We start from the raw sequence: 57671 nt of genomic DNA, 5'->3' as shown, positions 1-57671 counted from the left end.
TCAATCAAATCCTCAAGTGGGATAAGTGTTCCATTTTCCCCGTACTTCACAATATCAAGATCTGTTAAGTTTGCTCCGTAAAAGGCATCAGGAAGGTCTCCACTTGCAAGCATCAGATTTTTCTTCTCTTCGTATCCATCTTCAGGGATGTTATTCCATTCAATATGAACATTTGTCATAGCCTCTAAGGTTTGAATAATTTCCATCTCATTATAATTTGGTGCAAGTGGTGCTTTAGGTGAAACAAATTCAAGCGTTACTTTATCTTCCACAATCGGAAGTCCTTCCTCGTTAAACTCAGCCGCATCTTTCTTCTCCTCAGAACCGGCTTCTGACTGACATGCACTCAACAATAGAAGTGAACCAATTAAGACACTAAATAATACCAGCGACCAGCTTTTCCGTTTGGCGATCATACCATTTTCCCCCTTAGTCTTATTGTGGTAAGTAAGCTTTCAAACACGTTTGAATCCCCCAAGCCTCACCTCCATAAAGCCTTATTTGCTTCATCTATTAACCTTTAATACTTCCAATCATCGCACCTTTCACAAAGTACTTCTGAATGAAAGGATATAAAATTAGAAGTGGTACAGCCGCAACAATAATGACACCATATTTAATCAAGTCAGCAATACGTTGCTGAGCAGCGAACGATTCTACATCACCAAGCATACTGGCTGAAGCTTCGTTCTGAATTAAGATCGAGCGAAGCACGAGTTGTAGCGGGTATAACTCTTCGTCATTTAAGTAAATCAAAGCGTCAAAGAACGAGTTCCAATGCGTAACCGCGTAGAACAACACCATAACAGCGACAATGGGTTTTGAGAGAGGCAATACGATCTTCCAGAAGAATTTCGTATTCGAGCACCCATCCATTTGAGCTGATTCTAGCAATTCGTCTGGAATCGTAGATTGGAAGAATGTCTTCGCTACGATTAAATTCCAAACAGCAACGGCTTTAGGTAAAATGAGCGCCCACATTGTGTTTACAAGGCCAAGGTTCTTTACAACCAGGTACGTTGGAATCAGACCACCTGAGAAGAACATCGTAAATAGGAACATGAACATGAAGAAGTTCCGACCGGCTAAATCTTTACGAGACAGCGCGTAAGCTGCCATTAACGTAAGCGCTACGTTTACAAATGTGCCGACAAGGGTATAGATGACTGTATTCTTGTACCCTGTCCAAATACGTCCATCCTGGAAGATTCGTTGATACCCCTCAAATGTAATGTCCTTTGGGTAGAGCCATACTTCCCCGTTATACACATAGTCTGGATTACTAATTGAAGCGATGACGACAAAGTAGAGTGGATACAAAACAACTAACATGAGCCCCGATAAAAGGAAGAGATTTAATACATCGAAGATCTTATCTTCTCGTGATTTCCGAGCCCAAAACTTCGTACGATTCATGACAAAATTACTCATCTTCGCCCCTCCTTACCACAGGCCAGAGCCTGATAGTTTTTTGGCCGCACGGTTCACAGCCCATAGTAAGATAAAGTTAATGATCGCATTAAAGAGTCCAACAGCAGCAGCAAAGCTATATTGCGCAGACTGCAAACCAACCTTATACACATATGTAGGAATAATTTCTCCTGCTGAGACGTTTAAAGGGGTTTGCATGAGGTAAGCCTTCTCAAAGCCGATATTCATTAAGTTCCCTACTGATAATACAAGTAGAATCATAGCCGTTGGCATAATGGCTGGAATATCCACATGTCTGATACGCTGCATCTTACTCGCACCGTCCATAATAGCTGCTTCGTGAACTTCAGGACTGACTCCCGCAAGTGCCGCTAAGTAAATAATCGCTGCCCAACCCGTCTCTTGCCATAACCCTGAAGAAATGTAGAGCGGTTTAAACCAAGAAGCTTCAGACATAAAGTAAACTGGATCTCCTCCAAAGATCATGATGAAGTTATTAATAAGTCCGTTTGGAGAGAAGAACACGTATACCATACCAACAAGTACCACAACTGAGATGAAGTGTGGTGCATAAATAACGGTTTGTACGAACTTCTTATACTTCTGATTTCTAAGTTGGTTTAACAGGAGCGCGACAATAATCGGCAACGGAAAACCAAACAATAGCTGGAAGAAACTTAGTTCGAGCGTGTTTTCTAATAGATTCCAGAATTGATACGAGTTAAAGAAACGAATGAAATGTTCGAAGCCCACCCAGGGACTCCCCCAGACACCTTGTGTCGGCATATAATCTTGGAAGGCTATGAGGATGCCATACATTGGGATGTAGTGAAAGATAATAAAGTAGATAATGGTAGGAAGCAGGAATAGATACAATTCATAGTTTTGCCAGATCTTTTTCTTTGAAGAGCTTTTCACTTTTAGCTCTGACTTTGGCTTGGCCTTCCGCCAGGGCAATGTCTTCACTTTCGTCTCCATAGATCTCACCTCACCTTTTATGAAATCGTTTACGTAATCGATTACCTGAAGGGTAAAAAAAGATGAACGACCTTCGTTCATGAAATGAGTACAAGTTGCGATTTCGGTTTATTTAATCGTTTACGTATCCAACTTTTGATAACTTAATTGTAAACGGTTTCAAAAGGGGTGTCAATTGAATATTGGAAATAAAAAACTTTTTCTTTTTTAGAATACGAGAATGAAAGAGTGCATATAGGAGGGAATTTGGTTATCAAAACAAATGGGCATCAACAACCTGCAAAAGCCTTGTTTTGGGGGAAGTGTTTGTCAGACTTTACTTTTAGATTGCTGATGGTTTGAATGAAGCAGAAGGGGGCCCTTCTGACTTTTTCTTTTTTTATTTTATTTGTTATTTGCCTTTTTGAACATAAATAATCTGTTTGCGACTCTCTTCTACACTGACAAAATACGGTCTAGCGTCGAAGGGGAAATATTCAATTCGAACAGGCTGAATGTTTAACTTAGAGTAAAGCTGCATATCGTCACTTATATCATTCAAATTGTAATAAATCGGTCTACTCTGTTGATCGTGTACGATCGTCTCGGAGTACCCTTCATCTTTCAAGAACTGAAGTAGTTCCATGGATGAAAACTCCTCTTTTTATGTGACGTGTTCCCACTATAACATTACTATATTAGAAAAACAAATAGAGCACCCACCTTTTTAGTAAAAGGTGGGTGCTCAAGGAAGTTCTGCTTATGCGATTAATTTCTTACAAGCATCTGCACACTTGAAACATGCATCTGCGCAATCTTGACAATGTTGATGGTCATGCTTCTTGCACTCTTCACCGCAACGCTCGCAAATAGCCGCACAAGCTTGTGCTAGTTCGGATACAAACGGAGTTCCTCTTGTAATTGCTTGTTCTAAGTATGCACAGATATCTGCACACTCGCGATCAAGACGTATACAGTCTCTCATACCGTTTAAGTCATCTTCTTTTAGACATGCATCATAACAATGATTGCAAGCCTCCATACATTCGTGTAATGCTTTGATGGCCTCTGGGTGAGTTTGGTGTGCCATTACGAATCACTCCTTTAATTTGTTTTACATAAATGTTATGCCCAGAAAATGTGCAGAACTTGTGCATTTTTATATATTGATAAAAAAACTTCTTATTTTCTATGGCAATTTACAAACAAACTTAATTATGTCTAAATGCAGTAATAGTGAAGGAGCGATGTTGAGAGAATTTTTCCGTTCGCTATAATGGTGCGTAAGGTGGGCTGGGAAACTACTCGCTTTCCGCGGCGAGCTGGGAAGCCTCCTCAGTCGCTTTGCTCCTTCCGGGGTCTCCCCTAGGCTCCTACTGCCGCAGGAGTCTCGTAGTTGCCCAGCCCACCTTTCCCATATTAGGATGAACGGAAAAATGCTATTTTAGGAATAAAGGTCTAGCCTAGTACTATCATCTGGTCCGTTCAAACTTTTTAAAGCAGGGATGGCTGGAGGACCGCGAGACTCCCGCGGGATAAGGAGCCTCGGCAAGACCCCACAGAGAGCGATAGCGAACGAGGAGACTTGCCAGCTCCCCGCAGGAAAGCGAGTGGTCCTCCAGCCATCCCAAGCATTTTTACCATAACGGACCAGACATTTCTTTCAATAAACGGACGATCACGGTGCGTTCTTGGTTCCTCCCCCTATTTCAAATGGAGAGTAGACACTTTTGTAATCAACGATGGTTACCATTCCGCGGTCGGCGTGGTTGTTGTCGTGGCAGTGGAAGAGCCATTCGCCTTTGTTATTGGCTTTGAAATAGACTTCATAGGTTTCGCCTGGTTTTACGTTTATGAGGTCTTTGACAACTGGGTTGTTTAATTTCTTCCCATTTTTAGAAACGACTTGAAATCTGTGGCCGTGGAGGTGCATGGGGTGGTTGAGCATGCCTGTGTTTTTAAGCTCTACTTTAACAAGATCCCCTTCTTTTACTTGAATGGGTGGGGTGTCGGGAAAGGTATCTTCGTTAATTTGGAATACCATTCCTTCTCCCATGTTCATGCCCATGTTAAGGTTCATCTTATAGGTCACATCAGGGTTCTCGGGTATTTCATCAAACAGTAGCTCTTTACTCTTATAGCTTGTCCCGCTTGCAAGTCCTCCACTTGATTTTTCTTGTTCCCCTATCTTAGAGGAACCATTTTTAAAGGGAATTCTCACATCTTTCGAACCTTCAGACTGGGATAGCAGCCGAATTGTTCCTCCTTTGTTGGTCCATTCCACGTCGATTCTTTCACCTGGTGCAATTTCTAACTTTGATTGCTTCTCATGACTCGTTACGTCTTCCCCATCCACAGCGATGACGCGCATTTGATCTGTGAATTGGACAACATGAGTTTGGTAGCCCGCATTAACAAATCGAAGTCTGGCTGACTCGCCTTCGTTTATGTCGATCGGACGTAAAGAACTTTCATTCTTGCCGTTGATGGTCAATGTATCGTACATCGCTTTCGTGTCGGCTTCCCCGTCTCCTGACATTCCACCTGTCATCATACTGCCCATATTTGTAAGACTTTGTTTCTCACTATGAATGGCCCATTCGTCTAAAATAAACGTGTGATCTTGACTATAATCCGACTGGTCTTCTTCAACAATGAAGGCTCCATACAAGCCTTTGTCTACTTGCTTAGAACTATGTTGGTGAGAGTGATACCAGTAAGTCCCCGGGTTATCTGCTAGAAATTCATACGTAAACTCTTCTCCTGGAAGAACAGCGTCTTGTGTAATACCTGGCACCCCGTCCATCTTATTTGGTAATACAACACCATGCCAGTGAATGGTGACGGGGACATCTAAGTTATTCTTTAAGTGAACCTTCACATAGTCTCCTTCCTTAACCCGTATTTCCTGACCTGGAACGGATTGATTATACGTCCATGCTTGAACACTTGTGTCCTGGTTAATCTCCCACTGTTCTTCAGAAGCTGTTAGATCAAATTGCTTTACAGGGTGACCCTCCTTTTCATCCCCTTGTAGGTCTACGATACTCTCCCCTTCTGCTTCATTCAGTACTGAGGCAGCACTTTCTGAGCCACCTTGGAACTTAAGGAATGCCCACATACCAATTAAGATGATTCCTGCTCCAAATAATATAGGAATGGTGATTTTCTTCATGTCTTTCATCCTTTCTTGTTGATTATGTACCCCCAACCGTACTATAGCCTTGAAATGTGCAAGAAAGGTGCAGATCCTATAAACATCCGGTGACAAAATAAAAAAGTCAGAGCTGATGGCCCTGACTTTTACCAATTTAAGCTTTTAACAATTTAGCATTTATCGCAACCACAACTGTGCTTAAGCTCATTAAAACCGCTCCTACAGCAGGGCTTAATAGAATGCCAATTGGTGCTAGGATACCAGCTGCTAAAGGAATCGCTAGAATGTTGTAACCAGCTGCCCACCATAAGTTTTGAATCATTTTTTTGTAGGTCTTCTTGGATAGTTCCATAATGGATACAACGTCTTTTGGATTACTTTTAACGAGTACGATATCCGCTGATTCCATAGCAACGTCGGTACCTGTACCGATGGCCACTCCAAGATCGGCTGTTGCTAATGCTGGGGCATCATTAACACCATCCCCGGTCATCGCAACCTTCCATCCCTTTTCTTTAATCTTCTTCACTTGTTCAGCTTTTTGATCTGGGAGGACTTCTGCATACACCTCATCAATGCCTAGTTGTTCAGCCACCCAATCTGCTACTTTTTGATTGTCTCCTGTTAGCATAATGGAATGGACATCTAACTCTTTCAACGATTCAATGGCCTCTTTGGCATCTTCTCTGACGATATCTGCTAACGCGATCATACCGATGAGCTCTTCGTTTACAAGTACAAAGACAACGGTTTTACCTTGTTCAGACATCTTAGCGAAAGCATCCTGATCGTATGAATAATCCCGTTCATTCACAAATCCCGGGCTAACTACATTTACTTCACTGCCTTCTACCGTACCTCTCAACCCTTTTCCAGTCATCGATTCGAACTCTTCGATCGACTTCAGGGAGACCGAATCTTCCTTAGCTTTCTCTACAATCCCCCTTGCAAGAGGATGTTCAGAATTTTGCTCAAGAGAGGCAGCCCATTGTAAGACCTCATGTTCTTCATGGCCTTCTAATGGAATAATGTCCGTGACGCCGAATTCGCCTTTTGTTAAAGTACCTGTCTTATCAAAGACGACTGCATTTAGCTGTCTCGCCCCTTCAAAATTGGCACGATTTCGAATTAAAAGTCCTTTCTTCGCTGAAATGGATGTTGAAACCGCTACAACGAGTGGGGCTGCTAATCCAAGTGCATGGGGACATGTGATGACCATGACCGTTACCATTCGCTCCATTGCCACGTCCAACGAATATCCAAGAGCCAACCATATTATAAAGGTAACAAGTCCGCTTCCTAGTGCTAAGTAAAATAACCATTTCGCTGCACGGTTGGAGATATCTTGTGTTTTGGACTTTGATTCTTGTGCTTCTTTAACTAAGTTGATCACCTGGGATAAATACGTATCGTCTCCCGTCTTCTGAACCTCGATGGTCACAGAACCTTCTTGGTTTACTGCTCCTCCGATGGCCTCTTCCCCTACACCCTTTTCAACAGGAACGGATTCACCGGTAAGCATCGATTCATCGATCGTGGTCTTTCCATCAATAATCTCTCCGTCTACAGGTATCTTCTCACCAGGTTTGACGAGGACATGATCTCCAGTTTGTAACGCAGAAACCTCTACATCCTCCACATTACCATCTTCATCTACCTTATGAGCTTCATTTGGCATGAGCTTAACCAATTCTTCTAACGCATTGGATGCTCCCATGACGGACTTCATCTCAATCCAATGCCCAAGAAGCATAATATCTACAAGAGTCGCTAATTCCCAGAAGAAGTTGCGCCCTTCAAGCCCAAATACAACAAGGGAGCTGTACAGATAAGCCACCGCTATAGCAAGGCCAATCAGGGTCATCATACCTGGGTTCTTCTGTTTTAATTCATCTTTAGCTCCTGTTAGAAAAGGAAGCCCTCCATAGAAAAACACAAATGTAGCTAAAGCGAATAATACGTATTGATCATACGGAAAAGACCACTCCAACCCAATAAAATCTTGAATCATGGGAGATAGAAGTAAAATAGGGATCGTTACAAGCAAAGAGATATAAAAACGCTTCTTGAAATCTTCAACCATGGCTCCGTGATCGTGATGATCGTGTCCTTCGTGATCTTCGTGTTCTTCACCAGAATGTTGATGATGTTGATGATGTTGATGATGTTGATGATGTTGATGATGTTGATGATGTTCATGATCCATATAAAACCCTCCACATCGTCAGTTATTATTCCTTTAGTGTTCCTCTAGTTTCTTTTTTAAACGATCATATTCTTCTTCAGAGATTTCACCTCTGGCTAATCGTTCTTTTAATGAATCAAGTGAAGAAGAAGATTTGTTGCTCGTGTTCGAACGAAAGGCCTTCATAAGAAGAATCGCTGCAACAATGAGAATGATGCCAATGAAGAGCATCCACGTTATTCCCATTTCTCCAAATCCGCCCATACCTTGTCCATTCATCATTTCAAACCGCCTCCTATATACCCAATACACGCATGGGTATCTATAATGTATACACGTCTCCAGGTTAATGGCTAAAGGGGGTTAGGAGCTCGTTGACCCTGTTCCCTTTACCCATTTGTACCCGACTCCCCATACCGTTTGGAAATAATCATCGATCGGGAAGCCTGTTTGTCTTACCTTTTCTCGAATGTTTCGCACGTGCGAATCGATGGTACGGCCTTCTGTTTCTGAATTGATGCCCCAGACGATATCGATTAAATGTTCTCGACTAAATACACGTTCAGGGTTACGCATTAAATGACCAATCATCGCAAATTCTTTAGGAGTAACCGGGATAAAGTGACCGTTATAACTCAACTTGTATTTCTCCCCGTCCCACATTAACCCGTCTACTTCGATTTGATCAGCGTTCGAAGTCCTCCTTAGAAGGGCTTTCACTCTTGCTAATAGCTCATCTTCATCGAAAGGCTTTGTTACATAATCGTCAGCCCCCATATTGAGGCCTTTCACGATGTCTGTCTTTTGATCCCTTGCTGTTACCATAATAATCGGAACCTCAGAAATCGAACGCAGGTCTTCACACGTCTTCCACCCATCATATTTTGGCATCATGACATCTAATAAGACTAAATCGAACGGCTTCTCTTCTACTGCACGAATCGCCTCCTTACCGGACTGCACCTTCGTACACGTATATCCATGAGGAGAAAGATAAAGCTCCAATAGGTCTAACATTCGTGGTTCATCGTCTACTAACAATAGATTACTCATAGGAAAGTAGATCCTCCTTCTTTAATACAATGGTCATTGAAGTTCCTTCCCCTAACGAACTTCTTGCCTGAACTTCCCCTCCATGTTTCTCTATAATTTCTTTTACAATGGAGAGCCCAAGACCAGATCCTCCAAATTCTCTTGAACGTGATTTATCCACTCGATACAATCGTTCAAAAATGAACGGTAATTCGGATTCAGGGATTCCTTCTCCTTCATCGCGAACGGTAACGGCCACTCTACCACCTTTGATTTGAACAATCATATAAATATTAGAATGTGGAGGAGCATGCTTTATTGAGTTATCTAACAAGTTCAACAGCACCTGCTGAAAACGTTCAGCATCTACATTCACAATCACCTTTGTATCACAAGTAATGTGTAAGGCAAGATCGTATTCTAGTAAAATCGGGCTCATCTTTTCATGAACTTTACCAAGTAAATCGCACAAAGATACAGGCCTTTTATCAATCGTGAACTCGTTTTGATCCATCTTAGCCAGATCAAATAAGTTCTTCACAAGCTGTGTAACGTGTTCTGTCTCTTCTTTAATAATAGTAAGATAATGATTTCGTTCCTCTTCTGTAATCCCGGTCCGGCTTGCTATAGTGGAATAGCCTTTAATATACGTAAGGGGTGTTCTTAATTCATGCGAGATACTGGCAAGGAAATCTTTACGGTCCTGTTTGAGTCGTTCTAACTCATTTGACAAGGTGACTATAGATTGAGCGAGCTGACCTAATTCATCATTATGTTTATAGGACAGGTTCACCTGCTCTCTTCCTTCCGCTAAGCCTTCTGTAGCTTTTTTCATCCTCACTAGAGGCCTTGTTATAAAATGACTTAGAATAAAGATGGCTACAATCGTTAGAAGGAACGCAATGAAACCAACCAGTAAGAATTGATTCGTTAATTGATTAATGACGCGCTGGACGGCCATTGTAGGTGAGAACATGTAGACATATCCTATCTTCTCCCCTTCAATAGTAATCGGACTTACAGCAGCTACATATTGACTTGTTCTCCATTCCTCGTCCAACACTTTCCCTGAATGACTCACGTCCGTAAGTGGTTCATCAAGTAAAGCCTTAATTTCCGAACTAAGGGGTTCAGAGTTCACAATCACCTCTTTATTCTCATCCGTAATGACAACAAGCGATTCTGCTTCTGATTCCATTAAGGCAACGTGATTGAGCGTAGACTCATCGAACCGCTTCTCTAACACATCCCTGTGGCTGTTTCCTCTCGCTAATAAGTTCTCTAATACCTCTTCTACCCGACTACTAGCTAAGTTTGTATATAAGAAAAGAAATAATATCGCTTCAACGATGATGATAATTGTAAATATAAATACACCTAACTTAAATGAAAGTTTATTCATTCGCCCGCCCCGCTTATCTAATCATTATGTCCAATACGTAAGTGTGTCGAGAACCCCAAGAACAATGATGACAATACCAGCAAGAAATTGAACAAGGTTCCCTACTTTGCGACTCTTTTTCAGCAAAACGCCTCCCATGCCAAAATACCATACTAAGAAAAGAATCAGAAGCAACGGAAGCGTAGTGCCGATCGCAAAGACCCCGGGTAATAGCGCACCATAAGAAGTGGATAGAACAATGGGCATTAGCGTAATAAAGAATAAGACAAACATCGTCGGACAGAAGGCTAATGAAAAGCTTACCCCCATAAAGAAGCTCCCTAGTGAAGGGTGCTTGGTCAACGGCTCGGACAGTTTCCCTAGCCTGAATGTACGATGAACCTTAAACACCCCCATTAAAAATAAACCTACAACAATAAGCAAAGGTCCGATCGCTTTACGCAACCAAGGAAAGATCCCAACAAGTTCGGATTGAACTCCTTGACCAAATCCCCAGAATAGGAGCCCTAGTGCCGAGAACACCATTATTTTTCCTAATAAAAATAAGCCAACATGACGCCACGAAACACTCTTTTGCAACGATTGGTTCCCGTAAAACGTGAGGGCTCCTATATTCCCTGTAATTTGACAAGGCGCTACAGAACCGACGATTCCTAAGAATAAAGCAGCCAGTATAGGCACTTGTTCAAATCCATACGCAAGGCTTAACAACGGATCTGCAACCACGTTTGTAAACGCGCTAAACGCTTCATACACAACCTTCCCCCCTCACCGGACAATAATAAAATAACCATTAATTTTGCAGATTCAATGCAATAGTAATGGTTATTCCGATTTTTTATTCTTTTACCTGACCAGCATCAACTATTTTATCCCAGTTCTCTCCGCCATCCCGGGTATAGAAGCCATGATTCTCAAACGATAAGAACATCATCTCATCAGGATTCTCAGGGTTCTCCGTGAAGTACGCTACAGCGTCCTGTTCAAAGTCAGGGATCGAAATCTCTTCAGAGCTACCGTCTTCTAATGTGTAGCGAGTCAAATGAGCCTCACTACCAAATGATCCATACGTCAACGTGTCTTCAGAGAAATAAACGGACGTTCCGTTTGTTTGTTCTGACACGCCTTCAAACGTCTCTCCTCCATCACGAGAAAGAAAGATCCCTTCCTTTGTCGCAACGGCTAGGGTGTCTTCATTCGTAGGATGAACAGCAAGACCCATCACTTGTCCTTGGATCCCGCTCACTTCGACCTTCTCGAAACTCTCCCCGTCGTCTAGACTCTTGTGTAATCCAGACTCTAATGTATTATTGCCGTGCCCATTCAGCACATAGATGGCATGGTTTTGATACCCGACTCCCATTACGTGGAAGTCAAACTCTCCTTCAAAAGCCACTTCTTCTAACGTTTGACCGAGATCTTCACTCTTTTGAATTCCAATTGGGTTCGGTAACGATGAGTCCTCTCCTGGGTGCCCGCTCGTGTAAAACCCTTTATCGACTGCATTGAACCCCATGTAATCGTTGTTTTGCTTTGTTGTGCGATGCCACTTGCCATCCTCGTAGAATTTCAATCCGTCGTGAGCAGCTAAAGCAAGAGAATCTCCGTTTATGTACCCTACTCCATGTACATGATCGATTGTTCCTTCAAATGGCTCTTTATAAGTTGAATCATTCTTTTCTTTAGACTGGTCTTCAGTAGTCTCATGACTCTCTTCTTTAGATTGTTCTGTATCTGTTGTACTCGTATCCCCTTCATCTTGTCCGCATGCGGCTAAGACAAACGTAAGGGATAAGATTGCAGCACCTAATTTCTTAGAAACCATTCTGGTCATCCTTTCTGTTGTGTAATCTCTCTTTATATAATCCCCTTCATTGTACTAGAAAACTATGGAGAATCTGTGCAGAATTGATGTCTATGTTGTGTCTGAGTTTACTCTTTATAGGAGTCGGGTTGGATCTGTTTCATATAGGCGTGGATGTCCTCTTCAGATAAACCAGCTGTAATGCGGTCTTCTACCACACCTTTCTCGTTAATGAGAAACGTTACAGGAATAGGACCGACTCCATAAGCATTCATGACCCCTTCATTTGTATCCATAGGTATGGGAAAGGATAATTCATATTTCGTTACAAACCGTTCTACTGTCACTTTCGGTTCAGCTACATCAACAGCTAGAATTTGCACCCCTTTATCTTTAAACTTCTGATACTGAGACTCCATGTAAGGCATTTCTTCCTTACACGGTGGGCAGTAAGTAGCCCAAAAATTCAGAAAGACACCTTGTCCTTTATAATCACTAAGTTGGACGGTTTCTCCATCGAGCGTTTTTAATGTGAAATCGGGTGCTTGGTCTCCTTCTGTAATCATCTGCGAATCGTCTTCTGTGTAGCTTTGATAAATAGCATACACGATCGCAATCGCAAAAAGAAGCAGGAGGGTTGTTCTAAATATGAATCTTTTTTGCTTTTTCATCGTTCTCACCCCTTTGCTATAGTCAATCTCGTCCCTTTATAGCAAAGAAGTATTGAGAATTTGTGCATTTCCTTATATTTATAAGATCTATTACTATCTGGAAGCGGTTCGTTTAGTACGGACAAAAACCGAAAAAGAGACACTATATACTACATTCCAATTCCTCTGCCAAATGAGATCCTGTAAACATAAAAAAACGCACAGTTAACATTACTATGCGTTATCGGTATGGATGATGAGATTACCTCTTTATTTCTTTTTATTATAAACTGCTCTCACGAACAACTAGTTCTGTAGCAATATAAACCGTCTTAGCCACTTTCCTGCCATTGATACGCTCCATCAGCAAGTCAATAGCTGACTCACCCATCATTTCTGTGAAGACTTTGACTGTGCTAAGTGGTGGATAGACATATTTTGCAACGCTAATATCATTAACGCCAATCACTTGAACGCGTTCAGGAACCTTTATGCCACTTTCATTCAATGCACGAAGACACCCAACAGCAAGAGAGTCGTTACCGACAAAGAAGGCTTCCGGAAGCGTATCCCCATGTTCTTCAATCGCTTGCTTCATAAGCTCGTACCCATCTTGAACCGAGAATGTTCCGCTATACATCCACTTTCGTTCTAACATCCCCAACTCGTTCATATAGGAATGGAATGTTTCTTCACGGGGGTCAGCAATGAGAGTGGTGTCGTCTTTATAAGACTCCCTACCTCCGATATAACCGATCTTTGTGATGCCTCTATTTAGAAGATGATCCAACACTTTGCATGTGGCGCGTTTGAAATCGATGGCTACAAGATCTCCATTTCGATGGTCGCGCTCATAGTCGTCCACAAAGACAAGGTGTGGGGCAAGCTTTTGCAATTCTTGAACCTGGGTGTTACTGAACTTCCCGATGGCAATAATGCCTTCAATATCTTCTGACTCTAAATTTTGATAATTATTTTGGAAGTACCTGACCACCTGTATCCCCTGATCCTGACAGCGCTGTTCGGCGCCGATACGGATCGACATATAATACAAGTCCTCTAGTTCCTCCTGTTCGGTATACCAGTGAACGATCGCTACCTTTTTTATCGGAAGCTTCTTAGGCTGCTTTTTCTTATACGATAATGCCTCAGCGGTCTCAAAGATCTTTTGCTTGGTTTGATCACTTACTGACAATGATTCATCATAATTTAAAACACGAGAAACGGTCGCAATCGAGACACCCGCTTTCTGCGCGATATCTTTTATAGTCGCCATATGAAACGAACCCTCTCTATAAGATAAGAGAACTCGGTTATGCTTCCCACAACTCGAGTTCTCACTTCTATCTATTGTAACGTATTTATAAATCGTTTAAAGGCTTCTTGCCCTTGTTGATCACGTTTAAATACACCCGCATGTTGTAGAGCTTGCTCGAACTTCTTCCCAACCGATCCTCGCACAATGTCTTGTACGTCTTCTTTGGCAATATGGGAAAACGTTGCTTTTAATTCATCTGCCCATGTATGATGAGCATCCGCAATAGCATTAGGTTCACCTAGAATGTACTTCTCGACTTCCTTTAATTCATCTTTAAGACGAGCAGGCAATACCGCTAACCCCATCACTTCTATAAGTCCGATGTTCTCTTTCTTAATGTGATGAACTTCCTGGTGAGGGTGGAAGATTCCCATCGGATGATCTTCATTCGTTCGATTGTTCCTTAATACTAGGTCAAGTTCGTACTCCTTACCGCGGCGACGAGCTATTGGCGTGATGGTATTATGAGGTTCATTCTCCGTATACGCGTAGATCTCGACTTCCGGATCACTATACTCTCGCCAGTCTGCTAAAATCTTCTCTGCTGCTTGCCCTAATTCCTCTCTACTTTCGCTTCTCAAGCGCAGTACCGACATCGGCCATTTCACGATAGAAGCCTGTATTCCAGGGAAAGCGTTCAGAGTAAAGGTGTATGTCTCCTCAGCCCTGGCCATCGGGAATTCATAATGTCCTGCCTGGTAATGGTTATGAGACAGAATCGACCCGCCTACTATCGGTAGATCGGCATTTGAACCAATAAAGTAATGAGGGAACTTCTCTGTAAACTCTAACACTTGATCAAATGTCTCACGATTAATTTCCATCGGAACATGCTGCTCTGATAAGACAATACTATGTTCATTATAGTAAACGTACGGAGAATATTGGAGTAACCAATTCTGATCTGTTAGGTTTACCCTCACTAAACGATGATTCGACCTTGCAGGATGACCAATTCTCCCAGCATATCCTTCATTCTCTACGCAAAGAAGACACTTTGGATACGCGGCATCCGTTTTCTTCATCGTACGCTCTTTCGCAATTTGCTTCGGGTCTTTTTCTGGTTTTGAAAGATTAATGGTAATATCCAATTCACCATACTCTGTCTCAGCCGTATAGTTAATGTTCTTCTTCACGCGCTTCTCTTGAATATAGTTACTCTTCTTACTTAAATGATAAAAGTAATCCGTAGCCTCAACCGGATCGTGTTCGTATCGGTTGTAAAATTCCTTATTCACATCACTTGGTCGCGGTAGGAAGACATCCATAACTTTGGCTTGAAACTGTTCTTTTTCATCAAGCATATTTTCAATGAGTTCTTGCTCTACAGCATAGTCAATCAACTCTTCTAATACATCAGGGATGGTAAGATCCTTATCTTCATTCTGTCCCTCGGGTGTGAATTCTTCTAGTTCCATTAGAGCTAGCACTTGGTTTCGTGTATATACAGAATCCTCTGGTTCAATCAACGATTCGCTTATGGTTAGATCAACTAGTTGTTGTATACGATCATGAATGTTCATCTTCACTACCCCCTGTCGTTATATCCGTTTGGATGTTGCTGATGCCAGCGCCAAGCGTCTTCAATGATCTGATGAATAGAGGTACGTTTAGGCTCCCACCCAAGAATTGATTTAGCTTTATGAGATGAAGCGATTAATTTACTCGGATCTCCCGCACGACGAGGCCCCATCTTAGCCGGAATTTCGTGCCCTGTTACTTCTCGCGCTGTATCCACGATTTCCTTCACCGAAAATCCTTGGCTGCTCCCAAGGTTAAATACATTACTCTCGCCACCGTTATCTAGGTATTCGACCGCATGAATATGGGCATCAATTAAATCTTCAACATGAATATAATCACGTACACACGTACCATCGTGAGTATTGTAGTCGTCACCAAAGATTGTAATATGATCTCGTTGACCAAGAGCAACTTGGAGAACAATTGGAATAAGGTGACTCTCAGGATGATGATCTTCCCCGATCTCAGCCGTTTGTCTTGCACCTGCCACGTTGAAGTAGCGAAGGGAAACGAACTGAATCCCGTATGCTTTGTCGCACCACTTCATCATCTTTTCCATCGTTAACTTCGTTTCTCCGTACGTATTGGTCGGATTTGTCACCATATCTTCTGTAATCGGAACAACATCAGGCTCTCCGTACGTTGCAGCAGTAGAAGAGAAGACAATTTTCTTCACGCCAAATTCGTTCATCACCTGAAGTAGAACTTGTGTACCGTACACATTGTTATCAAAGTACTTAAGAGGATCCTCCATGGATTCCCCAACTAGAGAATTGGCAGCAAAGTGGATCACAGATTGAATCTCCTCCTGTTGAAACACCCCTCTTAACCACTCTCTATCGCGAATATCACCGTTGTAAAAGGTCGCTTCAGAATGAATAGCATCTCTGTGCCCCGTTTCCAGACTGTCTACCACCACAACGTCGTATCCACGATCCACTAACTGCGCCACAGCGTGAGATCCAATATACCCTGCTCCACCAAGGACTAATATACTCATACAACCACCTCTTTTGATTCCATTTCTCGTGCACCGTCACCAATACTTGCTACATAGAATGTCGCCTCATACCCAATTTTGTCTTCGTATACGTTCGCTACGCCATCTATAAAGGACGAGACTTTATCCGCTTCTACAATGGCAATGGCACAACCACCGAATCCAGCTCCCGTCATGCGAGCACCGATCACACCATCTTGGTCCCAGGCCGCTTCGACCAATGTATCTAGCTCTTTCCCTGTTACTTCATAGTCATATTGAAGAGACAAGTGCGAGTCATTCATCAGTTTCCCAAAGCGCATTAAGTCCTTCTCCCTTAACGCTTGAAGAGCATTTAGGGTACGCTGATTCTCATAGACAGCATGCTTCGCGCGTTTTCTTACTGTCTCATTCTGAATAAGGTGCTTATGCTGTTCGAACTGCTCCTCGGTTAACTCACCAAGCGTTTCAATCTGAAGCTGCTCTTGTAGTTGCTGAACGGCTTCGTCACACTCTTGTCTTCTTTCGTTATATTTAGACGAAGATAATTCGCGTCGTTTATTGGTATTCATAATGATTACTTTCTCATTCTCTAACTCTAGCGGAGCATACTCGTACTCTAATGTATGGCAATCAAGCAAAATGCCTGATCCTTTTCTCCCCATTCCAATGGCGAACTGATCCATGATGCCACTATTTACACCAATGAATTGATTCTCGACCAGCTGACCGAGCTTCACCATCTCTACACGATCAATTTGTAAGCCGAATAACCCTTCAAGCAAAACTCCCGTCACCATTTCAATCGAGGCAGACGAAGATAAGCCAGCTCCGTTCGGAATGTTTCCATAGTATAAAACATCAACGCCACTAGAAACGTTGTGTCCTGCTTCTTGTAAGTAGCGAATCATACCTTTTGGATAATTCGCCCACTCATGGTCCTCAACATAATCGAGTTCATCTAAAGAGAAAGAGATAATCCCTTTGTTTTCGAAGTTCATGGAGTACAAGCGCACTTGTCGGTCAGAGCGTTTGCTAGCAATTGCATACGTTCCATACGTAATCGTCGCCGGGAATACATTCCCTCCATTGTAGTCCGTGTGTTCCCCAATTAAGTTAATACGCCCAGGCGCGAAGAATACGCGTGACTCTTCCCTATCAAAAACTCGTTTATACTGTGATTCTATATCATGAAAATTCATGGATACCCCTCCCAATACCTACTGATCATAAATGAAATCTAGTTACCGTAATCGCTTTCATCTTTAGGATAAAACCTTTCAGTAAATAAATCAATAAATTTTTACTAAAAATTTAACTCAAGTTTTTACTCCCTCTCTTTTCTATCCAAAATCTAGTATAATACCCATGTTCAAACAAATTATAAAGAGTTTATTAAATTTTAAATAACAGTGACCATAGCAACTACAATAAAGGTTGTAAGAGGAGGCACCACACATGACAGAAGAACGGATTCTACTGGTTGAAGACGACCCGGAGATCGCAAAGATTATCAGAGACCACTTAAGAAGAACAGGATACGAAGTAACGTGGGCATCAACCGGGCAAGAAGGCTGGGAGGATTTTAAAGAGGAATGCTACCAATTGGTATTAGTTGATCTCATGCTCCCTGAAATGGATGGATTAACATTATGCAAGAACATTCGTTTGAAGAGCGATGTTCCACTCTTCATTGTTAGCGCAAGACAAGAGGATGAGCAGAAAGTAAAAGGGTTATCCCTCGGGGCTGATGATTATGTGACGAAGCCGTTTAGCCTTAGTGAACTAACAGCTCGAATTGAATCCCATTTAAGAAGGTATCAACGATTCCAAGGTGGAGGTCCCCCATCATCAGGACACCTTTATACAGGCGATCTTCAAATTGATGTAACGAAGCGATTGGTTACAGTAGAAGGAACCCTCGTCCCTCTTACAGCAAAAGAATACGAGATTCTTGTGTTAATGGCCACCCATCCACACCGCACATTCTCTAAAGGTGAATTGTACGAACACATCTGGGATCAAGCGGACACGGAGAGAAACAATACCATTAATGTCCACGTGAAGAGTCTTAGAACGAAGCTAGGAGAAAAGGTGAAGCAACCAAAGTGGATTGAAACGGTTTGGGGAACAGGATATCGGTTTATTGGAGAGCAAACATGAAGATTAGAACCTGGCTGATGGCTACTTATTTAGCCGTTATGATCCTCCCTTTAGCTGCTGCATACGGGTTCTACCTCCTACTCACACAATGGGACGGTCAGCAAAGTTTATTGGATTCTTTTGAATTAACGTCTGAAATTCAAACGATTGAAGAACAGCTCGATGATCCCTCCCTCTATAACGTACAGCCCAGAGAAGATGTAGAAGATCAGTTAGGCTCTCTGAGTAGCAGAGAAGATTTGAAGATCCACCTGTACCGAAGCGATGGGTTGTATGTCTATCGATCAGATGACCCTAATCACATGCTGCTGCTCCAAGACAAATCTCAATTATTGAAGAACTTGTACCAATACGACTTCAGCTATCAAACGGTTTCCGTGAAAAAGCCTGTCTTTCAAAACGAGACGATGAGAGGCATCTACGAAATTCAGCTGAAACGAACAGACTGGATCGAAGGTGTGGAAAAACGGCGACTGTGGGTGCTTATTACTCTAGGAATCTTCTTCCTCACACTCTATAGTTTTGTCATTTGGCTTTTGCATAAGCGATTCAACCGCCCTTTAAAGCAGTTGATGACAGGAATGGAGGAGTTTGCAGCAACGCATCAGACTACCTTTTTCCCACAGAAAAAACAAGATGAAATCGGCGACCTTATGAAACACTTCGAAAGAATGCAGATCGATATAGAAGATGCTCAAGAGAAAACAAAAAAGGCTCAGCTCGAAAAGCAAACGATGATCGCTTCTCTCTCACACGACATAAAGACACCACTAACATCTGTTCGAGCCTATGCGGAAGCACTCACTGATGAAACGTCTTTAGATCAAGAAGAGCGCCAACACTATGGCAGCACACTTATCGCTAAAACCCATTACTTACAAGACATGATTGAAGACCTAACTACATTTGCTCAGCTTCAATCAGCAGGTTATCACTTTGAAAGAAGCCCTGTTGATGGAATGGAATTTATGGAGATGTTGTTTGAAGGCTATGAAGAACAATTAGATCAACAATCGATTCAATTCCACAAGGAGAACCAATTTGGTGGGACCTATTGCATGAATGACCGACAAATGGTTCGAGTGATGGATAATCTTATTCATAACGCCGCCCGCTACACGCCTTTAGAGGGAAGCATATGGATTGGAGCTTACGATACGTTCACTCCTCTTCCAGATTGGATTTTTGAAGAGCTGCAGGATGACCTCCACTCATGGCGTGAAGAGAAACCGATCTTACTCGTTCAAAACGAAGGCGCCACAATTCAAGACGACCAGCTTGAGAAGATCTTCACTCCTTTCTATCAAGGAGACCCCGCTAGATCAAAGCAAGACGATATGAATTCAGGACTTGGGTTAAGCATAGCTAAAATGATTATTGAACGACACGAAGGGCGTATGAGCGCCTGGTCGGCAAATGGAAAAGGGACCGTGTTTGCCATGACACTATCCGAAATAACAGAGGGAGATGGAAACCATGAATAAATGGATCAACTCGATTGGATTATTACTACTACTCGTATTGGGGGCATGTTCAGTGGAAGATGCAAATGGATTATCACCAGAAGCGATTGTGGCGAATGCCGTTGAAGAAGGAAAAGACTTGAAAGGGTTTCATATGAAAGCTCAGTTTGACGTTTATCAAGGAGAGGAGCAAATCGACGATTCCTCCATGGAACAATGGATGGACTATGAAAACATGAGAACAAAAGTCATTGCCGTGGATCAAAGCGGGAAGGAGTCCAAATCATTAAATGACGGGGAAACCATTACCCTTTATACCGAGGGGGACAAAGAAGCCTATGAAATGGAAGCCCCAGACCTTTCTAACCCTAACCTAATGGGTTCTAATCAGCGTGAGCAAATCCAGAATACATTGAACGAAACAAGGAAGACACACACGATCGAATTGATTGGCCAGGAAGAAGTAAATGGGATCGAAACGTATCACATTAAAGCCACTCCCAAAGAGAAAGGAACCATTCGAGGTGAGGAGGAATACTGGATTGAGAAAGAAAGTTGGGTGATTGTTAAAACCATTTCCAAAAGCGACAATATGAAAGTCGAATATACGGTAACAGAACTCGAGATCGACCCTTCGTTTAAAGAAAACACGTTTACGTTAGATTTACCTGAAGGAGTGGAAGTACTTCCTTTTGAAGCTTTAGACCCTACCGAAACCGTTACGCTAGACGAAGCTCAGACCGGACTAGAGCAACCTTTCCTTTACTTGCCTGAAGGAGAATATGAGATTGATAAGGTAGAAAAGTTCAAAGTGGATAGTTTAGATCGCACGGAAGTCAGTATTCAATACAAGCAAGATGAGGTTGTTCAATTCACATTAAGCATCTTCCCTACACCAGAAGAAAGTTTGAGTATGGGATTTGAAAACGCTGAGGAAGTTACCGTTCGCGGAGTCAAAGGCGAATATACCTCAGACGTCATCCAGAACCTAACTTGGGATGAAGAGGGCCTTCGTTATTCTCTTCTTAGCCACAACCCTGAATTGACGAAAGAAGTCTTGCTTGAGATTTCGGAAAAATTAGAGCTTAAAGGTACGAATTAGATTCACTTGATAACCTGGTATTCCATTGCCCCATCGAAAAGGGATGGGGCTCTTATAATGTTAGAAAGGAGAACTTATATGAGTAAAGCACTCTTTATTAGAGCCTTTATTGTATTCTTCCTGTTTTCACTCCCCCCTGTAGGCTTTTCAATCTATCAAGGGAATATAGTGGATGCACTCATCATTGGTATGATCTTAATAGGAATCTTAATTATTTTAGCTTTTGGCTTTATTCGAACCCCCTCTAGCAGATAACTGTTCATAAAACGTTCTTAAAATAATGAATATTTCTAAACAAAAGGCATTCAAGTTTTCATTAATAGATTATTAAAGGTAGGATAGAGGTAGATTGATTCTTATTGTCGTATATTAATAAACACAAGGAATCATTAATTTGTATCGCAATCTACTTTTAAGGGGAGTTTCGTATGAACCAACTATCGAATCAAATGATGAACCATCTCTCGTTTGGAATACTGGCGATCGACACGGAATACCGCATTACAGCTTTGAACGAAGTTGGCGCTCGTTTGCTTCAAATTAATCAGGAAGAAGCGATTGGACAGAATGTGTATGACCTTTTCCCCGACGCACCTGAAGACATTCGACATATAGAAAGAACAGTCAAAACAGGTGAAGAAGTTGATCTAGATGCCATGCCTTATCAATGGGGAAAGTACCGACTCTATCTCTCACTTAAGACAAAAGTTCTCAAAGAGGGGAACGAAAAAATGGGGGCTCTTGCAGAATTCCAAGACGTTACCGCTTATCACGAGAAACAGTTAGCATTGGTTAAGAATATGGAGGACATGTCCGTTACTATTATTCCTGTCACGAACCAGATCGCGCTCTTCCCTCTCCAACCCGTTATAGACAACTTAGAGTTTCACTACATATTAGATAAAGGTATAGAAAACATTTCTAAAATGAACGTTCATGATCTAATCTTAGACTTCTCTGCTATACGATCGGTTGACCTGGAATTCTTAAATAAGATTGAAAAGCTTATGGAAACGGTTAAGCTAATCGGCATTAACGTAACGCTGACAGGCATTCAACCAGCTGTAGCTAAAGAATGGAGTACCGGCTACGACAAGCCAAGTGATATTGCTATATACTCAACGCTTCAGAACGCTGTAGAAGCGATTTATACAGAGTCTAAAAGATCATAATTAAAAAAAGCCTGTTAGAGCTAATGTGCTCTTACAGGCTTTTTTTGTTGAGGGTATTATGTATGTTCAAAATTGCTAGTATTTAGGGCGCTAGTTTAAGATTTAGCTTCTATTCGTTTCTCGGTAATGGTCACATCAGCCTTTTCAAGGTAATCATAAATCGTGTACTGATAATCCATCCAATTCTTGTTATTTGTAATCGTGAAGACATCTCCATTCTTGGTTACAAAATCAACCTCTTTTAAAGAAAGGGTTCCGTTTTTCTTCTCGTTTTTCTTCACAACTTCCTCTACGTGATCCCAGTCGATATTGTGCTCATCAAGAGTCCATGCTCCATTTACATGCAACCCGTTCGGATCGAAATAAAAATAAGACCTTACCGATAACAACATAGATAAGCTAAATACAACAACACCAATCGTCATCAGAATCCCTAACGCTTTCTTCCCCCATCTGTCATTCCACTTCCCTGCAATCAGATCTACCACAAGTAACATTGGTATTGATAGAATCGCAGCACCACCCCAAATGTATGCCGATAACGGTGCTTCGAAATAAATGTGATCGCGAGAAAAGTAAAAAATATCTTGTAGAATCGTCACAAGAATAAGCGGCAGAAGCCCCGCACATATAACGCCTACAACAATAATCGCCACTTTCACAATTGTTGGATCAAGATCACTCGTTTTCCTCAATGAAACCTCCCCCTTCCATACACACCACCAAATTATACCAGAAATGGGACGGGAGGGACAGGTACATTGTCCCTTCGAGCAATCTCAAATTAGTTCGATAAACGAAGGGCAGAGGAACCTGCCCCTCTGTCCTAACAAAAATAAAAGCCTTAACGTTAAGTTAAGGCTTTTGTCATTCTAGTGACAATCCCAGTTATACAGGACATTTGTAAAGTTTCGTTTTTCCAAGTCTTCTTTCTTAATAAAGAAGTTCGCCACGCCTGCGTCTCCCCACATAATACCTTTATCATCTTCTGTATCGATCTGTAGGAGGAGGATTTCGTGATCCTTGTAGCGCTTTTCCACTTCGCGAGGGTCATTCTGTGTAAAGTATGGATACCCTCCCAATTTATGGCCTTCTCCAGAAAAGTGTTCAAAGTATACTTCCCACAAATCTTCCCCATGAAGTTCCTCGTCTTGTAGCTCATCGATCGTAGCGTCTAATTGATCTTCCACTCGGTAGTCTTCACAAGAAATGGGCTCTTGTTCTATATCAAACGAAAGTGAGAGCTCATATTCTATAGGAAAGTTAAATTCTTCGCTTATCTTATAGTTCCCTATATTCTCTAATAGTTTCTCATCATCTTGTAAAATCTCTTCATGATAGAGAACCTTAAAATACGATTGATTCGTCATTTCGTCAAAATCGATCCCCATTACGTCATCATGAGGGGAAATAAAGAATTGCAGAATCCCAGATTCAGGAAAGCCTTCAAAAGTGGGAAGTTCACTAAAGTTTATTTGCGCCAAGAGACGCATATTTTCTCCTGTTAGGTCTTTTGGATAGTCCAATTCTTTAGGAAAATACGGATTTCCTCCAAACTTACTTTCACGTAGGTTTGTCTTACGTTGCTCAGTTGTAATGCTTATGTAAGGCTGCATAGTTTTTGCCAATTGTTCTCTGTACGGTTCTAAGACATGAGGTAAGTCGAATCGATCTTTCACTTGTAATCTCCTTTTTTCTTCTATTATGGGCCAGGGGGACAGGTACACCGTCCCCCCACATATACTAATCTTCCAAATCTAGTGCATTTAGCATATGCTTTAACTGCACAAGTTCTTCTTTTGTAAGGGTTAACCCTTTCCCCATCTTTTCATGGTCCGGAGCCCAATCCCTTAGATCATACTTCGGCTCACGCCCGTTCCAGCTCACCTCATTAAGTTCCTTCTTCCATCCCTTTGGATTTTCAGAGATCGCTCCGATTTCTGAAATGATTTCATATTTGATATTTGCCATTATGAAACTCCTTTTTCTTATGTATTCTACTAAAAGTATAGCAGGGTCAGGGGGACAGGTACATCTTCCCTTCAACTCTTAGAATATTAAAGAAGCTCCCTACCATTTCTTCTGAAATTAGTTCGAAACACGAAGGGACGACGAACCTGTCCCTCTGCCCCATTATTTGGAGAGGGTTTAGGAAGGCCTTCTTTGATGCATATTGGATAGAGACAGTGCTACAATGAGAACAACAACTCGAGATTCAGGCAGGAGTGAGACAATGCCAAAATTAAGAAGAGTGATTTTACTACTCCTTATTATAGGGGGTATATGGTATATATACGGAGATACATTCAACGAGTCTGGTGTGCAGGGTGTATACGAAGAAATGAAAACGGATGTGGTCGAGATTAGTCAAGACCCTGAAGTTCGTCGGACTGTGAATGCCATTTCCTTAGAAGTACAGTCCCTATTTGATCGATTAACTGGAGAAGAACCGAAACCAAGTTCAAATCCAGAAGCTCCAGATGTGGAGAAACCAACATTAGATGCTCCATCTGAACAGTCCTTCTCTGTTCACAATATCGAACTCGGAGACACGAGACAAACGGTCGAAGAGCAAGCCGGGGCTCCAAAGCGTGCTTCATTAAATGAATACGGTGTAAACTGGGTAGCCTATCACGAAAACTATCAAAATTTCTTCATGGTAGCTTACAATGATCAGAATCAAGTTGTGGGCTTATATACGAACCAGGATCTCGTCTCCTCTAAAGAGTCGATTCGAATTGGTAGTTCCAAACAATCCGTCCAATCTGCTATGCCAGAGTCTCAATCAAGTATTCGTAAAGGATTGACTCGCTATCAAGTGCAGAACAAAGACGAGTACGATCTATTTAATATTGACCAAAGTTATGTGACTGTCTTCTATGATAAGCACGAACAAAATACGGTCACCGCTGTGCAGATTATTAGCGAAGAGCTTGAACAGCAAAAAGAAGGATTCTTCGGCGAACCAAGTACGGCACTAAAAGAAGGATTCGAATACCAGCTATTTGACCTAACAAACGCCGCCCGCGTCGAACACGGCCTAAGCGTCCTCACTTGGGACGAAGCCGTTAAGACGACTGCTCGTGATCACAGTAAAGATATGGCGGTCAACAACTACTTCAGTCATACCAACCCTGAAGGTCAGTCTCCGTTTGACCGAATGACAGAAGACGGGATTGCGTATCGTACGGCTGGTGAGAACTTAGCAGCAGGGCAATCTAGCAGTATCTTTGCACATGAAGGGCTGATGAACTCTATCGGGCACAGGGAAAATATTTTACACAAGGATTTTGAGCGCCTTGCTGTAGGTGTCGCTTTCAATGAAGAAGCTCAGCCTTATTATACGGAGAATTTTCTAACTAAATAATGAACAAGGGCTGCCGATCATCGGCAGCCCTCTTTTTGTGGGAAAGGGGGACAGGTACACTGTCCCTTTTAACCAAATTGATTCGGAACACGAAGGGACGAGGTACCTGTCCCCTATGGCCCTCCCTCTTCAACTATCAATCATTCGCACTTGCTCATAAATCTTCTTAAACTGTCCATATTGCTGATCGTATACTCCTTGAACACTCTTATTAGGATGAAATACTTCAACATAATGATCCAAGTAATGATCAACAAACGCTTCATAATCCTCACACCATCCAAGGCCGACAAAGGCTGTTGAGGCTGCTCCGAACGAGGGCAAGTATTCACCTAAGCTCGGAACATGGACCCGAATCTGAAGAACGTCGGCAATCATCTGGCACCAGGCTTTGCTTTTACTCCCTCCGCCTATTAATGTCATCCACTCCACTTTCGAAGGTAGCGCTCTGCTCACATCTTCAAACAGTTGTCTGATAGAAAACGAGATTCCTTCCATTACAGCACGAGCCATGTGCTGCCTCTCAACACTCCCTGTTATGCCAATGTAGGACCCTTTTGCGTCAGGATCTTGAACAGGTGACCGTTCCCCGTGCAAGTAGGGTAAGAACAACACGCCTTTACTCCCTGCTTCTGCTCCATCCACCATTGCATCAAAAACTTTAAACCCCTCGTCTGAAACATCACCCATATACGTTTCTACCGCCCACCGATGTACATTGCCCGCATTAAGTACCGGAGCGATGTTAATTAGACGTTCCATCGGTAAGTGCGCTAATGTAAACGGCGCTTCTAAAGCAAGGTCGGTACTCGTTGTAGCCACCCAACCGGTCGTCCCAAGGTAAGCGTACATACTTCCCTCTCTTACATTTCCAGCACCAATTGTTGTCGCGCCCGCATCTCCGACCCCACAGAAAACCTCCACGTCACCTTCTAGTCCGAGGGAGACTGCTACCCCATCTAGCACCATTCCCACTCCCTCTTCCGGCGCCAGTAGTGAAGGCATCTTGGATAGACTGATACCATTGAACCGTACCCATTCTTCTTCCCAGTCTCGTGTGTGAATGTTCATCATGCCCGTTGTCGCAGAAGTCGTTGGGTCGGCTACGAACTTTCCTGTTAATTTATAAATAATGTAGTCTTTAGAACTAAAAAGGAATGTCGAAGTCAGGTTATAAAGATCCTCCTCTTTCTCCATCATCCAAGCGATCTTAGCCAAGGGCGTGGTACCCGTTACGGCATTGACTATGCGATCGCTCCAAGTACCAAATTGCTCTCGTATAGCTTCAGCTTGTTTCACAGCCCTCCCATCCGAATACAGAATCGCTCTTCGAACAGGTGAACCTTCCGCTGTAATTGGAATAACGTCTTCCATTTGCCCGCTAAACGCAATCGCCCGTATCCCTTTAGTAAGACTAGCATTTTGTTCTTTCCACTGTTGAAAGATCCCTTTAACACCCTTCCACCAGTCATCCGGACTTTGTTCGACTTCTCCACTTTCCCCTTCATATGTATGAATAGGTTCATAGGCCATATGAGACATTTCGCCGTCTCGACTTACAAGGCATCCCTTTATTCCTGTCGTTCCTATATCAAAAGAAGCCACATACTCCATTCCGCTCCCACCTTCTCTTCAAAATCTTTATGAAAGTGTAGCACAGATTGGAAGGATCATTCACAAAAAAAGGATCAAGGTATGTCCTTGATCCTTAGCAAACTTTTTATTCCTTTAACGTTAACGGACGTAATTTCTGTTCAATCTGCTCCCGCTGGTCCTCTAAAAATGGAGGCAGGGATAAGTTTTGACCTAAGGAATCTACTGATTCATCAACGTCGAAGCCAGGGGTGTCGGTTGATAGTTCAAATAGAATTCCGTTTGGTTCTCTAAAGTACAGGGCCTGAAAGTAAAATCGGTCGACTTTGCCTGAGTTCATGAGCCCGGCTGCTTGAATCTTTTCTGCCCACTTGTCATACTCTTCTTCATTTGGAATACGGAAGGCTACGTGGTGTACGCCGCCTCGACCGATCCGTTCTTTCGGGAGATCAGGGCGTTCTTGAATGTGTACTTCAGCCCCTACACCACCTTCACCTGTTGAGTAAACATGAACATCTGGTAACCCATCCCCATCAACAGAAGGGTACGTATCCACATGTTCGAAGCCTAACACATCCGTTAAGACACGAGCGGTTGGTTTTTGATTACGGACACGAAGGAGAACAGCTCCAAGTCCTACAATACCATGTTCGGCTGGCACGTCCGTTTCACTCCACGCTTCACCAGCAGCGACACCGTCTTCCCCGTCATCCGCTACAAGAATAAGCTTCGTTCCTTCAAAATCTTCAAAGGCTAACGTATTGCGGTTAGCGCGTTTCTTAATGTCCTCATGAGTCACGCCAAACTCTTCAAAGCGTTTCTTCCAATATTGGAGAGACTCTTCATCCCTTACTCGTAAAGAGGTGCTCGATATACTAGAAACCCCAGGGTGCGTAGGTGCAAGCATCGGGATATCGAAGAACGTAAGCTCCGTACCAGGATTTCCTTTCGCATCTCCATAGAATAAGTGATACGAACTTGTATCATCCTGATTGACACTTTTCTTCACCAGACGCATACCTAACACGTTTGTATAAAATTCAAAGTTCTTCTCAGCTTTACCCGTTAATATTGAAACGTGATGAATACCTAATAAATTCATATTCTAACCACCTTTTTATTTGTATAATTAATTATCTCGAATTCAAGATAATTATATAACAGAATCAGGAAGAGGTCAACTCATGCGAATACACAAAAAAGCCAGCCGCTCTATTAACGGTTGGCTTCCATAATCTTTTTATAAAAATCTATCACTGTGTACTTGATCTACTTTTTACTACTTTGCCTTACTTTTAACTTGGCTGCTAATACAACCTTCTTGGCTACGGTGCGGCCAGAGAGTCTTTCACTCAATAAATCTACTGCCGTCTCCCCCATAATTTCAGTATATACTTTCACAGTGCTTAGGGGAGGATACATATACTTTGAGACACTAATGTCATTAACACCAATGATACTGACCTGTTCAGGTACTTCGATCTTGTTCTCATGAAGAGCTCGCAAGCTTCCAATGGCCATGGAATCATTCCCAACAAAGAAAGCCGTCGGCAACTCATGATCGCTATCAATCGCCTCTTGCATGAGTCGATACCCATCATCTACAGAGAAAGATCCCACGTAGACATGCTCTGGAGCAAAGAGTCCTTTTGCTTCCAAGTATCTCTTGAAGGTCCTCTCCCTTGGATCGTCTATCCAATCGGTTCCTCCGCGCACTAATTCCCTTCCTCCAATATAGCCAATCGTTTGGTGGTTGGTGTGTATAAAATGCTCGAGGACGTTTTCCGTGGCCTTCTCAAAATCAACGACTACCCGGTCAAATTGATCGCGGTTCGGATCACAGTCTACGAAGACAATATTCTTAGTAATTTTCTCTAGTTGTTGAACGTCCTGGTCACTGAATTTACCAAGTGCGATGATCCCCTGTAACTCTTCTTTACTTATTTGATCATAATCATTCTGAAAAAACTTTAGAAGATGCAACCCACGCTGCTGACTCTTCTCTTCTATTCCTAGTCGAATCGACATGTAGTATAAATCATCCAATTCTTCTTGTTCTGTGTACCAATGGACAAGACCTATTTTTGGAGATGATGTGTTTGTCCGCTTCTTCTTCTTATAAGATAATTCTTCAGCTACTTCAAATATTCTCTTCTTGGTGTCATCTGCTACTGATAAGGAGGTATCATAGTTTAATACTCTTGATACAGTAGCAAGCGATACCCCTACCTTTTCAGCTATGTCTTTTATAGTTGCCATGCCAAGTACTCCTTTATCAACTACATCCTTTTTGTAAGCGCTCTAATTCTATTATACTAGTTTTAACTACATAGAATCCAACAAGAAGATTCTGAAGTGTCTATACAATGTGCCCCTTGTAGCGTAACTCGTAGATAGCTCTATCCACTTGCCACCATCTACAATCTCGTAAAAGGTACAACTATAAGGTTGCAATTCATATCTATTGTAAGAAAGAGGAAGATTGTTGTGATTCATCACAATTTCATAGAGGCGGGCCTCACCTGAATGCAAGCTGACTTCCACTCCATCAGGACTTTCTATAGAGCCTAACTGAGTCTCCTCTATAATCGCAGCTACAAGGGAATACATGGCATCTTCTGATAGGCTTGTTCCAATATAATACGCCGTCCCACTTCCGCGCTGATTGGCCAAATGGAATTCGGTTGTGTTTGTCTTTCACGCCAGCCCTGAACGAAGTCAGCACCAATCCGCCGCGTTCAACAAAGTCTTCCATGCGGTGGGATTACCTACTCTGCTTTAATATGAAACACCATCGACTGAAAATCCCCGCCACGTTCTGCTATCTCTCCATTTACCCCATTAAATTCTACTGGAAGCGGAAGACCATGGTTCATCAACTCATCCCCAAAGAAGGTCTTAGAATGATTAAGCTGATACTGGGTATCTTCGTCCAACCCTTTTAGAGGTAGGAAACTCATTTTCTTATCATTTGGAGTGGCTAACGTTTTGTACCACCCGACTAACGCTTCTTTCTTATCTTTTGACACAACCATCCAGGCTGTCTCATTGTGATCAAAAGGACTTAATAACCTATAGAAATCTCCATCCCGAACGAGCGCTCGATTTTGTTTATAGAAGGAGACTTGATCCTTGACCTGCTCTTTTTCTTCTTCACTTAAATCAACCGGATTCAACTCGTATCCAAATGTACCAAAGTAAGCCACATTGGCTCTTGTATCGAGCGGTGTGGTACGAAGCGTTTGATGATTCGGCGTCGCTGAGACGTGGGAACCCATGCTATAGATCGGATAGACCATCGATGTGCCGTACTGGATCTTCAACCGCTCAATCGCATCCGTATTATCGCTTGACCATGCTTGAGGAGCGTAGTAAAGCATGCCTGGATCAAATCGGCCACCACCGCCCGCGCACGACTCAAATAATACGTCAGGGAATTTCTCCGTTAATCTCTGGTATAACTCATATACGCCTAATATGTAGCGATGAAAGAACTCGCCCTGCTTGCTTGCAGCCAAGTTAGCGGAGTAGGCTTCCGTAATATTTCGGTTCATATCCCATTTAATATAGGAGAGCTTCGTCCGTTCAATAATGTCTGACATGCATCGATCAATATAATCCACAACATCTTGACGACTGAAATCTAGTACAAGTTGATTTCTCCCGAGTGTTAAAGGTTGCTCTGGCACCCCAATTGCCCACTCCGGGTGCGCACGATAAAGGTCACTGTTCGGGCTTACCATTTCCGGCTCAAACCATAGCCCAAATTGAAGTCCTTTGGAACGGATTCCATCCGCTAATGACTCAAGACCATTTGGTAGTTTGGCAGGGTCTTCAACCCAATCCCCCAAGGAACTCTTATCATTGTTACGCTTGCCAAACCAGCCATCGTCGAGAACAAACAATTCAATTCCAAGAGACTTCGCATCCTCAGCAATCCTGAATAATTTCTCTTCATTAAAGTCAAAGTACGTTGCTTCCCAGTTATTGATTAGAATAGGTCGATCTTTCTCCTTCCATCTCGGAGAAATTAATTGTTGCTTATAGAAATCATGAAAGCTTTGGCTCATGCCGTTTAGCCCTTCATCTGAGTACACCATAACGACCTCAGGTGACTGGAATTTCTGACCTGGCTCTAATGTCCATTTAAATAAAGAAGGATGAATTCCCATCATGACTCTTGAGACATCGTAATGGTCTACCTCTACATTTCCAATGAAGTTTCCACTGTAAATGAAGCTAAACCCGTAAACCTCACCCCTATTTTCAGTTGAGTCCTTCCGCTTCAATCCTAAGAATGGGTTGTGGTGATGGGAACTCGCACCCCGGACACTTCCAATCGAATAACTACCGTGATCTAAGTTCTTCTCTACAAGGTGCCTCTCCCTAGACCAACTCCCAGATAGATGAAATAGTTCGTAATCTCGATCCGGGAAGTCTACGGATGCCCCCATAACTCGATGAATATAAAACGGTTGTTCACCAGAGTTACGCACCTTCACACTTCTCGCTATTACATCATGATTTCGGAAAATGGTATAGATTAAAGATAGCTCCAGGTTAGTCTCCTGCTCTTTTAGCACAATCACAAGGGAAGATGCATCACCCTCACTTGCATAAGAAGCAGGCAGTCCTTCTAAAGAAGATTTCCCGTCTATTCTTTCGTACCCCTTATATTGAAAACGGGTTACATCCACCCCTTCTACACTTTCGATCCGCATAGCAGGTTCACGGAAATCTCCATTCCCATATAAGGGGAACTCCTGGCGCATTGTTTCTAAGGAGAATGCATCATCATCCTCATACACATGGCAACTAGCAGGGGTCGGTATTGTTTCAGGTTGGAAATAAGAGAAATCTTCCTTCGGTCTGAGCGCTTTCCCATAATACAAATGGCCAAGCTGACCATTCTTCATCACATTCATAATATAACTCACTCGACCATTGGTTAGGTGGAATTGCTTCGTTGATTCATTGATCTCAATCATGGTTACATCTCCCTTCAGCCTAAATATGGTGTGTCTACGAAGGATAGAGTGGAAGTACGATTTCCTTCTAACTCCAACACCATGATCTCATTTGAACCTTCACGCAATAGAGGGCCTGGTACATAGAGACGCTGTTGAGGCCCTTCTGTCTGCCAGTAACGTCCTAGGTTAAATCCATTTACAAATACATTCCCCTTCGTCCATCCTTCTAGATCGACGAAGGTGTCTGCTACTTCATCTACTTCGATACACCCTTTATAAAACATCGGATACCTCATATCCTGCTGAACACGGAATGGAAGGTCAACGTCCTCTAAAGGAAACGAATGCATTTCCCAATCAAACCAATATTGATTGTTTAACCAAAGATTATCGATGATCCCTTTTCGATCTTTTAAGTGCTTTCCGTAGTTCACTCTACCCATGTTCTCTACTAGAATTTCAAGTCTATTCTCTTCATCTGGGAAATGGACATTTACTATTCTCTCCTCATCATTCTGAGATACAGTCATCTGGTAAACCCCGTTGACGTATATAAAGGCTCTGTCCTTGATAGGCGTATGATCCAGCTCAAAGGTTCCCTGATCGTTGACCAAAGTAGAATACAATGTATAGCCGTAATTCTGATCTAGCTTCTCCATTGATAATGGCGTCTTATTTGATACAGGCTGTGCGATCTTATCCTTTATATCAAACAAGCTAACTCGTTCATTTAAAGCTACTTCACCGTATGCTTTCTTTGGCATACTATCAGGCGTCTCCCGAACAACCCCTGACTTCTTCTCGAGAGAAGCTTTCGCAAACCAATACTTCTCAGTAGGCTCGCCCCACTCGGTTAACAAAGCATCATAATCATAACTTGTAATGGTCGGGGTGTACTTTTCATAGTGATTCGCCCCATTCATAAAGCCAAAGTTTGTTCCTCCATGGAACATATAGAAGTTAATAGAAACATTCTGATCTAGCATTTCTTGAAATACATCGTTAGCATCTTTAGCCTCTCGTGTATGATGTTTCCCTCCCCAATAATCAAACCACCCAATCCAAAATTCCGTACACATCTTAGGGGAATTAGGTTTGAATTGTTCTAACATTTCAAAGGCTTGTTGAGGTCTCGAACCAAAATTCAATGTTGTGACGACATCAGGCAAAGACCCATGTTCAATCATATCCGGCCCATCAGATGTGAATAACAAGACATCAATCCCATACTCCTCTAACAGCTGTTTATTGTATTGGAGATACTCCTGGTCATTCCCATAAGCTCCATATTCATTTTCAATTTGAACGGCGATAATCGGACCACCGTTCGATTGAAGGTAGGGCACGAGCTTTGGCAACAGGACTTCATAATACTCTTTCAAATGGTTCAAGAACTTAGGCTCAGCACAGCGGAGCTCTAAATCATGCTCTTTCAATAACCAAGCTGGCAAGCCACCGAACTCCCACTCTGCACAAATATAAGGAGCAGGTCTGGCAATGACGTGTAACCCAAGTTCTTGCGCTTTTTGAATAAATCCTTCAAGGTCTGCTAATCCATCGAAATAAAACTCGCCTTTATGAGGTTCATGGACATTCCACGGAATATACGTCTCAACCGTGTTTAGGCCCATCGCTTTTAACTTTCGTAATCGATCTTCCCAATACTCAGGTACGACACGGAAATAATGAATCGCTCCTGATAGAATTTGATACGGTTCGCCGTTTAAATAAAATTGATTTTCTTTTACAGTAAGCATTTAAATCCTCCCTACTTAAGCGCGCTTCCGAGCATTCCAGAAATAAAGTGACGTTGCAGAGCCAAGAAGAAAACGATAATTGGAACCGTTGCTAACGTTACTCCCATCATGACCTGGCCATAGTCAATATAAGAAAGTCCCATTAAACTAGACAAGGCTACAGGGAATGTGTACATGCTATTCTCATTTAATACAACGAGTGGCCACATGAAGTTATTCCACTGTGTCATGAATAAGAAGATCGATGTAGCTGCTAAAGCAGGTTTCATAGAAGGTACAACTACACTCATGAAGATTCTAAACTCTGAAGCTCCATCTAATCGCGCCGACTCTAATAATTCACTTGGGAATGCCAAGAAGTTCTGCCTCATAAGAAAGATCGCAAATGGGAAACAAAGCTGTGGCGCAATAATTGCAAAATACGTATTTAATAAGTTAAGGTCTGACATCATTCTGAATAAAGGAATCAAGGTAGCCTGATATGGAATCATCATGGATAGCAAGAAGGCCGTAAAGATGAATTTCCTTCCCTTAAATTCAAATTTCGCTAGCACGTAAGCAGCTGAAGTACAAACGGCAAGAGCGATCACAACATACAGAACAGAAACAAAAATAGAGTTAAACATGACCCTTGCAATTCCAATTGACTCATTTAAGTTCGTCAAATTCGTCATAAACTCGCTACCAAATGATAGTGTAGGAGGATTGGTAAACATTTTACTAGAATCGTTCGTTGCCCCTACAAACATCCAATAGAATGGGAATACGGAAATGATAAGAAAGACGACAAGCAAAAGATACATCCAGAGCGCTTTAAATTTCGCTTTAGGAGTAGATGCTTTCTTTGTTTGTTGCCCCCTGATCTGAAGCGATTGAACCGTACGTTTGAACGTATTAATCTTCGTACTCATTTGTCATCACCTGCCACTTTAAATTGAATGAATGATAAGATGGCTACAATAATTACAACCGTATAGGCAATTGCCGAAGCATATCCAAACTCAAAGTACTCAAACCCACTTTGGTAAATATACAATCCTAATGTCATTGTGGAATCTGCTGGTCCACCTTCTGTTAAGTTATACGGTTCATCAAACAACTGAAGCGTCCCGATCGTTGAAAGAATTGCCGCAAATAAGATAACAGGCTTTAATTGTGGTACCGTAATATAGAAGAATTTACGAATCTTCCCGGCTCCATCTAAGGATGCCGCTTCATATAGATCTTCTGAAATATTCTGAAGCGCTGCAAGGAAGATGACCATGTTGTAACCTGTCCACCTCCAGGTCATCGCCATGATAATAGAAGCTTTGGCCCAGAACGGGTCAGATAGCCATGGAATAGGATCCATGCCGACCATCATAAATAAGTTATTAAATAACCCTTCCTCTTGAAGCATAATCTTGAACAAAATGGAGTAAGCAACAAGGGATGTTACAGCCGGAAGGAAGAAGGAAACTCTGAAGAATCCTTTAAGCTTTAACAACTGGCTATTCAATGTGCTTGCTAACACCATTGCGAGTATAATCATAATAGGAACTTGAATAATAAAGATTAGGAACGTATTCTTTAGAGCCGTCCAAAAGATACTATCGTTTAGTAGTCTCTTGTAATTTTCCAAACCTGCAAATACGTACTGTCCACCTTCCATCTCCTGAAAACTTAAGATGAACGATGAAATAATCGGATAGACCGTAAAGATACAGAACAATATGACTGCAGGAGCTATAAATAAGTAAGGGAACCTCTTCGTATGTGTCATTTTATCGCCATCCTTAAATGAAACAGGGGAGTATTATACTCCCCTGTTTTCCTATTTTCATAGATAGAATTCTGCTAGAATCACTGCGTACGGTTCTTTAACGTCTTCACGGCATTTTCGAGCGCTTCTTCAATCGGTGTACCATTTACGATCTTAGATTGCGCTTTTACAGCTTCATCTTTAGCAACCGCATAGTCACCTGTGTAGTTAACAGCTGGGATATTTTCCATTTCACCTGCAAACATTTCCCAGATCTTCTGGTTATCAAAGAACTCTACTTCTTGCTTAAAGATTTCATTGTCATAGACAGTATTTAAAGATGGGAATAATCCACCTTCCATTGCTTCAACCTGTACTTCATTTGTAGTCGAGAAATATTCCATAAAGTCATATGCTTTTTCTTTCTGGTCGCTAGCAGACATAATGACATAGTTACTTCCACCTAAGTTAGATGCGCGGTTTCCGCCTTCTTCAAATGCAGGAAGTTTAAATACTCCCCATTTACCCGAGGTGTCTTTACCTTGTTGCGTAATGGATCCGTACAACCAAGCACCAGATGGAGCAGTCGCAACGTCACCCTCTGTCATGGCACTAATCCAAGGATCCCAGCCCACTGTATTCTTAACAATACCAGCGTCTTTTAACTCTTTCGTAATTTCCATGGCTTTCTTAGATTCGTCAGATGCTAAATTCACTTCCCCTTCATCGTCGAAATAGAAAGTACCTTGCTGAGTAAGCATCATGCGATATAGACCATCATCACCATTTAAGTCTAAGCCAATCATATCTTTACCCGTTTTATCTTTAATCGTTTTACCTGCTTCTATAAAGTCATCCCACGTCTTGATATCTTCTGGAGTAACCCCTGCCTCATTGAAGATATCACGGCGATAGAAGACCCCTGTCGGCCCACCGTCAAATGGGAAACCATACATAGCCCCATCCTTCGTCAGTAGTTCCGTCTTATAGTCTGGGAATTTACTCTTCTGCTCATCAAATCCCATTTCAGAGAGGTTAGCAAACGCATCTGGGAACGTATTTATGTACCCTTGAAAGCGATCGTCCTCTACAAGGACAATGTCAGGTAAACCTTTACCTCCAGCTTGAAGTCCAGTAGTTAGCTTTGAATAAACATCACTTGTACCCATTTCTACTACGTTTAGCTTAAAGTCAGGGTTCTCTTCCTCAAACTTTTCAGCCGCCATTTCTAAAACCGGAACGTTAATGTTCCAAGCCCAAGCTGTAAGCTCCTCTTTACCAGAGTCAGATTCACCACTATCACCTTCACCAGAGCTATCACTTGAACATGCACCTAATACCAATACAAAAGCAACGAATATGATCATTCCAAATAATTTCTTCACTACGTCCCCTCCCCTTTATGAAAATCTAATTGTAATGAAAGCGCCTTCAAGTTCATCTTAAATGACGGGTAAATGTTAGTCAATAAAATTTTACTTAAATTTTTCTAAAATTTAAATAAGTTTCAATTGGGCTGCCTTTCTATTCGTTATAAGGCGTAACAGTGGGGTTCTCCAGGGGGTATTAAAATGAATATAACCTTTCTACAAAGGAGGAATAGGTCTGAGGATACCTTGTACATATGAATTATTTACCTAATATTTTACTAGTTGAACCAGTAGTAGCTACTATAATGTTCGTTACTCATAAAAAAACTCCCAGAAAGCCTGGGAGTTAATAAAGTTATATCACATATTCGTTTTTCAGTTGACCTCTATTGTTCTTTCACAAATGCACTGACAACAGTTAAACACAAACCAAAGGCGAACACGAATAAGAAGCTTACGAGGATCACAAGTCCATCACCCAAAGTAGGTTCGCCACCCCCTTGGAATAGTGGCATTCCTATAAAAAATGCGAGCAATCCAACCACCATGGCTGCAATCCCTCCATATCTGAATTTCTTCTTCATCCCTCCTCACACCTCCATCACGTCTATTTGTAAGACTTTTACCATTTAAGGGAGGGATGAAACCTTCAAGCCAGTGAATAAGGAAGTTTAAGATTGATAGAATGCGACCTTACCTCTTGAGGCAATACGATGGATTTTGTTTTAAATCATTTCTTTCATTTGGTAAAATATTGATAAATTAGGAGGGGATGGGATGTATCCGGTAGGTGCTGGTTTCGATAATGTATTCTTGATTGGTATCGGAGTGTTTCTAATAAATGCGATTTTGGTTGCGTTATTTCTCGTCTTGTTTAAGACGTACGCTCTAAAGAGTAAAGGTCACCTAAGTGTAATGGTGGCTATTTTTCTATACTGTTCGATTAGTTCGATTATAAGTGCATTTATACTTTCTATCACACTTGGGTTGATGTTCATTGCTCTTTATACAGGGGCGGCTGTTGTGATGTATAACACCAGAAAAAAGTACTTGAATGTAAAGACGAGTTAACACACGAGAAAAGCCCCCTGGTAGCAGGCGGCTTTTTTCATGCGTTATATCGCTTAATAAAGTATGTATTAGACTACCTAATTCGTTAACAACTTAGCGCTAACATGATTAAGAAAGCTTACTGCTTCTTCAGAGGATTGAAATTTGAAAGCATATCCGTACTGGATAAGGCTTTTACCTGTATTTTGCCTTTTAGGGAACTGCAGAAACGATGTATTATGTGTCAATCCCTCAGATTTATCGATCAATTCCTGATCCGCTTCAACCGTCTTTGGGTTAAGGGCGAGTGTCATCTCCTTATATGGCAGCACATAAGCAACCTCTCCCGTCCTCGCATCCTCAATTTCAATCGATTTCGTTGTCTTCTTTACAACCTTGTATCCATTCTCTATCCATACATCCATCATATTCTCCATTTTGGCCTCCTGTTAGGCAGCAATTTTTACTAAAATCTATGCATTCATCTTATCACGTTTATTTGGTATGTTCATGAACGAGACCTGAAAATATAAGGATAGAAGTCAGGAAAACTTTATAAAAATATAACTTCTATAGTTGCTCCTATCTTATTTCTTGCTCACACTCCCCCCTTCTTCCATACCAACAACATCAAATATTTGTTTTATAATGCTTTTTTAGGGTACCCTTCCTTTAGGGGGAATTAAATGGAACTTCTAAACCGTTTAAAAGAAGAAAACTTTACTAGAATAAGTTTTCATGACGAATATAATATCGTGCAGTTCTCTAACCTACTAGAGTTGACCTCTAATGAAGAGCTTTTATCCTTCATGGAAATCACTCCTGTAAGATTGGAATACTACCCTTTCGAGATCAAGCCACATATTATTTGTTACGATGAATTACGTTCTAAGAAGTTCTTTCTTTTCCGTTAGCTACTCGAAAATTAGAGCTAACTTGTTTTTATCTATCGGGACTCTTTAGTTAAATTTTACGCTTTAGAGTCCCTGTTCTCCCTATCTTTACATGTCGAAGTTTCAATCCCCATCCTCCAAATATCCGATATACCCATCATAAGGAAAGAACTTTCTCTTAAAATCTCCCTTATCCGTATTTATCTGAAATAAATAATAAGTACGATCATAGCTCTTGTTGGTATACCAATCATACTTCTCTTCTGTTCCATTCTCTTTATACACTACCTCTACATCTTCATAACCATAATTAGGATCTTGATACATCCCCTCCAAATAGGCTTGAGCGGTATCAACATTAGTGTCAAGACCATCTCCACTGAACCTTTCTTGTTGGTAATCATCTAACAGCCATTTACCGTCTTCATTCTTAAATGTATAGGTGACAATCATACCTTCAGACAGCTCATCTGATAATTCTGCTGTTTGTAAGACCCGTTCATCTTTTGTAGCTTTGATCACTTCAAAATAGAGATCAGATGCTATGCTAAAAGGGAACATAGACGAATCACAGGGATAGCACATCTCTAGCTCAAAGTAAGGCTTTAATGTATCTTGAATAAAGCGATCGGTAGCAACCTTCTCAAGATCTCCTTTTATGTCAGAGAAGTCACCTGATGATAAGGTTTCCTCGTCCCACCCGCTTACGAGTATATTCCGAATGGTAGAATTGGTGGATTCAACTAAGTCAATATAAGCCTGTTTATCGTTTGAAGAGGATTCTTCTATTGTGAAGGTCATTGTAATGTTGTCTGTCATTTTTACCTTTTGAGTTGAAGCGATCTCTGCAATGCGGAGCACATACGATTCACCAGGTGTATATCCTTCTCCTGGAGGTAACACTTCTAGCTTATCCTCACCGTTCTGCTTTACTGTCACATCAACCTTTGTCCCACTTTGATCGCGAACAGTAATCCCCCCGCTATCTTGATCATACATAATGGACGTATTGAACGTGATGTTCCAGACCTTATCCACCGGAACGACCTCTCCGCTTTCTTTCCATTCTTTCTCATCAGCAACAGCACCTGTTGCCCCTATAAACAGAAATACGAATACACTCATAAAAATGAAACCTATTAAGCTTTTGTTACGTGTATATCGATTCATTATTTTCCCTCCCTAAAATTAAACAAGCATAACAAGTGTATGTTTGTGTTGCTCATGGTATGTATTCCAAACGCTCAAGATTAGAAGAATTGATTAAGTAAGCATCCGTTTCTACAGGGGTCACTAAGGGTATGTTGTGTATGGAGAATTTCAGTACAGTTTTATAGTTCATTTAGGTTTCTATCAACGTATTGGCTGGTTGAATTCAAACCGACATAGTCAGACTAGAAAGGATGATGATTAAGTGAATCTTAACGGTAAAGTCGCATTAGTTACAGGAAGTTCCAAAGGATTAGGAAAGTGCATTGTTGAAAAGCTTGCTGCAAATGGTGCGAAAGTTGTGATTAACTACAATAGTAATGCTACTAATGCAGAGCGTGTCGTTCACGATATAAAGACAAACGGCGGAGAAGCTATTATGCTGCAGGCAGATATAACAGATGAACAAGAAGTTGAGGAGCTTATCCAAAATGTAGAGAAAGAATATGGCCAAGCGGTCGATATTCTAGTCAATAACGCAACAGGTCCTCAACCTGAAAAATCGTTAGAAGATGTAACCTGGCAAGACTATCTCGATCAGCTCCATTTTTCCGTTAAATCACCTCTGATTTTAACGAAGCAAGTGATGAATGGAATGAAAGAGAATCAATGGGGACGAATTATAAACATTGGTAGTGAAGTTGTTGGTTTAGGCAATAGTCACTTCTCCAACTATGTTACTGCCAAATCATCTGTGATTGGCATGACACGCTCGTGGGCAAATGAACTTGGTGAATACGGGATCACGGTAAATGCTGTACACCCTGGATTCACCCCAGTCGAACGCCACGGTAATGTTACCGAAGAGAGTGCAAGTGGTTATATTAACCAAGTACCCTTGAAACGGTTAGGTAAACCAGAGGATATCGCCGGAATGGTCAACTTCTTGTGCAGCGACGATGCTTCATTTGTGACTGGACAGAATATGAATGTGAATGGCGGGAATACGTTTGGGAGTTAATGTTAGTTAACGCCATCAACGATATATATAAGCCATAAAAACTAGCCAGTCTTTTGGACTGGCTAGTTTTTTATATCATAAGACCCTTACATTCCCCATTACCCAAACTACCTATTTATGGTAAAATTTCACCATGTTATTTTCTACAAGAGGTGGTTTATTTGAAAAAGCCCTATAAAATTTTACTTATGTTAGTTCTACTCTTCTGCCTTATTGCGGCTAGCATCAAAATTAATGAGGCCGTGACGTTTCATGAACATTATGTTCAAATAAGTAATGGCATCATCCACTATGAAACGGATCAAATTGTTCAGGCTCTCAGAAACAGCTTAGATTCCGGAGAAGTGCGTACAGAATCCATAAGAGATATCGTCCAAAGCGCGAATAAACTAAACAGTAAAATGTCAGAGCTTGGCCCTTACATTGATTTGAGGAAAATCAATACCTTTAAGGAATATGAAGGAAAGCTCGATTTTATTGAGGATGCTTTCCTTATTATCCAGGAATCTGACCGCTTAAGTGATGGAAGCTACACCCTTGATCAAGACCAAGAGTCTAAAGAATATTTCCAACGGGTCTTGAATGATTTCGAAAAGCTACTTGCCACCTCAAATCGATACGGAGAATACGATACACTCGAAGCGTATTACAACGAGGTTACGAGTATGAACACAAGTGCAGTATTTCGGTTAGGAAATAAGTTTGCGTCAGCCCCCTAACACGAGTCACATGGGCCAGGGGGACAGGTTCATTGTCCCTCAAACTCTTAAATGTAAACACTCCACATAACCTCCTATACAAATAGAAAAGAACCCCTATTAAGATGCTGTACTTAGCAACTCACTTAACAGGCGTCCTCCAGAGCTTGTTAAACTTATTTAACTGTTAACTTTATTTTTTCACTAGTGTTTTCCCATTTGATGTGTCCAACTTTTTCTTCCTCTTGCACCAATACCTCGCAATGGTCACAAATACCAGGCCCAATGATAACTTGATTGTTATCTACCAGATTGTAAGGTGCGGAACCACTGAATCTTCCCACATCATAGTAAAACGTTTTTTGGGGGGTTGAAGAGCCTATAAATTCAATGATCACCTTAGATTCTCTCCCTCTTTCAGTAAGAGCACTTATATATTGTATCTTCCAATGCTCAGATTTTCCTTTGTATACGATTTCCTCTTCAGTTGAACGACATCCGCTAACTACTAGAGTAACCACTATAAAGAGAATACACATCCACTTCTTGAAGCCAGACACCTCCACGATTTTCATATGTAAATAAAGAAAGAGGTTCTCCCTCTTTCTTTATAAAAACCGCTTCCGTATATCCTTCGACGGCAGCATGCAACTGTCTTTCTTACCAAACCACTTGTACCGGTTCTTGGCGAATATCTCATAAGCAGCATCCCGCACAAATTTAGGAACGATCGCAAACAAGCGAAGTGCTTTCCACGCACCTTTCAAATGCTTGCATACACGTAAGCCCGCTGAAGATTTCGTGTAAGCACGACCGTCTTCGATCAGAACGAAACTATCCGTATCAGCCGGGATCTCGTATTTCTTCAACAGATCCTGCCCTACCTCACTCTGCAACGAGGCAAAAGAGAAATACCCTTGTGGATCTCGTTTAATAATAAATTGAACGCTCTGGTCACAGAAATTGCATTCTCCGTCGAATAATACAATACCGTTCATAGGATCACCTCCGGCTGTTTCCTTCATGATAACATATATAGGAAATCATTCGGAATAGGACGTTTTTTAACAGAAAGATTTGACTCTATAGGATCAAAAGGACCTTAGCTTTGAGAGATAACACGGAGCTTCCCCCCTTACATCAGTGCATGTTAACGATTTTATCCCGGAGGGTTCACTTTCACCAGAAGTAATGAGATAATTTGGAAGCATTTATTGTCCTAATTACTTAATAGAAAGGTTTAGACTTACTAAGGAGAGATTCAATGAATTTTATAGCGCTTTTACTTGTGTTATCCATCTTGGTTTTCATGGTGGAGAAAATAACAAATAAGATCCTTAGAGTTGAAAAGGTTAAACTGTCGGAGACATCTGGCAAGAACATTGATCGCTTTGGCCGAGGTGTGATTCTTTTAATTTTTGTAACTACTCTGTGGTTTGTAATTAAGAAAGATTCAACCATGATTACTAAACTTTACTTTATGACCTACATAACTTTCTTATTTGGCTTCCAGGCAATTATGGAGTTTATCTTTATAAAGGGTTCAAAACAATATATCAGTACAGTAGTGCTGCTAGTTACCACCCTCATTATTATGTATAACTTAACTGAAATCTTCTATTGGATAGATAGTGGGTTATCGAGCTAAAGTAATAAAAAAAGCAATACTTACATCAATTTAATAACTCTCACAACCTTACAGAAGTATTTTATGGAATAAAATTGTTAAAGAGAGAGTCGTAATATGGAAACTCTATCCAAGAATAGCATCACTCTACCCTAACACTCCACCACATTCATCCATGCAATTTATTCACTCATTCACATACTACATAACCAATTTTTAACTAATCGGCTCACCTATATGTTACGATAATTTTGTATTGAAATTTTAGGAATTTAAGATGTGTGGGGAGGGAATGTGTTGAGACGTATTTATCTTATGATGGTAGGACTTATCCTGCTTTTACTTATAACAGGGTGCGGGGAGACGAGTACGGATCTCGATGAATATTTAAACAGCGGTACTTCAATTGATTCAGAGGCATCAAGCTTTATGCCGAGTCTTAGTAAGTTGCCTGAGTACGAGGACGTTGAGTACACGTATTCGAAGAACAATATGCTATTCTATCAATCTGAATCGATTTCTCTCGTTGTAGAATACGACGAAGATACTTATAAATCCGAGAAGAAAAGAGTAAAAGAGGCCGTTGATTTCCTAGAAGAACCTGTTCTTGCATTCACTTCAGATGGAGAGGAAAAGTACGGGGTACCAGAAGAGAAATTCAAGGTGAATAGCTACACGTTTAACGTCGAGAAAAATAGCAAGATCGCATACCCTAAACGTTTCGGGATGATTGGGATGTCTGATCAAAAACAACGCATCGCCTACTTATATTTCTTAGATACTGAGCTAGATTATATTAGTGGTTCTATGGAAGAGTTTGTTAAGAAGTATTTTAATTATCGTTTTTAAAACACGAGGACGTTTCTAGTGCTTCCTAAATTTCGTTTCTTAACCCTCCAGTATAGTAAGCAGCACGATAGAACAAAGAAGCATAAAACCGTCCCCGTGCTCACTCCCGATTAATCTATGCCCTCTCTGTTACCTGACTACTCTTCTTTAATAGCCAAGAAAGTACGAATGCAACGACAGTTACTATAGTAATTGGCAATCTCCAATCAGATAAGGATTCTAATACAAACCTAGAAGCAATTAATGATATACACCCACTTACAAATATAACTTCAAGAAGTACGATGATTACTTTCATGTTCTCCCTCCTTTAAAACTACGATCGACCTATCACCCTTTATAAACCCTTTTAACTCCTATAAACATATTGCCCACATTCCGTTACCTCCTTATAATCCCTTCATGCTTTTAGTATAAATTGGAGATCTAAATTTGCGATGAATCTCACCTTAATAAAAGATTAATTTCCAACACCTTCGAACGTTTTAACTAAAGTATAGAGATTAACAACGAAAAAAGGCTTCACAATCGTTGAACAAACGATTGTGAAACCTTTCCATTACTCAAACAGTTAGCATTTTGTTAGCAAAATCATTCAAAGACCTTATCTAACAAGAGGAGGGGCACCTATCACACATGCCTCCCCATTCGAAATCCCTCTCTCGGATTATATTTCTGTCGGTCGTATAAACTCCCCTTGTTCATTCGGTTCAAATGAAACAACTTTCGTTACCGCATCTAAATTAAGAGGGCCATAGATGTGTGGAAAAAGAGTGCCTGCAGCAATTAAATCTTCATACACAAGATCCGCTTGGACTTTGTGAGGATCGATAACGAGCAAGACGAGCCCACTTTGCCCTTTGAAAAATGTATTGGCTACATACACCGTTTGCTCTGGTGTAGCACAATGGATGAAACCTTCACTCTCTAAACTATCTGGTCGATATAGGCCCTCATCTTGGACGATTGTCCATTCTGATTTGCTCATCATATGTATAATCATTATTTTCTCTCCTTCAGGAAGCACAAGGGTGGCTCTAGCTGCCCTTATCTTCATTTCTAAAGCATCTTGAAGCGCAGGAACGGTTCTGGTTCTTCCCTCTCAAAACGTAATAAAGCACCCCCTAAGGATGTTTTATTCTCCTGTGATTTGCCTCTCAATTTCTAAAGTTGGAAAGTAATCGCCGTACTCACTACTTTCTGACTGAGATCTCGTGAAACTTACTTTTCCAACGTACTTATATTCAATGGTCAAGACATCCCAACCTTCAAACTCTAGCAGATGGTCAGAGAGTTGGCTGTATCTATTTACCGCTATGTCTTGTGCTGAGAATAGTTCATGTGGGGCTAAATTAATAACAGCCACGATTCTACCATTTTCGAAAGTTAAATCTTCTAACGTATCGTTTTTCCCTATCCCTGCATACTGAATTTCTGTCTTCACCTGATCAATCGAGGTGAATCTTTGTCCATCCTGACCTATACTCCCTTCAGATGAACCACTATCTACATTTGAATCATCTTTAACCGATGAGGTGTTTTCTTCTACTGGAGTATCTTCCTCTTTAACGGATGTTGTTTCTTCTTCCTCAAGCGTGCCTTCTTCTTCAACGGCTGTTGTTTCTTCCTCTTCTAGAGCACGATCTTCCTCGTTCGATTCAGCATCTTCTTCAGACGCTTGATTGTTTTCTTTTTCGTTCGCCTCAACTTCCTCTGTATCCTCTAATGAACTTTTAGTAGATGTTCCTTCAGCTGAACTACACGCTACTAATACCGTTAGTAAGCAAATCGATAAGTATAAAAAACTTCTCTTCAAACTAATTACCCCCTATATAATAACGAAGAGTATTTTACCACTAGTTGGTTTGGTTTCCAATAAAATTTTTAGATGGTGGATTATGAAAATACCATTAGAAGTGTATAGGGGATAACAAGATTATTAGCATGGTCAATTACTTTTCACTTCGAAGAGCTGTCCTGTAAGAGAAAACTTCTGCTGTCATGATTCCATGTTTAACAGCAGGGTCTTCCTTCATGAATTCTTCTGCCTTTTCGTCATTCTCTTCCTTAAAAACCACAATTCCAAAGCCTTTCTCATCTTCTCTGTCTGTCTTACCAGCAGTGATGACTTTCCCTTCGTCACAGTACTCTTTCAGTCTAACAAAATGGTCACGAACAAGACTTTCATCCATTTCCGTCCAATTTTCCTCTTCATGTAATCGAGGAATCAGCTTCAATATGTAAATATATTCTCTCATTTAACCACCCCTCCCCATTCATTCCAAATGATGAAAAAATACTTACTACTATATTAAACAGTATCCATTCAAATCGTACCACCCCCCCGGCTGGTACGATCACTCTATACCTGCCTTCTACTTTGAAGTGTAGGGACGGCTTTAGTGGTTTCTATTTACAGAAAGCAACTTGAAAACCATAGGGGCGATTTCACTTGATCAGTAACTTTTGTGCCATGGTACCTATCCCCGTGGTACTTGTTTTTAGAAGTCTATCATCATTAATTTTAAGGCAAAGAAGCACAGGACCCGTCCCTGTGCTTCTACTTAAAACCATAATTACTCTTCCATCTCATAATATCCCCGGTCTTCCCCGTAGTACTCGTTATATCGTTGCTTAAACTTATAGAAAAGATAAGAACCAATTACCTTTACGATTGCGTAGCCTGGAATACCAAGAATCACACCGACCACACCAAATAAATTACCCGCAACCATTAAAACAAGGATGATTGTTAATGGATGAATTTTCATAGTTCTACCCATTATATTCGGAGAAACGAAATTCCCTTCTAAAAATTGGACGGCGATCCATACTATTACTAGCTTTATAAACATAAATGGGGAGCTAACAATTGCTATGATAGCAGCTGGAATAATCGCTATTGTTGGCCCTAAATAAGGGACAACACTTGTTACTGCAGCGATAATGGCTAATGTGAATGCATAATCAAGACCGATGATCAGGTAACCAATGAATAATAGAATTCCAATTACAGTAGCGACAATAATTTGCCCTTGGATATAGGACCCAACTTGAATATCAATATTAGTTAAGATCTGTTTCGTATCATCTCTAAATTTCGGTGGAAATAATTTAATAATAAAACGTCGAAACCTTTTACCATCCTTTAATAAGAAAAATAAGATAAACGGAAAGGTTACAATGGACACAATCGTAGTTGTAATCGTACTAGCAACATTCTGTACCCCTTGAAAACCATTAGAAATATACGTTCCAATTAATTGTGGCAATTCACTTAACCTTTCCATTACCCAGTTATAACCATCATCATAATATGGACCTAAAAATGAACTTTGTACCCATTGAGTCATCGCATCTCCTAGCTGTTTTAGATAATCAGGGAAGGTTTGAACTAAATCCTTAATCTGCGCTTCGATAGATGGAGCAGTTAACAAGATCAGTCCAGTCAAAGCACCACTAAAACCTAGAATAAGAATGATGACTCCCCAAATTCTTTTAATCCGTAATCTCTCGAGCAAATCTACAATTGGATTAAATAAATAGTAGGCTATGAATGCCAGGATTATTGGAGGTACTATAGTAGATAAAATGACCGTTAGTGGATAAAAGATAAATGAAATTTTAGTGTATATATAAATGGTTATTCCAACAAGAAGAAAGAAAGCTACTATGTAAAAAAAGGTTTTACCACCGATTAATTTTAAAAATCTATTTTCCTCCATCCTTAAATACAGCTCCTTTAAAAGTAATGTACCAAACGATGCATGGGGACGGTTCTAGTGCTTACTTATTTCCACCTCAAAAACATTTTCACTTTACATTTCACCAGGGCAGTAAACCTACTTCAATCATCAAATAACACAAGAGCTGTATTTTGTACTTTTCTTAGAAAGTCTGTCTTTGATCAATTATAAGAAAAGAAGCACTGGAACCGTCCGAGACCAGTGAAAAAGTCAAATAATCATAATGAAGAAGCAAATCACCTACTGCATATGGAGATGGTTTGCTTCTTTGTATATCTCTATTTTGAGCTAAGGGCATAGCACTTTAGTAAAACAAGTACTTTTTCACTGGTACCGGACGGTTCTAGTGCTTACTAAATTTCGTTCCTAAAGTATTAAAAAAATATTTACTCCCATTGTAGTAAACCTTTTTAGATTAGCAAGATAGAACAACGAGTTATATTTTTACTACTCTAAGCAAGTCTGTTTTTGATTAATTATAAGACAAAGAAACAAATTATCTACTGTATATAGTTGATTTGCATTTTTGCATATCTATTTTGATGTAAGTGTTCGACGCTTCAATAAAATGAATATATTTTTTTACCGTTCCCGTTTCCAGCTTACTACACAGATAAATTTCTATCTCAAGCTCCATTTCACCATTTTTCCATCCCTGTTTTCTCCTGCGTAAAGCTTCCCATCTTTTATAATTACTGCACATTCATCAGTTAACAATTCTAAATTATTATTATCGTCTTTATATACAAGCTTTTTTTCCTTTAACCCCTTTAGTAATTCATGCTCGTCTAAGTTATACCTTTGAAGTATATCTTCAAACATGCCACTATTAGTGTTCATGACTTCTCCATTACATAACCATGTTACTAATAAATGTTCGGCTTCATTGAGCTCATGGGGTTCCCAAGATTTATAAAAAGGTTCAATTTCCAAATCCTCTGGTACTTCAATATATTTATATTCCCACCCCTTATACCCTTTACGTTCAATAGCTCTGCATCTCAAATATCTGTATAACCCTTCTATATCTAAGTCCTCTCCAAAGATATCAGAAGTAATACCATGCTTATAGCTTAATTTAGTCCAAAGCATTTCCAAAAAATGAAGTAAAGGGTTATGGACAGAACTTGTACAAATATCCCAATACCCATCTTCCCCCATTACAGTATTGTATGGTATTCCGTTTAGTTTTAATAGTGAACTGTTATTAGTAAAAACTAAACTAGGAAAACTATTTGGCCCAAACCCTTTAGCTCTATGCTCTAAGTCTTCACTTACATTAGCCTCCAGCATTTTGGTAAAACCATTCCGTAAACTGTTCATATCTTTATACCCATAAAAACCAAACACAATTCTAAGTGGCATCACTGTTTCCATTAAAAGAGTATGGTACATCATCTGTATATCAAAACTATAATTATGTAACTCATTATTGTCAGGAACATCCATCCCTACAGCGGATCTAAAAGTATCGCTAAATAGCCTAAATTCATTTACTGACATTTCTTTTGGCGTGAAAATCTCTGCTATTCTAGCCATTTTATTGTAAGAGTCAACTAAATCAGCTTTATATAAGTTTTTTTTCACTTCAATAACTGCTAATACTTGTGAAATATTATATATCCAATGGTCTGTGTTTGGTATATTTTTTCCTTCACCTTCAACAATCATACAATCAACTTGGGCACTTTTCTCGTTATTTTCATTAACAATTTGACCAGAAACCACCCTTAAGTCTAACCCTTCAAATATTGATTTGTTTAATAATTTTTCAGCAATCCCTTCATACATATCACCTATAATTGTAGGGTGTTCTATATTAGTTACATCTTCTTGAAATTCTTTAATAGCTTCTTCTTCTTTATCCCTTAAATCTTTTAGCATATCTGCTACTGTTATAATCATTTAAAACTCTCCCTTAATAACTTTATGTGTATAAAAAACGTCCCCCATTATTATAGATTTCAACAAAGATACCTTTATCACCTTCTATTTTTTTACAATTATGTAAAGGACATAGGGAGAGTCTTCTGCTTTCTTATGTTTGTTACTTTAAAGTCTTTTAAAACTATATCCTATTATAGCTCGGAAAGTACCTCGATCATTTATTAGACAGAAAAGGAAAGGAACCGCTTTGTACTTCTTCAATTTTCAACAATTATTTAGCATATCCTTCCAAAACACAAAAATATGTAGCCTCGTTCATACCATTGTAGGTCAATGCTATATTCTCATTGAAGTATAATACAACGTTTTATTACCTCAAGCAATCCAGAATGGGCTAACTAGTTAAGCAATTTAATACGCAATTGAAGGAAGCCCTGGGACGTTTCTAGCGCTTCCTTATTTCACAAAAGAAAATCCCCAGAACCATTCAGGCTCTAGGGATTTAACTTATAATTCCGACTGGGCTCGAACCAGCGACCTCCACCCTGTCAAGGTGGCTAACACAATAGGAATGAACAAGATAAAATACTTTTAAATGGCTTCAGATCAGGTTTTTATCCGATCCTAATCAGACCTGATAGGATCAATCATGCTCTTTGTTGACGAGTTTGGTCAACAATTCGTCAACAATTCGTCAACAACTATTACCCTTTAGTAGCTTAACTCAAAATAAAAAAGGCCCTTTTAAAGGACCTTCTATCTAACCTAAACCAGGTATGCTAAGACCAAAGAAACTTGCTATAGTCATTAGTGAAGATGTGTTTGCTACTAACGGTTGCAGCTTTTTGAGACAAACTTTCACTTTCGACTCGTTATTATTCTCAATATTGTTTTTTAACATATCATAAAACATTTCAGCTTCATCTTTCGTTTCCTCGTTCGATATCTTGCTAAGCTCGACCTGTAACTCATCCAAGGCATTCTTCAAACTCTCGTTCTCATGTATATTAACTTGTGTAACATTATCACTTTGAAAGACTGCGTTACCATTGATAGTGTTGCCAGTTACGTCTCCCATTTTCCTGTTATCCATATACACAAACACCCCTTTACTATGCTCAGCGAAGTAGCCCATCTGTTTCAAATCATTTAAGGTTTTCACTTCCGAGCAAATGGGATCTTCAATCATCCAACCTTCATGGGTCTTCTTATATTCATCTTTTTTTTTAGCGCATCTGACTTAAAGTCATCAGTAAAATTGAAAACCAATACTACATTGTCAGGGTTATAGTAATCTTCTTCTCCACACCAGCAGTCATATATTTCTTCTTCATTGATCGGGTCATTCAAATGAAATGTTTTGCCCTTGTGATTCTCTGGACAAAGAAGCATTTTTAATGGCACAAGTTCAAAACCTTCTTTATTCATTAAAAATCTAAGAACGTCCTCATACCGATCATTACTGATATTCAATGTGCTTAAAACGTTTTCAACAGTAAAATCTTCTATAGGGGGGTCATTAGCAGCCCATCTTGATAAAATCTCATTAATTTCTGTATATGAAACTGACATAACAACCCTCCTTAGAAAATTTTATTCGCTTGATGCTGGAGTACTACCGCTTTTATCTTTATCAATATAATGGACAAAAATGAATGCTTCTATTACCTGTTCATAAATAATTTCCGGCGTTTTATTTTTGAATTTAAAACCACCATTCTTTAAGTTTATTTCAAAACTAGCCGGAATTTCAATACCTACAACAGGGTCAGTAAAAGTGAACTCACAAATCTCATCCATTGTATCATTTGTAGGTAGACCAACGTCATTTTCAATAGCTGATATGAGCTTCTCGTAAGTTTGATCACTTCTTAGGTCTATCTTATTCTTACCAGTAAACCTTAACTGCCCCACAGAAGATGGTATAGCTATCTCTGTACTCTTTAACCCAGCAGAAAGCTTTTTTGAAATTTTCACAGCATCTTCTTTAGTTACCTTAGATAATGGAAACCACTTGTATGGCGGGGTACCAAAGCCCATTATCTTCATAAGGAACTCGGCATACTTGTTACGATCATTATAAGCACACCTTAGTTCTATGACTTGATCATTGAAGTGTATAACTATTGGTGTGTGTGAGGCATATCCTTCTACGTTATTGGAATACCCTCTCTTTCTTACTGTCTTCTTTTCCTCCACCAACTTAATATAAACATCATTCTCGTCTTGAACTACAGAGCATATCTGTATCTCAGGTTTTAATCTTGGTTCCCACTCAGTACCTATCTGCGAACCTTTCACATAACCGTTTTTAATCAAGGTTTTTATAAAGTTCGCAGAGGTATTTGAAGTATGGGGGAACTCTTTTTCGGTTTTAATCAAAGTCAGATTAGAGCCTGCAAAAGCAAATTGAGATTCAAGGTATCTTAGTTTACTTTCATGCCCTTCGTCTATTAAATCTTGTTCTACATCTTCTATATCTCTTGAGCGATGCTTTATCTTATTTTGCATTGCAAGCTTTCTTATATAAGTTACGGGAACATTTTCTATAATATGCAATAAGATTCCTGCCTTTCTATTTAATTTTAAAGGCAGCAGCCTAGAATCATAGTAAAAAAAATGTTATGATTCAACTAGGTTATAAGACTGGAATGCCTCAAAAGCCCTCTTTTTGTAGAAAGAGGGCTTTTCCATGTCTTCAATTTATCACAAATTACCTATTTTTTCTACATTAAAACCTTTTTTACATCCCTTGAATTTACTTCTCACAATATCGAAATAACCACAATATCAAGTAATCTAATCAGGAAACTATCATTACTATTTGTATTCATCCCTTTTAGTTGTTTGTTCATACTGTCAATACCCGTGATCTTAACAGTAGCAAAGCTAAAATTAAACCCATCATAATGTTTTATTCAAACTGTCAGACTATCCGTTAATGCCCGCTGAAGTTTGAAATCAATCTCTACAGCTTGATCCTCAGCAAGCATCCCCTTCTCTACACGCTCATCTTCTTTCCACACTTCTTTTAACATTTCTACATGCTCCGGAAGCATTAGTGAAGTCCACTTAATGGTCCCCCTGTCTCTTAATCGATCGTCATTCATTTTAACCCACCTTGTTACGGAGAGGACCAATTAAAAGAATACTGCTCCGATTGAACTTCCTTAAATTTTTACAGTGATAACAATAAGCCAGGATAAATGAAGCACCTACTCGTATGATCCTCACCTTCCTTTGAGAAAGTCGACCATCTTTTGATAAGTATATCATTTCAAGTGTTTCTCGATCTTGTTTCGCGTTCACCAGCATTCCTTCCATGATCATCCCTTCTATAATAATAACACGAACACATGTTCTTATTATAACCATGATAGATACAAAGATAAACACAGTTTTTTAATTTCTGCACATTTACATAATATTGAAGGTTATTTTTAGTTTCGAGAAGAATGTAAGGAATTGTAGAAAGAGGGAGAATAGTAAGTATTTGACTCAAGTTACTGTACAAGAATACATTGAATTTGTAAGGCTAATGAAAAGTTTTTCGATGATTCTAATGGAAACCCTACGTTAAAAGCTGGTATTAATGAAATAGCCAAAAGGGTTTCGAATGACCCCGCTATACTGAAGAACATAAACAAAACGACATCGAATACCTAATGGATAGAGCTTTCTTCACTCGCTAGGATATTCTCTTTCAATTTTTGCATAAAAAAAGATCCTTATGTTATACATAAGGATCTTTGGCTCACTTGTATTATATGTTAAACACTTTAGCTTTAAAGTGCCTCATGGACAGGAGCACAAAACAGCACTCTTACTATTTTATAGCTGTTCCATGAGTCAGACAGTCGTTTACTAACGCTGTAAACATATAATACAATATATATTTTACTCTGTAAAGGTAAAAACATACATAATTTAACAAGAAAAAATTCCCACACCTATGGTAACCTTACTGCCGTATAATTTTCTTTTAAGAATCTCTTTAAGTCCATTTCGTGTTCTAACATGTGTAGTTTTGTATTAGCCAGTAAATCAGCTGCTTGAATTAAATAATTCGTTTCGCTGTCTTTATAGTTAACAGCAAAATCAGTTTGGAAGCTTGTTGTATTATAATTTTTATGAATTTGATAATAATTATCTTCATTAAAAAAATTAGTTAAATGATCTTCTAAAGAATCTAGAGCTGAGTGTGCTACGTTTTGGTTATCAATATTAACTTCTAAACAACTACAAGATTTAGGGATGATCTTTTGATTTATAAGCTTATCAACTAATCTGCGCAAAATATAATTTTTGTATCTCACGACATCTTTCTTCTTTTCGAAATCAATTCTAATAAGGTCTGGAACCTTTACAGTAACAAATACTTGATTACATGTGTATGTTCTTAATTTTTTCAATAGCCTTTTCCTGGTTCCAAGACTCATGGAAGAAGTTTTTAACTCTCCTTCAATCCCCTTTTCTCGCTTAATTTGTTTTACTAAATTCTTATAAGAGGCATTCACACCATGAAAGTTGCTTTCAGTTACTAATAAACCACCATATATGAAATGATCCGCATGTGGATAATTCGGATGAAGTTGTCCAGAATCATCTAAGTACAATTTATATCTCAATCTTAATCTCACCTTTGCAGAAGTAGAATTATAGATGCCTACACTAATATTATATGCAAAATACGATTTTAATTTACAAAAGACTACTAATTAATGTGTATTATAACAAGATTAAAGATAAAAATCTCTATAATGATTCCAAATTATACTAATTACCACATGAATCTTCAACATAATTTGATAGACTTTATTATTTTATGTAAAAAAATATCCCCCCCACCTATAGAGGCAGAGGGTCTTTGTTCATTTTTCGTTTGCTGGCACGACGTAAACTGTCCATCCATATTCATCGCACAACTTATCAGCGTAGTATTCTGCTGTATTCTTACCTTCGAAAGTACCGCCCAACTATAATCATCAAGCAGCTTAGCTTTGGAGTTAGATAAATCTGTAGCATTAGCAAAGGTCCCAGTTTTGAGACGGTAAAGTTTTCTGTCCTCAGGCTTAGGAGGACCTTCTTTCTCAGGAAGCGCGGGGACGGTTCTTCTGGTGCTTCCATATTTTCGTATCTAATCATTTTATCTTACTATCTCACATTATACTGAATCTTTAATATCAATCAGGTAGAACAAAAATATATATCCCTATTTCTATGCTCTTCTTGAAAAGTAGAACTATAAATCAAAGAAGCATAGGAGCCATCCCCTGTGCTCCCCCCTCGACTTTACAAACTCTTTCTATATAGCTGTCTCTAGACTAGGTAAAATATTTTGTTCACCATTATAAATTTCTTTGTCTAATACCTCGTACAAACGGGTTTATTTGCTTATGACACAAAAAACCTAAATAACATTCCAAGTTATTGATGCCCATTATTCAGGGTATAGTCCACGCAGGAATCGTACCTGCGCTTCCAACCAAATAATTACCCACCAGTAACTTATAGGAGGAAGATAAAGAAGAATGCCGAAATATACATAATATGGGTTTTTATCGCATTTGAAATAAAAACATATTATTAATTGTGTAATAAAAGGAGCGAAAGCATGAATACTAAATTATTGCAAAGATATGAATCCATAAAATCTATACTGGATATTGCAGTGAATAGAAAAGACAGCTTTATAGTTGCAGAAGAAGCTATCTCATTTAGCGCAAAACGTTTCGTTTTAAAATATTATTACCGCGATGAAGAAGCTACTAAAAGGCAAATAAAAAAGGTGAATAGCATTATAAAAGACTCATATAACATCGATTCTCTAAAGTCACATAATAATTTAGACTATCGGGATGAGGAAATCGATAAATTGGAGGTTTTTGGAGAGGTCAATGCTAGAATTATAGGAAATGAACTATCAATAAATGTGAATACGCATAGCCATCAAAAAAATTTCACTTTTAACGAACGTGATACTATGGATAGCTTTGTACATTTTTTAGAGAATGAAATCTCAAAAGAGGCAACCGAATTATCTTTAGGTTGAACTTGTTTGTTTCCTAGAAGGAAATATTATAAATTTTACTGAGGTGAAAGAATGAATATAACGAAAAAAGGAACTTATACATTTAACGATCTCAAAGGGTTTAGTGGGGTAGAAATAAGTGGTGAAGATCAAGTTAGAGTAAATGGGGTGACCATTTTCAATATCGATGCAGTTCATATCCACCTAATTGATATGGATAGTATCCAATTTAGATTTTTGCTTGGAGCAGAAGAGAAAGCATCTTTCTCCATTGAAGAATTTGAAAGTGTTTTTGTAAATGGGCATATATTTTTGGTGAATACACATTAGAAGAATAAATTTTGGAAAGAAGCGCTGGGACGGTTCTAGTGCTTCTTCCTTATTTCACAAAAAGAAAATCCCCAGAACCATTCAGGCTCTAGGGATTTCACGTATGATTCCGACTGGGCTCGAACCAGCGACCTCCACCCTGTCAAGGTGGCGCTCTCCCAGCTGAGCTACGGAATCCTGGGAAATATGTAATTTTACAATTGTTTCAGACAATTATTATAATACGAAATCTCCTATAGAAAGTCAACTCCTTTTTTCTTCATTTATCCAGTTACTAGCTTGATAAAATCGCCCCTTTTTACATAGTTGCATAGATTACAAACATTTCTGTCACACCATACCTCCCTCCTGTTTACACTACTACAAAAGGGGTGAGGGGCATGGAGAGGGAAACATTCGGAGCATGGGTCGTTGCCATTGGAACAACTTTAGCAGCACTAGGCAACACCCCTTCCCTGTCTCTCCCTTCCACCCTTTCAAAGGATCTCGACGTTGTTGGAAATGTCCTTCAAGGCACAGGAAGCGCATTCCTCGCCGATACAGAAGACGCGTTCACACTCAACAAGCTTGGGAACATGATCCAAGCTACCGGGAACTCAACCGTTGTAAGCGGATTGCTCTTGCCTGTAGAAGAACAAACAAGGCTCTCCCTCCTCATCAAAGGAAACCTGCTCCAAGCTCTAGGAAGCGGAACCTCCCTTGCAGAAGCTCTTTCAGAAGAACAAACCCTACTCAATCTCTATATTATATACGGAGACCTCCTCCAAATGATCGGCAACAGCCTCCAAGCCCTCGCAGAAGGAAAAGAACTAAAAGGCCAAAACGCACAAACACTCGAAAGCATCGGAAACTGGATCCAAGCCATCGGATCATACTTCTCCCTATACGCCACACAAATAAATCACCACTAACCATAAAAAAGCCCGCCTTGTCTAAATGACAATCACAGGCTTTTCTTCTTTAAGTTATTTGAACTTGTGTTTGGGGATTTTAAGCCCAGATGCTTGAACGTGTAGTGAGCCACGTTCGACATGTTTCCGATCCCCCTAATACGGAAAGGTGGGCCTGGAAACTGCGAGACTCCCGTGGGGTGAAGAGCCTAGGTGAGACCCCGGAGACCGGCCTTTGAAGTGGACCCTTGTTTTTGGTCATAATCAAAAACAGGAGGTGCGATGGTGAATACTATTACATCAGCTATGAAACAAGACATCGCGGTACGCTATTTGAGTGAAATGACGACTTATAAAGATTTA

General features: G+C 40.2%; 61 protein-coding genes and 1 tRNA gene (1 of these 62 running past the window's edge). 15 read left to right on the top strand and 47 right to left on the bottom strand.

Going from position 1 to position 57671, the window contains the following annotated elements; genetic code table 11:
• The 17 genes from IEW76_RS10300 to IEW76_RS10220 all read right to left on the bottom strand — a co-directional run.
• A protein-coding gene (locus IEW76_RS10300) for an ABC transporter substrate-binding protein (protein ID WP_188653504.1) crosses the window boundary here: on the bottom strand, positions 1–416 show its 5' portion. It extends 1183 nt beyond the left edge of the window; the window shows 416 of its 1599 coding nt (coding positions 1–416); the start codon lies at positions 414–416; its stop codon lies beyond the left edge, outside the window.
• Between the two features lie 97 nt (positions 417–513).
• On the bottom strand, positions 514–1431 hold the full coding sequence (locus tag IEW76_RS10295; RefSeq protein ID WP_229721195.1) for a carbohydrate ABC transporter permease: 918 nt from the start codon (positions 1429–1431) through the stop codon (positions 514–516).
• A 12-nt stretch (positions 1432–1443) separates the two neighbouring features.
• Positions 1444–2409: an ABC transporter permease gene (locus IEW76_RS10290; protein ID WP_188653502.1), complete on the bottom strand. Its 966-nt coding sequence runs from the start codon at positions 2407–2409 to the stop codon at positions 1444–1446.
• A 391-nt stretch (positions 2410–2800) separates the two neighbouring features.
• On the bottom strand, positions 2801–3034 hold the full coding sequence (locus IEW76_RS10285) for a hypothetical protein (RefSeq protein WP_188653500.1): 234 nt from the start codon (positions 3032–3034) through the stop codon (positions 2801–2803).
• Between the two features lie 114 nt (positions 3035–3148).
• Entirely contained in the window at positions 3149–3478 is a 330-nt protein-coding gene (locus IEW76_RS10280) for a four-helix bundle copper-binding protein (protein ID WP_188653498.1), read from the bottom strand.
• Positions 3479–4066: 588 nt separating this feature from the next.
• Entirely contained in the window at positions 4067–5563 is a 1497-nt protein-coding gene (locus tag IEW76_RS10275) for a multicopper oxidase family protein (RefSeq protein ID WP_188653496.1), read from the bottom strand.
• Between the two features lie 136 nt (positions 5564–5699).
• Positions 5700–7751 carry a heavy metal translocating P-type ATPase gene (locus tag IEW76_RS10270; protein WP_188653495.1) on the bottom strand — a complete coding sequence of 684 codons (2052 nt, stop codon included), beginning with the start codon at positions 7749–7751 and terminating at the stop codon, positions 5700–5702.
• A gap of 33 nt (positions 7752–7784) precedes the next feature.
• Positions 7785–8012, bottom strand: coding sequence for an SHOCT domain-containing protein (locus IEW76_RS10265; RefSeq protein ID WP_188653494.1), 228 nt, complete (start codon positions 8010–8012; stop codon positions 7785–7787).
• 81 nt (positions 8013–8093) lie between these two features.
• A complete protein-coding gene (locus tag IEW76_RS10260) occupies positions 8094–8783 on the bottom strand; it encodes a response regulator transcription factor (RefSeq protein WP_188653493.1) in 690 nt (229 codons plus the stop codon).
• Positions 8776–10164: a sensor histidine kinase gene (locus IEW76_RS10255; protein ID WP_188653492.1), complete on the bottom strand. Its 1389-nt coding sequence runs from the start codon at positions 10162–10164 to the stop codon at positions 8776–8778. Before IEW76_RS10255 ends, IEW76_RS10260 begins: the two co-directional genes overlap by 8 nt.
• Positions 10165–10188: 24 nt before the next feature.
• Complete coding sequence (locus tag IEW76_RS10250; RefSeq protein ID WP_188653491.1) at positions 10189–10920, bottom strand: urease accessory protein UreH domain-containing protein; 732 nt, start codon at positions 10918–10920, stop codon at positions 10189–10191.
• 82 nt (positions 10921–11002) lie between these two features.
• Positions 11003–11989, bottom strand: a complete 987-nt coding sequence (locus IEW76_RS10245) for a F510_1955 family glycosylhydrolase (protein WP_188653490.1) — start codon at positions 11987–11989, stop codon at positions 11003–11005.
• Between the two features lie 107 nt (positions 11990–12096).
• Entirely contained in the window at positions 12097–12639 is a 543-nt protein-coding gene (resA, locus tag IEW76_RS10240; protein WP_188653489.1) for a thiol-disulfide oxidoreductase ResA, read from the bottom strand.
• Positions 12640–12901: 262 nt separating this feature from the next.
• The gene (locus IEW76_RS10235; protein ID WP_188653487.1) at positions 12902–13894 is read right to left on the bottom strand and encodes a LacI family DNA-binding transcriptional regulator; all 993 of its coding nucleotides are present in this window, start codon (positions 13892–13894) and stop codon (positions 12902–12904) included.
• Positions 13895–13965: 71 nt separating this feature from the next.
• Positions 13966–15459, bottom strand: coding sequence for a UDP-glucose--hexose-1-phosphate uridylyltransferase (gene galT / locus IEW76_RS10230; protein WP_188653484.1), 1494 nt, complete (start codon positions 15457–15459; stop codon positions 13966–13968).
• A gap of 5 nt (positions 15460–15464) precedes the next feature.
• Positions 15465–16460 carry a UDP-glucose 4-epimerase GalE gene (gene galE / locus IEW76_RS10225; protein WP_188653482.1) on the bottom strand — a complete coding sequence of 332 codons (996 nt, stop codon included), beginning with the start codon at positions 16458–16460 and terminating at the stop codon, positions 15465–15467.
• On the bottom strand, positions 16457–17641 hold the full coding sequence (locus tag IEW76_RS10220) for a galactokinase (RefSeq protein ID WP_188653480.1): 1185 nt from the start codon (positions 17639–17641) through the stop codon (positions 16457–16459). Before IEW76_RS10220 ends, galE begins: the two co-directional genes overlap by 4 nt.
• A 256-nt stretch (positions 17642–17897) precedes the next feature.
• On the opposite strand from IEW76_RS10220, the gene IEW76_RS10215 reads away from it, so the two are divergent.
• From IEW76_RS10215 to IEW76_RS10195, 5 genes are all read left to right on the top strand, one after another.
• Positions 17898–18602, top strand: a complete 705-nt coding sequence (locus tag IEW76_RS10215) for a response regulator transcription factor (protein ID WP_188653478.1) — start codon at positions 17898–17900, stop codon at positions 18600–18602.
• Positions 18599–20086, top strand: a complete 1488-nt coding sequence (locus tag IEW76_RS10210; RefSeq protein ID WP_188653476.1) for a HAMP domain-containing sensor histidine kinase — start codon at positions 18599–18601, stop codon at positions 20084–20086. Before IEW76_RS10215 ends, IEW76_RS10210 begins: the two co-directional genes overlap by 4 nt.
• A complete protein-coding gene (locus IEW76_RS10205; protein ID WP_188653474.1) occupies positions 20079–21167 on the top strand; it encodes a LolA family protein in 1089 nt (362 codons plus the stop codon). Before IEW76_RS10210 ends, IEW76_RS10205 begins: the two co-directional genes overlap by 8 nt.
• Before the next feature lie 78 nt (positions 21168–21245).
• On the top strand, positions 21246–21422 hold the full coding sequence (locus tag IEW76_RS10200; RefSeq protein ID WP_188653472.1) for a hypothetical protein: 177 nt from the start codon (positions 21246–21248) through the stop codon (positions 21420–21422).
• A 173-nt stretch (positions 21423–21595) separates the two neighbouring features.
• Complete coding sequence (locus IEW76_RS10195) at positions 21596–22339, top strand: STAS domain-containing protein (RefSeq protein ID WP_188653470.1); 744 nt, start codon at positions 21596–21598, stop codon at positions 22337–22339.
• 95 nt (positions 22340–22434) lie between these two features.
• On the opposite strand, the gene IEW76_RS10190 is transcribed toward IEW76_RS10195, so the two are convergent.
• From IEW76_RS10190 to IEW76_RS10180, 3 genes are all read right to left on the bottom strand, one after another.
• On the bottom strand, positions 22435–23034 hold the full coding sequence (locus IEW76_RS10190; protein ID WP_188653468.1) for a hypothetical protein: 600 nt from the start codon (positions 23032–23034) through the stop codon (positions 22435–22437).
• Between the two features lie 177 nt (positions 23035–23211).
• Complete coding sequence (locus tag IEW76_RS10185) at positions 23212–24018, bottom strand: YwqG family protein (protein ID WP_188653466.1); 807 nt, start codon at positions 24016–24018, stop codon at positions 23212–23214.
• A gap of 64 nt (positions 24019–24082) precedes the next feature.
• Positions 24083–24310: a YdbC family protein gene (locus IEW76_RS10180; protein WP_188653464.1), complete on the bottom strand. Its 228-nt coding sequence runs from the start codon at positions 24308–24310 to the stop codon at positions 24083–24085.
• Between the two features lie 262 nt (positions 24311–24572).
• Between IEW76_RS10180 and IEW76_RS10175 the strand changes: the two genes are divergently transcribed.
• Positions 24573–25706 (top strand): CAP domain-containing protein, encoded by a 1134-nt coding sequence (locus IEW76_RS10175; protein ID WP_188653462.1) that lies wholly within the window; start codon positions 24573–24575, stop codon positions 25704–25706.
• 129 nt (positions 25707–25835) lie between these two features.
• Here the strand turns inward: IEW76_RS10175 and IEW76_RS10170 are convergent, their stop codons facing one another.
• The 10 genes from IEW76_RS10170 to IEW76_RS10125 form a co-directional block, all read right to left on the bottom strand.
• The gene (locus IEW76_RS10170; RefSeq protein WP_188653461.1) at positions 25836–27320 is read right to left on the bottom strand and encodes a xylulokinase; all 1485 of its coding nucleotides are present in this window, start codon (positions 27318–27320) and stop codon (positions 25836–25838) included.
• 106 nt (positions 27321–27426) lie between these two features.
• Entirely contained in the window at positions 27427–28401 is a 975-nt protein-coding gene (locus IEW76_RS10165) for a ring-cleaving dioxygenase (protein ID WP_188653460.1), read from the bottom strand.
• A gap of 167 nt (positions 28402–28568) precedes the next feature.
• Positions 28569–29558, bottom strand: a complete 990-nt coding sequence (locus IEW76_RS10160; protein WP_188653459.1) for a LacI family DNA-binding transcriptional regulator — start codon at positions 29556–29558, stop codon at positions 28569–28571.
• Positions 29559–29624: 66 nt separating this feature from the next.
• Positions 29625–29972 (bottom strand): hypothetical protein, encoded by a 348-nt coding sequence (locus tag IEW76_RS10155; protein ID WP_188653458.1) that lies wholly within the window; start codon positions 29970–29972, stop codon positions 29625–29627.
• 95 nt (positions 29973–30067) lie between these two features.
• Positions 30068–32287, bottom strand: coding sequence for an alpha-galactosidase (locus IEW76_RS10150; protein WP_188653457.1), 2220 nt, complete (start codon positions 32285–32287; stop codon positions 30068–30070).
• Between the two features lie 14 nt (positions 32288–32301).
• Positions 32302–34026 carry a glycoside hydrolase family 35 protein gene (locus IEW76_RS10145; protein ID WP_188653456.1) on the bottom strand — a complete coding sequence of 575 codons (1725 nt, stop codon included), beginning with the start codon at positions 34024–34026 and terminating at the stop codon, positions 32302–32304.
• 11 nt (positions 34027–34037) lie between these two features.
• On the bottom strand, positions 34038–34937 hold the full coding sequence (locus IEW76_RS10140) for a carbohydrate ABC transporter permease (RefSeq protein WP_188653455.1): 900 nt from the start codon (positions 34935–34937) through the stop codon (positions 34038–34040).
• Positions 34934–35788, bottom strand: a complete 855-nt coding sequence (locus IEW76_RS10135; protein ID WP_188653454.1) for a carbohydrate ABC transporter permease — start codon at positions 35786–35788, stop codon at positions 34934–34936. The genes IEW76_RS10140 and IEW76_RS10135 overlap by 4 nt, the downstream gene beginning before the upstream one ends.
• Before the next feature lie 80 nt (positions 35789–35868).
• Entirely contained in the window at positions 35869–37152 is a 1284-nt protein-coding gene (locus tag IEW76_RS10130) for an ABC transporter substrate-binding protein (RefSeq protein WP_188653452.1), read from the bottom strand.
• A 371-nt stretch (positions 37153–37523) separates the two neighbouring features.
• The gene (locus IEW76_RS10125; RefSeq protein ID WP_188653450.1) at positions 37524–37721 is read right to left on the bottom strand and encodes a hypothetical protein; all 198 of its coding nucleotides are present in this window, start codon (positions 37719–37721) and stop codon (positions 37524–37526) included.
• Positions 37722–37914: 193 nt separating this feature from the next.
• Here IEW76_RS10125 and IEW76_RS10120 point away from each other — a divergent pair, with 193 nt between their 5' ends.
• Positions 37915–38208 carry a hypothetical protein gene (locus tag IEW76_RS10120; protein ID WP_188653448.1) on the top strand — a complete coding sequence of 98 codons (294 nt, stop codon included), beginning with the start codon at positions 37915–37917 and terminating at the stop codon, positions 38206–38208.
• 77 nt (positions 38209–38285) lie between these two features.
• On the opposite strand, the gene IEW76_RS10115 is transcribed toward IEW76_RS10120, so the two are convergent.
• Positions 38286–38624: a hypothetical protein gene (locus tag IEW76_RS10115; RefSeq protein WP_188653447.1), complete on the bottom strand. Its 339-nt coding sequence runs from the start codon at positions 38622–38624 to the stop codon at positions 38286–38288.
• A 249-nt stretch (positions 38625–38873) separates the two neighbouring features.
• Between IEW76_RS10115 and IEW76_RS10110 the strand changes: the two genes are divergently transcribed.
• The gene (locus IEW76_RS10110) at positions 38874–39101 is read left to right on the top strand and encodes a hypothetical protein (protein WP_188653444.1); all 228 of its coding nucleotides are present in this window, start codon (positions 38874–38876) and stop codon (positions 39099–39101) included.
• A 102-nt stretch (positions 39102–39203) separates the two neighbouring features.
• On the opposite strand, the gene IEW76_RS10105 is transcribed toward IEW76_RS10110, so the two are convergent.
• Positions 39204–40250: a hypothetical protein gene (locus IEW76_RS10105; RefSeq protein WP_188653442.1), complete on the bottom strand. Its 1047-nt coding sequence runs from the start codon at positions 40248–40250 to the stop codon at positions 39204–39206.
• Positions 40251–40494: 244 nt separating this feature from the next.
• Here IEW76_RS10105 and IEW76_RS10100 point away from each other — a divergent pair, with 244 nt between their 5' ends.
• Positions 40495–41250, top strand: a complete 756-nt coding sequence (locus IEW76_RS10100; RefSeq protein ID WP_188653440.1) for an SDR family NAD(P)-dependent oxidoreductase — start codon at positions 40495–40497, stop codon at positions 41248–41250.
• Positions 41251–41411: 161 nt separating this feature from the next.
• The gene (locus IEW76_RS10095; RefSeq protein WP_188653438.1) at positions 41412–41969 is read left to right on the top strand and encodes a hypothetical protein; all 558 of its coding nucleotides are present in this window, start codon (positions 41412–41414) and stop codon (positions 41967–41969) included.
• 155 nt (positions 41970–42124) lie between these two features.
• On the opposite strand, the gene IEW76_RS10090 is transcribed toward IEW76_RS10095, so the two are convergent.
• Entirely contained in the window at positions 42125–42346 is a 222-nt protein-coding gene (locus IEW76_RS10090) for a hypothetical protein (protein WP_188653436.1), read from the bottom strand.
• Positions 42347–42556: 210 nt separating this feature from the next.
• Entirely contained in the window at positions 42557–42946 is a 390-nt protein-coding gene (locus tag IEW76_RS10085) for a thiol-disulfide oxidoreductase DCC family protein (RefSeq protein WP_188653434.1), read from the bottom strand.
• 266 nt (positions 42947–43212) lie between these two features.
• Between IEW76_RS10085 and IEW76_RS10080 the strand changes: the two genes are divergently transcribed.
• Both IEW76_RS10080 and IEW76_RS10075 read left to right on the top strand, forming a co-directional pair.
• Entirely contained in the window at positions 43213–43596 is a 384-nt protein-coding gene (locus tag IEW76_RS10080) for a DUF4181 domain-containing protein (RefSeq protein ID WP_188653432.1), read from the top strand.
• A gap of 276 nt (positions 43597–43872) precedes the next feature.
• The gene (locus IEW76_RS10075; protein WP_188653430.1) at positions 43873–44424 is read left to right on the top strand and encodes a hypothetical protein; all 552 of its coding nucleotides are present in this window, start codon (positions 43873–43875) and stop codon (positions 44422–44424) included.
• Between the two features lie 115 nt (positions 44425–44539).
• Here the strand turns inward: IEW76_RS10075 and IEW76_RS10070 are convergent, their stop codons facing one another.
• From IEW76_RS10070 to IEW76_RS10015, 12 genes are all read right to left on the bottom strand, one after another.
• Positions 44540–44722 (bottom strand): hypothetical protein, encoded by a 183-nt coding sequence (locus IEW76_RS10070; RefSeq protein WP_188653428.1) that lies wholly within the window; start codon positions 44720–44722, stop codon positions 44540–44542.
• A 369-nt stretch (positions 44723–45091) separates the two neighbouring features.
• Positions 45092–45427, bottom strand: a complete 336-nt coding sequence (locus IEW76_RS10065; protein WP_188653426.1) for a DUF952 domain-containing protein — start codon at positions 45425–45427, stop codon at positions 45092–45094.
• Between the two features lie 132 nt (positions 45428–45559).
• Complete coding sequence (locus IEW76_RS10060; protein WP_188653423.1) at positions 45560–46240, bottom strand: hypothetical protein; 681 nt, start codon at positions 46238–46240, stop codon at positions 45560–45562.
• A gap of 136 nt (positions 46241–46376) precedes the next feature.
• Entirely contained in the window at positions 46377–46682 is a 306-nt protein-coding gene (locus tag IEW76_RS10055; protein ID WP_188653421.1) for a YciI family protein, read from the bottom strand.
• A 318-nt stretch (positions 46683–47000) separates the two neighbouring features.
• Entirely contained in the window at positions 47001–48149 is a 1149-nt protein-coding gene (locus IEW76_RS10050) for an AI-2E family transporter (protein WP_188653419.1), read from the bottom strand.
• 642 nt (positions 48150–48791) lie between these two features.
• The gene (locus IEW76_RS10045) at positions 48792–50075 is read right to left on the bottom strand and encodes a DUF6602 domain-containing protein (RefSeq protein ID WP_188653417.1); all 1284 of its coding nucleotides are present in this window, start codon (positions 50073–50075) and stop codon (positions 48792–48794) included.
• A gap of 742 nt (positions 50076–50817) precedes the next feature.
• Positions 50818–51246, bottom strand: a complete 429-nt coding sequence (locus IEW76_RS10040; protein ID WP_188653415.1) for a hypothetical protein — start codon at positions 51244–51246, stop codon at positions 50818–50820.
• A complete protein-coding gene (locus tag IEW76_RS10035) occupies positions 51243–51629 on the bottom strand; it encodes a hypothetical protein (RefSeq protein ID WP_188653413.1) in 387 nt (128 codons plus the stop codon). The genes IEW76_RS10040 and IEW76_RS10035 overlap by 4 nt, the downstream gene beginning before the upstream one ends.
• Before the next feature lie 21 nt (positions 51630–51650).
• Positions 51651–52616, bottom strand: a complete 966-nt coding sequence (locus IEW76_RS10030) for a hypothetical protein (protein ID WP_188653411.1) — start codon at positions 52614–52616, stop codon at positions 51651–51653.
• A 359-nt stretch (positions 52617–52975) separates the two neighbouring features.
• A complete protein-coding gene (locus tag IEW76_RS10025) occupies positions 52976–53167 on the bottom strand; it encodes a YolD-like family protein (RefSeq protein WP_188653409.1) in 192 nt (63 codons plus the stop codon).
• Between the two features lies 1 nt (position 53168).
• Positions 53169–53381, bottom strand: a complete 213-nt coding sequence (locus IEW76_RS10020) for a hypothetical protein (protein ID WP_188653407.1) — start codon at positions 53379–53381, stop codon at positions 53169–53171.
• A gap of 626 nt (positions 53382–54007) precedes the next feature.
• The gene (locus IEW76_RS10015) at positions 54008–54685 is read right to left on the bottom strand and encodes a DUF3800 domain-containing protein (RefSeq protein ID WP_188653405.1); all 678 of its coding nucleotides are present in this window, start codon (positions 54683–54685) and stop codon (positions 54008–54010) included.
• A gap of 986 nt (positions 54686–55671) precedes the next feature.
• Here IEW76_RS10015 and IEW76_RS10010 point away from each other — a divergent pair.
• Positions 55672–56109 (top strand): hypothetical protein, encoded by a 438-nt coding sequence (locus IEW76_RS10010; protein WP_188653403.1) that lies wholly within the window; start codon positions 55672–55674, stop codon positions 56107–56109.
• 51 nt (positions 56110–56160) lie between these two features.
• Positions 56161–56418 (top strand): hypothetical protein, encoded by a 258-nt coding sequence (locus IEW76_RS10005; protein ID WP_188653402.1) that lies wholly within the window; start codon positions 56161–56163, stop codon positions 56416–56418.
• A gap of 104 nt (positions 56419–56522) precedes the next feature.
• On the opposite strand, the gene IEW76_RS10000 is transcribed toward IEW76_RS10005, so the two are convergent.
• Positions 56523–56595, bottom strand: a tRNA-Val gene (locus tag IEW76_RS10000).
• Between the two features lie 203 nt (positions 56596–56798).
• On the opposite strand from IEW76_RS10000, the gene IEW76_RS09995 reads away from it, so the two are divergent.
• A complete protein-coding gene (locus tag IEW76_RS09995; RefSeq protein WP_188653400.1) occupies positions 56799–57329 on the top strand; it encodes a DUF6944 family repetitive protein in 531 nt (176 codons plus the stop codon).
• Positions 57330–57671 lie beyond the last annotated feature (342 nt).

The organism is Pontibacillus salipaludis, from assembly GCF_014642405.1.
Classification (GTDB): Bacteria; Bacillota; Bacilli; order Bacillales; family BH030062; genus Pontibacillus; species Pontibacillus salipaludis.
The sequence above is the reverse complement of the archived record's forward strand: the minus strand, read 5'-3'. Positions and strand labels throughout refer to the sequence as shown.

Bases quoted from the DNA above. Each gene is read 5' to 3' on its own strand.
- IEW76_RS10295 (WP_229721195.1), bottom strand. From the start codon at position 1,431: ATGAGTAATTTTGTCATGAATCGTACGAAGTTTTGGGCTCGGAAATCA.
- IEW76_RS10290 (WP_188653502.1), bottom strand. From the start codon at position 2,409: ATGGAGACGAAAGTGAAGACATTGCCCTGGCGGAAGGCCAAGCCAAAG.
- IEW76_RS10285 (WP_188653500.1), bottom strand. From the start codon at position 3,034: ATGGAACTACTTCAGTTCTTGAAAGATGAAGGGTACTCCGAGACGATC.
- IEW76_RS10280 (WP_188653498.1), bottom strand. From the start codon at position 3,478: ATGGCACACCAAACTCACCCAGAGGCCATCAAAGCATTACACGAATGT.
- IEW76_RS10275 (WP_188653496.1), bottom strand. From the start codon at position 5,563: ATGAAGAAAATCACCATTCCTATATTATTTGGAGCAGGAATCATCTTA.
- IEW76_RS10270 (WP_188653495.1), bottom strand. From the start codon at position 7,751: ATGGATCATGAACATCATCAACATCATCAACATCATCAACATCATCAA.
- IEW76_RS10265 (WP_188653494.1), bottom strand. From the start codon at position 8,012: ATGATGAATGGACAAGGTATGGGCGGATTTGGAGAAATGGGAATAACG.
- IEW76_RS10260 (WP_188653493.1), bottom strand. From the start codon at position 8,783: ATGAGTAATCTATTGTTAGTAGACGATGAACCACGAATGTTAGACCTA.
- IEW76_RS10255 (WP_188653492.1), bottom strand. From the start codon at position 10,164: ATGAATAAACTTTCATTTAAGTTAGGTGTATTTATATTTACAATTATC.
- IEW76_RS10245 (WP_188653490.1), bottom strand. From the start codon at position 11,989: ATGGTTTCTAAGAAATTAGGTGCTGCAATCTTATCCCTTACGTTTGTC.
- resA (WP_188653489.1), bottom strand. From the start codon at position 12,639: ATGAAAAAGCAAAAAAGATTCATATTTAGAACAACCCTCCTGCTTCTT.
- IEW76_RS10235 (WP_188653487.1), bottom strand. From the start codon at position 13,894: ATGGCGACTATAAAAGATATCGCGCAGAAAGCGGGTGTCTCGATTGCG.
- galT (WP_188653484.1), bottom strand. From the start codon at position 15,459: ATGAACATTCATGATCGTATACAACAACTAGTTGATCTAACCATAAGC.
- galE (WP_188653482.1), bottom strand. From the start codon at position 16,460: ATGAGTATATTAGTCCTTGGTGGAGCAGGGTATATTGGATCTCACGCT.
- IEW76_RS10220 (WP_188653480.1), bottom strand. From the start codon at position 17,641: ATGAATTTTCATGATATAGAATCACAGTATAAACGAGTTTTTGATAGG.
- IEW76_RS10215 (WP_188653478.1), top strand. From the start codon at position 17,898: ATGACAGAAGAACGGATTCTACTGGTTGAAGACGACCCGGAGATCGCA.
- IEW76_RS10210 (WP_188653476.1), top strand. From the start codon at position 18,599: ATGAAGATTAGAACCTGGCTGATGGCTACTTATTTAGCCGTTATGATC.
- IEW76_RS10205 (WP_188653474.1), top strand. From the start codon at position 20,079: ATGAATAAATGGATCAACTCGATTGGATTATTACTACTACTCGTATTG.
- IEW76_RS10200 (WP_188653472.1), top strand. From the start codon at position 21,246: ATGAGTAAAGCACTCTTTATTAGAGCCTTTATTGTATTCTTCCTGTTT.
- IEW76_RS10195 (WP_188653470.1), top strand. From the start codon at position 21,596: ATGAACCAACTATCGAATCAAATGATGAACCATCTCTCGTTTGGAATA.
- IEW76_RS10180 (WP_188653464.1), bottom strand. From the start codon at position 24,310: ATGGCAAATATCAAATATGAAATCATTTCAGAAATCGGAGCGATCTCT.
- IEW76_RS10175 (WP_188653462.1), top strand. From the start codon at position 24,573: ATGCCAAAATTAAGAAGAGTGATTTTACTACTCCTTATTATAGGGGGT.
- IEW76_RS10170 (WP_188653461.1), bottom strand. From the start codon at position 27,320: ATGGAGTATGTGGCTTCTTTTGATATAGGAACGACAGGAATAAAGGGA.
- IEW76_RS10165 (WP_188653460.1), bottom strand. From the start codon at position 28,401: ATGAATTTATTAGGTATTCATCACGTTTCAATATTAACGGGTAAAGCT.
- IEW76_RS10160 (WP_188653459.1), bottom strand. From the start codon at position 29,558: ATGGCAACTATAAAAGACATAGCTGAAAAGGTAGGGGTATCGCTTGCT.
- IEW76_RS10150 (WP_188653457.1), bottom strand. From the start codon at position 32,287: ATGATTGAGATCAATGAATCAACGAAGCAATTCCACCTAACCAATGGT.
- IEW76_RS10145 (WP_188653456.1), bottom strand. From the start codon at position 34,026: ATGCTTACTGTAAAAGAAAATCAATTTTATTTAAACGGCGAACCGTAT.
- IEW76_RS10140 (WP_188653455.1), bottom strand. From the start codon at position 34,937: ATGAGTACGAAGATTAATACGTTCAAACGTACGGTTCAATCGCTTCAG.
- IEW76_RS10135 (WP_188653454.1), bottom strand. From the start codon at position 35,788: ATGACACATACGAAGAGGTTCCCTTACTTATTTATAGCTCCTGCAGTC.
- IEW76_RS10125 (WP_188653450.1), bottom strand. From the start codon at position 37,721: ATGAAGAAGAAATTCAGATATGGAGGGATTGCAGCCATGGTGGTTGGA.
- IEW76_RS10120 (WP_188653448.1), top strand. From the start codon at position 37,915: ATGTATCCGGTAGGTGCTGGTTTCGATAATGTATTCTTGATTGGTATC.
- IEW76_RS10115 (WP_188653447.1), bottom strand. From the start codon at position 38,624: ATGGAGAATATGATGGATGTATGGATAGAGAATGGATACAAGGTTGTA.
- IEW76_RS10110 (WP_188653444.1), top strand. From the start codon at position 38,874: ATGGAACTTCTAAACCGTTTAAAAGAAGAAAACTTTACTAGAATAAGT.
- IEW76_RS10105 (WP_188653442.1), bottom strand. From the start codon at position 40,250: ATGAATCGATATACACGTAACAAAAGCTTAATAGGTTTCATTTTTATG.
- IEW76_RS10085 (WP_188653434.1), bottom strand. From the start codon at position 42,946: ATGAACGGTATTGTATTATTCGACGGAGAATGCAATTTCTGTGACCAG.
- IEW76_RS10080 (WP_188653432.1), top strand. From the start codon at position 43,213: ATGAATTTTATAGCGCTTTTACTTGTGTTATCCATCTTGGTTTTCATG.
- IEW76_RS10070 (WP_188653428.1), bottom strand. From the start codon at position 44,722: ATGAAAGTAATCATCGTACTTCTTGAAGTTATATTTGTAAGTGGGTGT.
- IEW76_RS10065 (WP_188653426.1), bottom strand. From the start codon at position 45,427: ATGATTATACATATGATGAGCAAATCAGAATGGACAATCGTCCAAGAT.
- IEW76_RS10055 (WP_188653421.1), bottom strand. From the start codon at position 46,682: ATGAGAGAATATATTTACATATTGAAGCTGATTCCTCGATTACATGAA.
- IEW76_RS10050 (WP_188653419.1), bottom strand. From the start codon at position 48,149: ATGGAGGAAAATAGATTTTTAAAATTAATCGGTGGTAAAACCTTTTTT.
- IEW76_RS10045 (WP_188653417.1), bottom strand. From the start codon at position 50,075: ATGATTATAACAGTAGCAGATATGCTAAAAGATTTAAGGGATAAAGAA.
- IEW76_RS10040 (WP_188653415.1), bottom strand. From the start codon at position 51,246: ATGATTGAAGATCCCATTTGCTCGGAAGTGAAAACCTTAAATGATTTG.
- IEW76_RS10035 (WP_188653413.1), bottom strand. From the start codon at position 51,629: ATGTCAGTTTCATATACAGAAATTAATGAGATTTTATCAAGATGGGCT.
- IEW76_RS10025 (WP_188653409.1), bottom strand. From the start codon at position 53,167: ATGAATGACGATCGATTAAGAGACAGGGGGACCATTAAGTGGACTTCA.
- IEW76_RS10020 (WP_188653407.1), bottom strand. From the start codon at position 53,381: ATGGAAGGAATGCTGGTGAACGCGAAACAAGATCGAGAAACACTTGAA.
- IEW76_RS10010 (WP_188653403.1), top strand. From the start codon at position 55,672: ATGAATACTAAATTATTGCAAAGATATGAATCCATAAAATCTATACTG.
- IEW76_RS10005 (WP_188653402.1), top strand. From the start codon at position 56,161: ATGAATATAACGAAAAAAGGAACTTATACATTTAACGATCTCAAAGGG.
- IEW76_RS09995 (WP_188653400.1), top strand. From the start codon at position 56,799: ATGGAGAGGGAAACATTCGGAGCATGGGTCGTTGCCATTGGAACAACT.